Genomic DNA, 55464 nt, shown 5'->3' with positions numbered 1-55464 from the left:
ACGGGTGCACAGCCAGGAGGGTGTCCTGGTGGTCATGCAGGACAGCGACAATGACGGCACTGCCGATGAGCAGGATGCCTTTCCGCTGGATCCTGACGAGCATGCCGACACCGATGGCGATGGGGTGGGGGACAATGCGGATGCCTTCCCGCTGGATCCTGACGAGAGTGCCGACAGCGATGGCGATGGGGTGGGTGACCATGGCGATGCCTTCCCGCAGGACGCCAGCGAGAGCGCTGACACCGATGGCGACGGGGTGGGTGACCATGGCGATGCCTTCCCGCAGGACGCCAGCGAGAGTGCCGACAGCGATGGCGACGGGGTGGGTGACCATGCCGACGCCTTCCCGCAGGACGCCAGCGAGAGTGCCGACACGGATGGTGACGGGGTGGGCGACCATGGCGATGCCTTTGCCGAGGATGCCAGCGAGAGCCGGGATTCTGACGGCGATGGGGTAGGGGATAACGGCGATGCCTATCCCCAGGATGCGGCCAAGTCGGTAGCGGATCGGCAGGAGAGCCTGGATGAGGTCAAGGTGCTGCTGCAGGACTATCTGGGGGATGCCCGCACCATTCGCCTGCTGGGCAGCCGGCTGACCGAGACCTTTAACGATGGCCATCAGCGCATCAGCGAGACCTGGGTCAGTTATGACTGGGATCCGGTGGCCCAGGATTACGTCTACCTGGACGGCGAGCCCTCCCAGCAGGAGGTGGCGGAACGGCTGCTGGTGCGCCAGAGCGATGGTAGTTACCAGGAGCAGGCCCATTGGCAGAAGGACTACAACCGCGACAACCAGCTCAAGCAGCAGGGCCAGGTCTATGCCCAGGGGCAGATCGGCGCGGCCGGCGAGGAGAGCTGGCACTATTACGACGAAACCGATCCCCTGGTGGAGGGCATTGCCGATGGGGTGGATCGCAGCAACCGGGAATACGATGGTGGCGATCTGGCGGCGCAGGTGGCGGCGGGCAATTATGGCCAGGTGGACTTTATCCAGCACAAGCTGCAGGTGGTGGGACAGGCCGGCGCCAGCCGCAGCCTGTGCCCCTGGGCCGAGGAGCAGGATGGGGATGCCCTGGGTTGCTTTGTGGAGTACGAGTGGCCTGACATGGCCAATTTTGACCCGGCCAGCAGCCTGCCCCACTATGCCCAGCTGGATGTGACTCGCCCCTTGAGCGACGGCGGCAGCCTGGTGTTCCAGCTGCGGGATTGGGCGGCGGACGGCAGCTATAACGAGATCTATCAGACGGAAACCCACCCGGATGGACGCGTGATAGAAAGGGTGGCCCAACCCGTGTGGGCCAATCCCCAGGATGAGGTGTTCGAGGAGTATGCCGATTACAACTGGAATCGCAGCGAACGAGCCGCCTACTGGTACGAACACGAAACCATCCGCGGTGAGGCGCCGGATCAGGTGACCCTGCGGGGGGCCCGCTACCTGCTGGATTACGGCAGTGACAGCGCCACGAACGGCAAACTGGTGGATGCCGACCATCCGGACGGCTACTTGTTCAACGACTATGAGGCGGTACAGCGTCAGGTGGGGGATGACGAAACCCGGGAGTTTTCCACCTGGCACCATTATGCGTTGGCGGATCACCCCTTCACCCTGGATGACCAGGGGCAGGACTACAAGATCTACCGCAAAGAAGCCAACGATCTCTGGGTGGGCCACCGCTTCGCCGAGTGGGGCAGCCAGCTGGTGGCCGATCTGCCCGGTCAGGTGGAGGCCCTGCGCCAGGCCGGGGTGGCGTTGGCGGAGATTGATGCCGAGGCTCTGCCAGGCCTGTCCGATTACAACGGCGGCCTGCTCAGTCGCTCCTTCCGTTACGCCGCCGATGGCAGCCCGCGCACCTGGTACTGGGTCACCAACTGGCCTGTGATCACCGAGGACGAGAGCTGGGGCAGCTGGCAGTTGCTGAGCCTGCAGCTGGTGGATGGCGGTCTGGATGCCGCCGGCCATTCCGGCTGGATCATCAAGGATGCCGCCGGCTCACTGGTGCTGTTGCAGCCAGTGGTCGAGACGCCTTGGGCCTGGTATGACGCTTACGCCCAGTGGTTTATCAGCCCCTGGCTACCCAATGGCGATGTGATAGATCCGGTGGCGGGGCATTTCAGCAGCTGGCAGGGACATTTCTTCCTGCAGCAGGCGGATGCGCAGAGCTTCCTGGCTCAGCAGATGCCCTGAGCCTGAGTCAGACAAGTCGGAACAAGAAGGCGCTCGTAAGGAGCGCCTTCTTTCATGTTGAGTGGAGGTTCTACCCCTGGGGGGCGGGCTGGCTGTCACCGGCTTGCCAGAGGCGGTAGCTGACGCTCAGATCCGCCGGCACATAGATCACCAGGGGCAGGCGGCTGTTGTAGTCCAGCAGGTAGCCCTGGCCCATCACGGGCACCATGGCCTCATGCTTGGTCTTGTCCGGGCAGGCCATCATGGTGCTCATGGGCGGGGACACCTTATCCAGCACATGGTAGGAGTAGCCCCAGCCCTTGAGGCTCTGCTGGCTAAGATCGCCGCCGAGGCGCTGGCGGTTGCAATCCACCTCCATGGCCTTGGCCAGCTGGATTTCCACCTTGACGTCCTGCTCCTTGTCCAGCTTGGGCAGCAGGATCACCAGCCGCTGCTGACCCTCTGCCGCCGGCGGGAACATGCTGACATCGGATTGGGCCTGGGCGGCCCCCGTCAGCAGCAGGCCGCTGCTCAAGAGGGCGACTGAGGTCAGGTTTCGTGAGACCACCATGGGAAACTCCTTTGATTGCCTGGGTTTTTCCGAGTCTAACCTTAGCGGTGGCCGCTCGCCATAACCCAGGCTGAATCAATCTCAGCCCAGCCGGCAGGGGTGGAACAGATCCAGTTGCGACTGATACTCCTGGGTGGTGACGTCCATCAGCCCCAGGATGGAGTGAAACAGGTTGTCCTGGGAGAACTTGCCCTGCTGGGCCTCCTGCCGCAGGCAGCCCAGATCCAGGGACTTCTCCTGGGCAAAGGCGGGGGAGAACCAGCCAATCATGGGCACATGGGTCTGCTCACTGGGGGCCATGGCATAGGGGGTACCGTGCAGGTAGAGGCCCTTCTCCCCCAGGGATTCACCGTGATCCGACAGATAGAGCAGGGCGGTGTCATAGCGATCCGACAGTCCCTGCAGGGTCTTGATCAGCTGGGCCAGCACCTGGTCTGTGTAGCGCAGGCTGTTGTCATAGGTGTTGATCAACGCCTCCTGACTGCAGTTTTCGATGTCGCTGCGCGGACAGTCCGGGGTGAAGTAGCGGGCCGAGTCCGGATAGCGCTGAAAGTAGGTGGGGCCGTGGCTGCCCATCAGGTGCAGGGTCACCAGGGTATTGCCCTTGGGGTCGGCCAGGCTGTCCGCCAGCCCCTTGAGCAGCACCTCGTCGTGGCAGCTTTCGCCATCGCACAGGGTGGGGTCATCCTTGGGCATCTGCTCATGGGGGATGCGGTCGCAGACCCCCTTGCAGCCGCCGTCGTTCTCCCGCCAGCTCAGGGTCACGCCGGCATGCTGCAGCACGTCCAACAGGCCTTCCTGGTGCTTGGCGCGGCTATCGCTGTAGTTGTCACGGGTCATGTTGGAGAACATGCAGGGCACGGAGACGGCGGTGGCGGTACCGCAGGAGCGCACCTGCTGGAAGCTGATCACCCCCAGATCCTGAGTGAAGGGATTGGTGGGGCGCGGGTAGCCATTCAAGGCGTAGTTCTGTGCCCGGGCCGTCTCCCCTACCACCAGTATCATCAGGCTGGGTTTGGCGTTGGGGGTGGTTTTTTGCTTGGCGTCTGTGCCTATCTGGACGAAGGGTTGTGGCTGGCTGAAGTAGGTATTCTGCACATAGCGGAAGCCGGAGTAGAGGTAGCTGCTGGGCACGATTTCCCGGTTCAGGTGCGGATTGTTGCGCCCGACGGAGGCGTAGTCCTTGTAGTAGCCGGCGGCGACCAGACCGATCACCAGCACGGATACCAGCCCCGAGCCCAGGCGGCGTGCCAGGCCATGCCAGGGCTTGGCCGACGGCCGGGCCTTGACGCTCAGCAGCAGCAAACCTGGCAGCAGGCCGGTGAGGACCACCCAGCCCAGCACGGAGGCATTGAGGTAGGCGGAGGCCTCGCCCGTGTTGGTCTCCACTATGTTCTGCACCATGGTGGCGTCGAAGATCACCCCGTAGTTGAACATGGCGTAGCTCACCACGGAGGAGAGCAGCAACAGCACGAAGAAGAAGCCCTTTTGCAGCGGGCGCCAGCTAAAGGGCAGAAACACCAGATTCAGGGCGGCCAGCAGCACCAGCGGGATGGAGAGGGCAAAGCCGGCGTCGTAATGGGGCAGCCCACTCAGGATCCGGTAGAAGTGGCTCAGGATCGGCAGGTTTAGCACCAGGGTGAAGTAGAGGGCCAGGCACAGATTGAGGCTGACGGCTCCGACGGACAGACGCATGCAATACTCCTGTTCCCGTGGCCCGCCTCCCTCTGAGGCGCCCGCTCCACGGGGTCAGGTTGCAGTATCTTTACGTTTGCTTAAATCTACCTTAAGGCGGCCGGGGGAGTCCGGCCGCCGTCAGCGGCTAGAAGCGCCAGCTTAGCCCCAGATCCAGCTCCTGCTGGGACATGGCGATGGTGAGGGTCTGGCTCTGGCTGCCCTCGGCCTGGCCGGAGAGACTGTTGCGGCCACTCAGACTGTTGCTCGGTGCATACATATAGCTGCCATGCAGGCTCAGGCTATCGCTGATCTGATAACTGGCTCCCAGGGTGTAGTGCCACTCGATGAGGCCGGGGGAAAGGATGTTGAACAGTATCTCGCTGTCACGGATCGGGCTCTTGCCATAGCTGATACCGGCGCGCAGCGACCAATCCGCCTGCTGATACTGCAGTCCCAGCTTGTAGACCGTCATGTCCTGCCAGCCGAAGCCGGTGCTGGTGGAGCCTCCCAGGCAGGCGCGGCTCACCCCCTGCATGCAGCTGTACATGGCGTCCGCGGTGTTGGCGATGGCCGCCACATCGGAGTAGAAGATGTGTTGCACATCCAGCAGCCACAACCAGGCATCACTGGCCTGCCAGGCCAGCCCCAGGTTGGCCATGGCCGGCACGTCGAACCGCCCGGCGTCCGGGAACAGACCACGGTAGTTGTCGAAATTGGACATGCGGATCCGCGGCTGATAGGCCGCCCCCAGCCAGAGTGCATCGGTCAGCTTGCCCTGATAGCCCAGCTTGACCCCTACCCCGTAGGCATAGTCGGTGCCCTGGTCGGAGAGATGATCCGGATCCAGCGAGAAGCCGGCAAAGTTGCTGATGCCGTAGGCCTTGAACGACTGGCCCGCCAGCAGCAGGCTCAGGGCCAGGGCCTGATCGTCCTTGAACTGATGGGCGTAGGTGGCGTTGATGAACATCTGCTTGAGATCGACGCCGGCGGTGCCGTCGCCGAAGGTACCCGGCAGTGTCATGCTGTTGCCGTTGGCATCGAACAGGGTGGCGGAGCCGCCCTCGTAGCGGGTATTCATGCCGCCATTGCCATACAGGGCCAGCCCCAGGGTCTGCCGCTCATCCAGCCGGTAGGCCCACGCCATGGCCGGGATGACAAACAGATCGCCACTGCTTTGGATCTGCTGGGGGCCGATGGCAAACAGCGGGCTGGCGTCGCCGGCCGAGCTGTAATGCCGATCCGGCATAAACAGGGAGACACCCGCCACCAGGCTGTCGTCCACGAAGGCCAGGCCCGCGGGGTTGGTGGCGGTGACCAGGGCATCGAAGTGGTAGGCGGTGGTGGCGCCAGCCACCGCCTTGTCCAGCGGACTGTAGCCGTGGGAGATCATGCCGTTGGTGGCCAGTGCGGGCCCGGCGGCCAGGCAAAGGCCGAGGGCGCCCAGGCCCAGAAGCGTCTTGTGCTGCATTGAAGTGTCTCAAGGTTGAAGGAATCTAGGCGGTTTCGGCACGGGATAAGTGGACGGCAAGAGGCGATCCCTGGCCTAAACCTATGGCGCCATAGTAGGGCGGGAGGGGGACGGCAGACTGACCTGGATCAATATATTAAACATTACTAAAGTCTAATTTAGTAACTGCTGAACAGATCACGCTATGGCCGGGTCAGTTGGCAAGCTTCACAACCTTGACGTTACTTTTCATTAACTTGCATCTTTTGCCTCGCCAGGCAAACAAAAAGCCCGTCATCAGGGATGACGGGCTTTTCATGGAATTTGGCTCCTCCTGCTGGACTTGAACCAGCGACATACGGATTAACAGTCCGCCGTTCTACCGACTGAACTAAGGAGGAAGCGCGTTGCCTTGTGCGGCGCGCGCCATTAAACGGATTTTCCCCTGTCAGGTCAACCGTTTTATGCAATCCGCCCTGCCATCCGGCGACTTTTTGCGCACTCCTGTGCCGTTTCGCCTGGATTGAGCCCATCTGGTGGCCATCTTCATTCCCAAGCCACTGATCAAACAGGTGTTTCAGGTTGAGGAACCTGGGGCGGACGGGCTGTGCCGGTAGCTGTCTGGCAATCAAGCCCCGCACTGCGGGGCTTGAGGGGCATCAGGCGGTTGCCAATGATCGACGGGCCAGCCGCCACCAGCGCAGGCTATCCAGCAGCAAGAAGATCAGCAGGCTGACGCCGAGCACCGGTAAGGCCCAGCCCAGTGCCAGGGCCAGCAGGATCGACAGACCGCGACCCATACCCCCCAGGGCCAGCCAGGCCGAGGCCAGGGTGCGCAGCGGGGCCTGGCGACCGGGGGCGGGGCGCTTGAGCCACCAGATGCGGTAACCCAGCAGTATGAGGCCACAGAGTCCCAGGCCGAAGGCCACCAGCAGCAGCTGATTGGGCAGGCCAAACAGCACCCCCATGTGGGCGTCTATGCCCCAGCGGGTGAGCTTGGCCACCAGGGGAAACTCGGCGAAGCGGGTGCGATCCAGGATCGCCAGACTCTGGGGATGTACCGCCACCCCGTCCACCCGGGTGGGCCAGCGCCTGTCTATCTCGTTGACGATCCAGGCCTGATCGGCGGCCTTGGGCGGCTTTAGCTCCAGCCGCCCGGTAGTCAGACCCGCCTGGCGGGCCGCCTGCAGTACGGCATCCCATTGCGGATCCACGGGGTTGCCGGTGGCCAGGGTCATGTCGGCCATATGCTGGGCATGTTCGCCTTGGGCCGGCATGGCGTGGTGCTCGGCCAGCTGGCTATGCAGTTGTGGCGTCAGCCAGCCAAGCTGGGCCCGCAGCAGAGCGATATTGCCGCCGGCCCAGCGGGACCAGGTCAGGCCGGTGGCTGAGAAGAACAGCAGCCCGGCCAGCAGCAGCAATCCCAGTTGCTGGTGCCAGTGGCGGGCCTGCAGCACGCCGTTGCGCCGCCGGGCCCGCTGCCCCTGCCACAGCACCAGGCCTCCCAGGGCGGCCACCCACAACCAGGAGGCGGCCAGCTCGCTATAGGCCCGTCCCGGCTCACCCAGCAGCAGGCTGCGGTGCAGCTTATCCAGCCACAGGCGCAGGGGCAGGATCCCGGAGGTGCCGTAGACTGTCAGATCGCCCTTGATCTGCAGGCTGTAGGGATCGATGAACAGGGCGCGGGATTCACCGGCCGCCAGGGCCGGGTCGCTGAACAGCACCCGGGTGGTGTCGTGGGGGCCGGGGGCCGGGCGCACCGCCACTATCCTGGCCGCCTCACCCAGCCGTTGCCGGGCAACGGCCACCTGGCGGGCCAGAGGCTGAACCTCTGCCTGGGGTGTGCTGGTGAGGGCGTCCCGATAGAGCCAGCTTTCCAGCTGCGGGGTCAGCACATACAGGGTGCCCGTGAGGGCGGCCACCAGAATGAAGGGCCCGACAAACAGGCCGATGTAAAAGTGCAGCCGGCGGATCAGCTGCCACAGGGCGTCACCAGGCGACGCCGTGGAATGGGATACGGACATGGTTCTTCCATCGCAGAATCGTCAAAGGAGGCGGACTGTGCCGCCATTGTCATGTTGGCTCTGGCGCAGGAGGGTGGGGAGGTGGCTGCGGGTGCAGGATGAACCAGAGTCGACTGACTGGACGAGGCGGCTGCCAGAGCAAGGTTGAGGTTCGCAGGGGCAGCGGCGCCAGGGGCAGCAGGCTGGGGGCGCGCCAGAGCACAAAGGGCAGCTGCAGCAGCAAATCGCAATAGCCACAGGCGCGGGAGAGGGCGCCCATATGGCCCTGGTTGGCCGGCTGGGGTTGCAGCTCATGGCAAGGCATGGCCTGCGGCATGGGCGCCAAGGCGCGGGCCAGGGGTGGCGCCAGGAAGAGCAGCAGGACCGCCAGCAGGCCCAGGTAGGCGGCGACGGCATGTCGGGGGACGCGCAGGAACATGGCGGCGGCCGCAGGTTGTCAAAAAGTTGCGGCAGTGTAATGCAAAGGTGGTGAATGGGTGAAGCGGGTGTTGGGTAAAGACGTCGCTGACCGTGCCGTCCCTGGCCCAATGCCGACGGCACTTCTGTTGCAGGGACAAAAAGAAGAAGCCCTCGTCTTGCGACGAGGGCTTCGTAGGTGGCTCCTCCTGCTGGACTTGAACCAGCGACATACGGATTAACAGTCCGCCGTTCTACCGACTGAACTAAGGAGGAACAAACTTTGTTGCAGCATGCTGCGAAAATGGTGCCCAGACGCGGAATCGAACCACGGACACGCGGATTTTCAATCCGCTGCTCTACCGACTGAGCTATCTGGGCGAAAATGGTGCCGGCTATCGGAATCGAACTGATGACCTACTGATTACAAGTCAGTTGCTCTACCAACTGAGCTAAGCCGGCGTAAAACTTTTTTGTCGGCATCCTGAGTCAACAAGAGGCCTTGGTAAAATGGTGCCCAGACGCGGAATCGAACCACGGACACGCGGATTTTCAATCCGCTGCTCTACCGACTGAGCTATCTGGGCGACGGGGCGCTATTAAACCGATTCGACCCTGGCAAGTCAACACCCTTTTCTGTCGCCTTGAGAGGCGGCGCATCGTTTGTCGAAAGCTTGTGCAACCAAGGGGAAAAGTTGGCTAGAAAAGCGTCTGGGGGAGGCAAGTTGTACTGGCCGAAATAGTTTCACGTGTTATTATGTCGGCTGAAACTAACACCCAGGATATGCCATGACACCTTGCAAGCTGCCCATCGAGAAAATGATCGCCCGCGTGGATGCCTTGTTACCCGGCACCCCAACCGAAGAGTTGCTGCTGGGGCGCCTCTTGATGGCGGCTCAGCATCGGCTGACCGAGACCAAGGCGCGGGGGCTGGCCGAAGAGGGGGTGAGTGAGTCCGTCTACCTGGGGCTCATGATACTGCTGACCTATGAGGAGGGGATCCAGCCCTCCGAGCTGAGTCGTCTGCTGGAGGCGTCCCGCACCAGCGGTACCCGGCTGGCGGATGAACTGGTGGCCCGTGGCTGGGCCAGTCGGCAGGAGCTGCCGGAGGACAGACGTTGTCAGCTGCTGCGCATCACCCAGGCCGGCCAGGACTTCCTGCTGGATGTGGTACCGCGCCAGCGCGCCAGGTTGCGGGCCATGTGGCAGGCCTTCGATACCCAGGAGCGGTCAGATCTGACCCGCCTGCTGCGCAAGATACTGGAAACCCTGCCGGAATAAACCGACCTCGCCGGGGCTGCCCGCCGAGGTCTTGTTGTCGGCATATAGTAACAAAAGAAACTATCACAACAGTAAATATAAAGGTCGCAAACGACCCCCTCTATTGGAGAGAGATATGAGTGCCCATTCCCCTGCCCGCAAGAAAGCCTTGCTCGGCTTGAGTTCCCTGTTTGTGCTGGCGGCCCTGGGGGCCGCTGGCTGGTGGTACCTGCATCAGGGCAGCGAGACCACGGATGATGCCTATGTGGCGGGCAACGTGGTGCCTGTCTCCTCCCGCGTGGCGGGTAACGTGCTGAGCCTGCATGGCGAGGAGACCCAGCAGGTGGCCGCCGGCAGCCTGCTGGTGGCGCTGGACGAGACAGATGCCAAGCTGGCCCTGCTGCGGGCTCAGACCCAGCTGGCCCAGACGGTGCGGCAGCTTTCCCAGCAACAACGGCAACTGGGGCAACTGGCGGCTACCGTCGGTCTGCGCCAGGCCGAGCTGGATCGTGCCCAGGGGGATCAGGCCCGTCGCGAGGTGCTGGGGCAGAGCAATGCCGTGGGCCGTGAAGAGGTGCTGCATGCCCGGCAGAGTGTCGCGGAAGCCAAGGCGGCGGTGGCCGTCGCCCAGGCTGAGCAGGCCGCGCTGCAGGCCAAGCTGCTGACTACGCCCCTGGCCCAGCAACCTGAGGTACTGTATGCCGCCGAACAGCTGCGGGAAGCCTGGCTGAGCCTGCAGCGCACCCGCATCCTGAGCCCGGTGAACGGCCTCATCGCCAAGCGCAACGTCCAGGTGGGCAGCCATGTGGCGGTGGGCGCCAGCCTGTTCGCCGTGGTGCCCATGGATCAGCTGTGGGTGGATGCCAACTTCAAGGAGATCCAGCTGGCCAAGATCCGCGTCGGCCAAGCCGCCACCCTCAGCGCCGATCTGTACGGTGACGAGGTGGTTTATCACGGGACGGTCGAGGGGCTGGCCGCCGGAACCGGCAGCGTCTTCTCGCTGCTGCCGGCGCAGAACGCCACCGGCAACTGGCTCAAGGTGGTACAGCGTCTGCCGGTACGCATTAAGCTGGATGCGGCCGAGCTGGCCAGGCATCCGCTGCGCCTGGGGCTCTCCATGCTGGTGACTGTGGATGTCAGCGACACGAGCGGCGCCCATGTCACCGATGCACCGGTAGACAATGCCATCGCCAGCACGGACGTACTGACCCAGGACATGGCGCCGGTGGACTCCCTGATCGCCCAGATCATCGCCGACAACAGCCAAGCAGGCTAACGGGGGCGTCATGCAAGCAAGCCATGCTGCGCCCAAGCCCCTCGAAGGGGGGGCGCTGGCGCTTTTGACCCTGGCCCTGGCCATGGCCACCTTCATGCAGGTGCTGGATACCACCATAGCCAACGTGGCCATCCCCACCATAGCCGGTAATCTGGGGGCCTCCTCCAGCCAGGGCACCTGGGTCATCACCTCCTTCGGGGTGGCCAACGCCATCTCCTTGCCGCTCACCGGCTGGCTGGCCAAGCGGGTGGGGGAGGTGAAGCTGTTCCTCTGGTCCATCACCCTGTTTGTGCTGGCCTCCTGGCTGTGCGGTCTCTCCTCCAGCCTGGAGCTGCTGATCCTGTTTCGGGTGATCCAGGGGGCGGTGGCCGGCCCCATAGTGCCCCTGTCCCAGAGTCTGCTGCTGTCCAACTACCCGCCGCAAAAGCGCAGCCTGGCGCTGTCGCTCTGGTCCATGACGGTGATAGTGGCGCCCATCTTCGGCCCCATACTGGGGGGCTGGATCAGCGATAACTATCACTGGGGCTGGATCTTCTTCATCAATGTGCCGGTGGGGATCTTGGTGTTCAGCCTGAGTCGCCGCCTGCTCAAGGATCGGGAAACTGCCACCGAGCGCAAGCCCATCGACGGGGTGGGACTCATGTTGCTGGTGCTGGGCATAGGCGCCCTGCAGCTGATGCTGGATAGAGGCAAGGAGCTGGACTGGTTCTCCTCCACCGAGGTGATCACCCTGGCGGTGGTGGCCGTGATGGGCATCAGCCTGCTCATCGCCTGGGCCCTGACCGACGAGAATCCCATCGTCGATCTGAGCCTGTTCAAGCACCGCAACTTCGCCATCGGCGTGGGCTGCATCAGCCTGGCCTACCTGCTCTACTTCGGCACTGTGGTGCTGCTGCCCCAGCTGTTGCAGAGCTATCTGGGCTATACCGCCACCTGGGCGGGCATCGCCTCGGCGGTGGTGGGCATACTGCCGGTGTTCCTGTCGCCCATCATCGGCAAGAATGCCCACCGGCTGGACATGCGGATGCTGGTGACCATCAGCTTCCTGGTGTATGCCGCCTGCTTCTATGCCCGTACCCAGTTTACGGTGCAGATGGACATCTGGGCCGTGGTCTGGCCCCAGTTCTGGCAGGGGGTGGCGGTGGCCTGTTTTTTCATGCCGCTGACCGCCATCGCCTTCGCTGGCTTGAAGCCCCACCAGCTGGCCAGCGCCGCCAGCCTGTCCAACTTCCTGCGCACCCTGTCAGGCTCGGTGGGGACCTCCCTCATCAGCGCCCTGTGGGACAGGCGCGAGGCGGTGCATCACGAGACCCTGACCCAGGCCATCAACGGCTACAACCCGGTGAGCGTGCAGGCCATGGACACACTGCAGGGGCTGGGCATGAGCCAGGCCCAGAGCGGGGCCTATCTGGCCCAGGAGATCACCCGCCAAACCCATGTGATGGGCAGCAACGAGATATTCGCCCTCTCCGCCTGCCTGTTCATCGTCATGACCGCCGTGGTCTGGCTGGCCAAGCCACCGTTCCATGCCGGTGGCGGTGGTGGTGAGCACTAACCCGCTAATGACAGAAGGCGCCTCGCGGCGCCTTCTGCTTATGTGTGCTCTGTGGTGCCGGCCTATTTCTGCTCCGGCGGCACATAGCCCTCGATCTGCACCTCGCCTTCCTCGAACAGGTACTTGACCATCTCCTCCTGCAGCAGGGCTCTGTGGTCGGCATTCATCATGTTGAGCTTCTTCTCGTTGATCAGCATGGTCTGCTTCTTCTGCCATTCGCTCCAGGCTTCCTGACAGATGTTGTCGAAGATGCGCTTGCCCAGTTCGCCGGGAATGAGCTGGAACGGCATGCCGGGGGCTTCTTTCTTCAGTCGTTGGCAAAAAACGGTGCGGCTCATGGGGCTCCTCGCTTGAGTGTCAGTTCCGGGTAGGCCAGCAGCTTGACGGTGGCGGCGGAGAGCCCCACGCTGGCCGGTTGCTTGAGGTTATACCAAAGATGGTCGGCGCCCTCCAAATCCCCTTCCGCCACCTGGAGGGCCAGCGGGCGTGCCAGTCGCGCCAGCAGCGGCTGTATCTCCAGGTGGAAGTGGCTGAAGGTATGGCGAAACGGGGCCAGGGGGGTGAGCGAGCATTCACCCGCGCCGTGGCGGTTCAGCCAGGCCTGGGCCTCGGCTTCATCGGCACATTCGGGGAAGCTGTAGAGGCCGCCCCACAGGCCGCTGGCCGGTCGCTGGGCCAGGTAAATGTCGTGGCCTTGCTGCAGGATCAGCAGGCAGACCTGACGCACCGGCAGCTTGGTCTTCTTCGGCTTGGGAGTGGGATAGTCCTCCGGCCGGCCGGCAGCCAGCCCCTGGCAGTCATCAGCCTGCGGGCAGGCCTGGCATTGCGGCTTGCTGCGCGAACAGAGGCTGGCCCCCAGATCCATCATGGCCTGATTGTACTGGGCCACCCCCTGCGCCGGTGTCAGACGGTCGGCCCATTGCCAGAGCTGCTGCTCCACCGCCTTCTCACCCGGCCAGCCGGCCAGGGCCAGATAGCGAGTGAGCACTCGCTTGACGTTGCCATCCAGAATGGGATGACGCTGCCCCAAGGAGAGGGAGAGGATGGCGCCGGCGGTGGAGCGGCCTATGCCCGGCAGGGCCATCACCTGTTCCAGTTCGGTGGGGAAGATACCGCCATGTTCATCCCGTATCTGGCAGGCGGCCTGATGCAGGTTGCGAGCCCGGGCGTAGTAGCCCAGGCCGGTCCACAGGTGCAACACCTCATCCAGCGGCGCATCGGCCAGGGCCATGACGCTGGGGAAGCGGGCCATGAACCGCTCATAATAGGGGATGACGGTGGCTACCTGGGTCTGCTGGAGCATGATCTCCGACACCCAGACCCGGTAGGGGGTCTTGTCCTGCTGCCAGGGCAGGTGCTTGCGGCCATCCCGTTCATACCAGGCCAGCAGCCGTTGGGCGAAGGGTAGTAGGGTGTCACTCACAGGTTCAGGCATCCGCTTCAAAATCAGGGCCGAGATTGCAGCACAGGGGCGACCGACTTGTAAACCGGCCAGCATGTAGGGCTTTTTGACCGCCAAGCTGAACCCAGGGTGATCTTGTGAGCGACAGCCCTTGCCTTGGAGCCAAAAGGCGCTAGCGTAGTAACACTGCGATTTTGCTAAAGGAGCCTCTGGTATGTCTGAATCCCTGGTCATGACCCAAACCACCCGCCGCAACGCCCGCCTCATCGCCCTGGGCATGATGCTGCTGGGTTTTCTGGCAATTGTGCTGCCCTTCTATGTCGGCATGGCCGCCGCCATGGTGCTGGGCGCCAGTATCGCCCTCACCGGGCTCTCCGGCCTGTGGATGAGCCGCCGGCTCAGCAAGGTGGGCTACGCCACCTGGGATCTGCCCTTCTGGGGCTATCTGGTCATCGGCATCCTGCTGCTGCTGTGGCCGCAGCTGACCCTGGGGCTGGCGGCCCTGCTGCTGGGGGCATCGCTCATCCTCTCCGGCATCCTGGCCTGGCAGCGTAGCCAGGGGCAGGGCGGCTGGGCCAAGGTGACCAGCGTACTGACCCTGATCCTGGGGATCCTGGTGGTGGGCTCCGGCGCCAGCGGCGTGGCCTGGCTCATCGGCGTGGCCTTCGGCCTCAGCCTGCTGCAACAGGGCTGGCAGCTGTGGCAGACGGTGTCCCGTACCCCTGTGATCTGGGAAGGGCGTTAGTACTGTGGTGATTTTGCCGCCGCCGGGCTTGCGTCTAACGCCTATCTTTGGATAATTCCCACTCCTTTTTGTGCTTGAGAGAGAGTCATGAGCGACAACAACCCGCCGGAAACCCGCGAAGAAGGCCAGTTTATGCGCCGTATTCGCAGCTTTGTGCGCCGTGAGGGCCGCCTGACCAAGGGGCAGGAGCGTGCACTGGCCGAGTTGTGGCCCGTGATGGGGGTGGAGTTTGAGCCCCAACCGCTGGATCTGGCCGCCCTGTTCGGCCGGCAGGCTCCCGTGGTGCTCGAGATAGGTTTCGGCATGGGCGCCTCCCTGGTGGAGATGGCCAAGGCCGCCCCCGAGCTGAACTTCATCGGTATCGAGGTGCACAGACCCGGCGTCGGGGCCTGCCTGTCTGCCGCCGAAGAGGCGGGGATCAGCAACCTGCGGCTGTTCTGTCACGACGCCGTGGAGGTGCTGGAGCAGATGATCCCCGATGAGAGCATCGACACCCTGCAGCTGTTCTTCCCCGATCCCTGGCACAAGTCCCGCCATCACAAGCGCCGCATCGTACAGCCGGCCTTTGTGCAGATGCTGCGGCCCAAGCTCAAGCCGGGCGGCCTGTTCCACATGGCTACCGACTGGCAGAACTATGCCGAGCACATGCTGGAGGTGATGAGCCAGGCCGAGGGCTTCGAGAACACCTCTGAGTTCGGCGACTATGTGCCGCGCCCGGATCAGCGCCCGCTGACCAAGTTCGAGCGGCGGGGCCATCGCCTGGGCCACGGGGTCTGGGAGCTGATCTTCAAGCGAATCGCCTGAGCCACAAGGAGGCCATATGGCACAACGTAGTCGCCGCCTGCGCAAGAAGCTGCGGGTGGATGAGTTTCAGGAGCTGGGTTTCGAGCTGAACTGGCACTTCGCCGCCGGCACCGAGCCGCGGCAGGTGGATGCGGTGATCGACCGCTTCATCGCCGATCTCATCGAGCCCCGTGGTCTGGCCTTCGCCGGTTCCGGTTACCTTGCCTGGGAAGGCCTGGTCTGCACCCAGGCCATCGGCCGCTGCAGCGAAGAGGATCGCCAGGCGGTGGAGCAATGGCTCAGTGCCAACGGTGGCCAGGCCATCGAGGTCAGCCCGCTGTTCGACGTCTGGTACGGCGATCCGGCCTAAGCTGCGACATGTTCTCGCAAGAAAAAACCACCCTCGAGGTGGTTTTTTTATGCCGGCCGTTCGGGAGGCAGCAGGCGGCGAACGAAGTTGGGCAGCGCCAGGGCGGCCACATGGGTGTCGCCGTTGTAGTAGTGGAGGCCAGTGATGCCCCGTTCGCGCAGCCGGCGCTCCACCTCGGCGCTGCTGATGGCCTTGGGATCCGTCCTCTGGCTGGCGCAGGCCATGGCCCACAGGCCGCCATACAGGGCGATGGGCACTAGTATGAGGCGGACGATGGCGAACTGCTGCCGCAGGTCACTCACCAGCCGGCTGATCCGCTGGGGGTGCCACTGGGGCGAGCCCAGATGCAGGCTCAGCACCCCCTGTTCACCTAGCAGGCGGGCGCAGTCGGCAAAGAAGGCCGGCTGGTAGAGGGGCTCGGCAACGCCCTGGGGATCCGTGAGATCCAGCACCAGCAGATCCACCGGATCTTGGCTCTGCGCCACATAGGCCAGGCCGTCAGCTATTTGCAGCTGCAGCCTGGGATCGTCGAAGGCGCCCTGATGCACCCGGGGCAGATAGGTCTTGGCCATTTCCACCACCTGGACATCCAGCTCGCACACCACCAGGGATTCTAGACGAGGATCCTTGAGCAGCTGGCGGGCAGAGCCACCGTCACCGCCACCGATCACCAGGGCACGGCGGGGGGCCGGGTGGCTGATGGCCGGCAGCAGGGCCAGATTCTCATGGTAGAACCACTCGTCGGCTTCCGAGGTCATCAGGCAACCATCCAGGCGGAACAGTCGGCCAAATGCCGGGGTCTGCAGCACATCGATGTGCTGATAGGGCGACTGAGTCTGCATCAGGGTCTGTTCGACCCGATACGTGAGCCCCAGATGGTCGGTCAGCCATTCGGTCTGGGTTGGACATCCCTCCTGAGCGGGTTTGTCGATGGACATCATGGTTCTCCGGCAATTTCGCTCGCTGAGGCCTTGTTATTGCCGGCCACCACCCTGGGCGGCAGCGGCTCGGTCGACCGCATAAAGTATAAGGCCGCCCAAGCAGGCGGCCCCAGATCGGTGGTGCAGGTATTAGTGGGCCGGAGTGGCGACGCCGGCGAATTGGTAGAGGGCCTGGGCCAGGCGATCGTCACCGAAGAACTGGCGCACCCCGTCCATGTCGTCCACTGTGACCGCCTGATAGTGTTTCTCTTCGTCATCGATCAGGGTCATGCGCTGGCAGACATATTTGTCACTGCGGGTGCGGAACAGCTTGAGGTAGGCCAGGCGGCGGTTGTCCTTGGCATGGCGTTCCTCCACGTTGGCGATCTGCCAACCGAGGAAGATGATGTCCCGGGCGTTGTCCCGGCTGACGGTCTGTTCAACGGGATCCGCATCCAGTGACTGGCACAGATCGGCCCGCTCCTTGATGAGGGCCTGCTGGTGATCCTGCTCGGTCACCGCATGCAAAGACCCCTTGTCCTGCATGCCCAGCAGCTGTTGCAACGTATCGAATAACTTCATGGCGATCCCCTGTTGATTCATCTTGGGTTTGTTAACCCCTTGTTATTGGCAGGGAAACGTTAATGGTTCTCAACCGGATAAACCGGGAGCTGATTCAAGAATTGATGGAAAAATCGACGGCGACTGAGGGAAGTGTGAGGCGGGGCGCAAGGTGAACCGGGTGCCCGTCTGGGCACCCGGCAATCACATCAGGAGGCGGGTTTGAGCCCCTGGTTGACGCTGGCCAGATCTTCTTCGGTCAGGGTGCCGGCGGTCTGCTTGATGGCCAGCCGGTTGAGGATGTAGTTATAGCGCGCGGTGGAGAGCTGCTGCTTGGCGGAGTAGAGGTTGCGGGTGGCATCCAGCAGATCCACCACGGTACGGGTTCCCACCTCATAGCCGGCGCGGGTGGCGGTCAGGGCGCTCTCGGCGGAGATCACCGACTGCTGATAGGCCCGAACCGTGCCTATGCTGCCGTTCACGTCGTTGTAGTTGCGGTTCAGGGTGGCCTGCACATCGCGGAAGGTCTTCTCCAGGGATTCGCTTGCTGCCACATAGTTGAACTGGGCCTGCTTGACGCGGGAGTCCACGGCGCCGCCTTGATACAAGGGCAGATTGAATTGCAGTCCGACGGCGCCGGTGTTCAGGGTGCCGTCATTGTAGCTGGGGCCACTGTTCTTGTAGTCCGTGTAGGCGCTGGACAGGCTGGCGGAAAGATCCAGGGTCGGCTCGTTGCCGGTTTGGGCCAGTTCGATCTGCTGCTTGGCGATTTCCTTGGCGATGCGCTTGCTGTGCAAGGAGAGGTTGCTGTCTTCGGCCAGCTTCATCCAGTGCTCGGCATCCATTTCCAGCGGACTGGTGGCAAACCGATCCGTGTTGAGGATATCGAGGAACTTGTGTTCGGCCCCGGTGAGCTGGCGCAGCCCTTCGTAGCTGTTGCTCAGGGCATTCTCTGCCTCGATGACGGTGGCTTCCGCCAGATCCGCCGCCGCCTTGGCTTCATGGACGTCCGTGATGGCGGTCATGCCCACCTCGTAGCGCTGCTGGGTCTCGTCCAGTTGGCGCTGCAAGGCTTCCCGGTTGGCCTTGGCGAACTCCAGGGTGTCCTGGGCCGAGAGCACGGCAAAGTAGGCCTGGGCGCTGCGCACCATCAGGCCCTGTTGTTCGGCGTTGTAGGCCACATCGGCCTGGGTGGCCGCCTTGGCACTGATATCGCTGTTGATCCAGTTGCTGCGGCGGTAGAGGGATTGGGACAGTCCCAGATTGGCCCCAGCCGTGCCGGCGGTGGCGTAATCACTGCGGTTGGTCTTCTGATAGCCCAGGTTGCCTCCCAGGTTGATCTGGGGCAGCTGAGCTGCATCGGCCTCGTTGATGGCCTCGAAGGCCTTGTCACGCACCGCCTTGGACTCCAGCAACTGGGGATCCTTCTGCTGGGCCAGGTGGTAGATATCCAGCAGGTTGTCGGCGTGGGCCAGACCAGTGGTACCAAACAGCACCATCATGGATATGAGGGTTTTCTTCATAATCGTCTACGTCTCCAGTGTTCCCGCGGTCGCCAGACCCGCCTAGGGAGAGTATGGCCAATAGGAATGTCGGCATTCATAGTGCCTGTTAACTGTGGCAAAAACCATGTTGAATCAAGGTGGTCGCCATTTTTTATCCCGCCGTTTTCCTTGGGTTCAGTCACGGCAGCGTTGCCGCCAAGCATAGCCAGCGGTCAGGCTCAATCCAAGGTTCTTCTGAATCGTTTGAGCCCTATCAGCAGCATTATCAGAATAAATAGCAGCAAAGGCCACATATGAGGCCAGCTCTGCGCCAGATCGTTGCCCTTGAGCATGATGCCGCGAATGAGGCGCAGAAAGTGGGTCAGGGGCAGCAGCTCGCCGATCGCCTGGGCCCACAGGGGCATGCCGCGGAACGGGAACATGAAGCCCGACAGCAGCATGGAGGGCAGAAAGAAGAAGAAGGTCATCTGCATGGCCTGAGTCTGGTTGCGGGCCACGCTGGAGATGGTGATGCCCACCACCAGGTTGGCGGCGATGAAGATGGAGACCCCCAGCAGCAACAGCGGCGTGCTACCCAGAAACGGCACCTCAAACAGCAGCTTGCCGGCCAGCAGGATCACCAGCACCTGCACCAGGCCGATGGCCACATAGGGCAGTATCTTGCCGGTCATCACCTCCAGCGGACGTATGGGGGTGGCCAGCAGGTTCTCCAGGGTGCCGCGCTCCAGCTCCCGGGTCACCGCCAGGGCCGTCATCATGATCATGGTCATGGTGAGAATCACCCCCATGAGACCGGGCACTATGTTGTACTGGGTCAAGCCTTCCGGGTTGTAGCGGCGGTGGATGCGCAGCTCGAACGGATCTGGCTGTTTGGACTGGGCCAGCGGGCCCGTGAGATCCGCCCGCAGCGCCTGCTGGGTAAGCTGCTGCAGGGTGGCGATGGCGTTGGCGGTGGCGGTGGGATCGGTGGCGTCGGCGTCCACCTGCAGCACGGGGGACTCACCCCGCTGAAGATCTCGGGAGAAACCGGCGGGAATGATGACGGCAAACTGCACCTCGCCGCTGGCCAGCAGACTGTCCGCCTCGGCATCGCCGTGCAGGCCGGGCAGCAGGCGGAAGTACTGGCTGTTCTCCAGTGCCGTGCTCAGGCTACGGCTGAAGGGGGTCTGTTCATGGGCCACCAGCAGGGTGGGTAACTGCTTGGGATCGCCATTGATGGCGTAGCCGAACAGGGTGAGCTGGATCAAGGGGATGCCCAGCATCATGGCGAAGGTGAGGCGATCCCGGCGCAGCTGCAGCAGCTCCTTGATCACCATGGCCCACAGGCGGTGGGCCCACTCTGGCAGTCTCATGGCCGTTCCTCGCTGAAGTTGTCCCTGGCCTCATTCATCAGGGCGATAAACAGATCTTCCAGGGCGGTGGCTACCGGCTGCCAGTCTTGTCCCTGGGCCCTCAGTTGGTCCAGCAGAGGCGCTATCTGCGCGGGCTGGCGACTGCTCAGGTGCAGGGCATTGCCAAAGCGGGTCACCAGGGCCACCCCGGGTTGGCCTTCCAGCCAGCGGGCCAGATCCGCCGGTGCCTGGGCCAGCCGCCAGGTGCTGAAGCCGCTTTGCCGGATCAGCTCCTCCGGGGTGCCGCAGGCCAGCAATCGGCCGTAGGCGATATAGCCCAGGCGGTGGCAGCGCTCCGCTTCGTCCATGTAGTGGGTAGAGACCAGCACCGTCATGCCGTCGTGGGCCAGGTGACCTATCTCCTCCCAGAAATCGCGGCGCGCCTTGGGATCCACCCCGGCGGTGGGTTCGTCCAGCAGCAGCAATCTGGGCTGGTGGATGAGGCAGGCGGACAGGGCCAGGCGCTGTTTCCAGCCGCCGGACAGGCTGCCCGCCAGCTGGTGACGCCGGCCGGTGAGCCCCAGTCGGGCCAGGGTATCCAGCGCCAGGGCCTTGGGTCTGGGCAACTGGTAGAGGCGGGCGATGAACTCCAGGTTCTCCTGCAGGGTCAGATCGTCATACAGGCCGAACTTCTGGGTCATGTAGCCCACCTGGCGCTTGATCTGGGCCGACTGGCGGACTATGTCGAAGCCCAGGGTCTGGCCCTGGCCCTCATCCGGCGTCAGCAGGCCGCACATCATGCGGATGGAGGTGGTCTTGCCGCTGCCGTTGGGGCCGAGGAAGCCGTAGATCTCGCCGGGCCGGACCTGCAGATCCAGCTTGTCCACCACCGTCTTGTCACCAAAGCGTTTGGTGAGCCCCTGTACATCGATGATCCAGTCGCTCTGCTGGTTCATTTGGCCTCCGGTAGATAGACATCCAAGGGCTGGCCCGGTCGTAGTGTGCCGGTGTGCAGCGGCTTGGCTTCTACCAGGAACACCAGTTTGGCGCGGTTGGCCTGGCTGTAGATGACCGGCGGCGTGAACTCCGCCTCGCTGGCGATGTGGCTGATGCGGGCGTCCAGCTTACCCTCACAGGCATCACAACCCACCTGGATGGTTTGCCCCGGCTTGAGTTGGCTGAGCTGATCCTGGGGCACGAAGAAGCGGATCTTGACGCCATCCTCCGGCAGCAGGTTCAGCACGGGTTGCCCCGCCGGCACCCATTCGCCTATCCGGAACAGTATCTCGTCTACCAGCCCCGTTGTGTGGGCCTGCTGCTGCCGTTGGGCCAGTTGCCAGCTGTCCTGCTGCACCTGGGCGTCGGCGGCCTCGGTGGCCGCCTTGGCCGCCATCAGGGCATCGGGCCGCCCGGCCAGCTGGCCCACCGCCAACTGGGCTTGCAGATTGCGCACCTGAGCCTCGGCGGTCTCCTGCCGGGTGCGGCTGTCATCCAGGTTGGCCTGGCTGCTGAAGCCTTGGCGACGCAGGCTCATCTGGCGTTCATGATCCCGGCGGGCCTGACGCAGTTCGGCCTGGGCCGATTCCAGTTGGGCCTGCAGGGCCGCTATCTCCTCGGGTCTGAGTCCCTTGGTGAGATCGGCCAGCTGAGCCTGGCGCTGGGCCAGCAGGGCCTGACTGGCCGCCAGGGTCGCCTTTTGCGGCTCGGCCTCCAGAGCAAACAGCGGCTGATTGGGTTGTACCTCATCCCCTTCCGTGACCGCCAGCCGGAGCAGACGCCCGCCGCTGGGGGCAGCCACCTGAACAAAATCGGCCTCGGCATAGCCGGGCAAGGGGGCTTGATCCTGTGGCTGGCAGCCCGCCAACCACGGCAGGGAGATGAGGACGAAAAGGGGGGCAAGCTTCATGCGGACTCTCCTGGGGCGCTCAGGCTGGCCTTGATGGCCATCAGGCCGGCCCAGCTGAAGGTGACAAGATGGCTATCTATCTCTTCAAGCCAGTGTTCGGCTTCATAGAGCCGTGGCGCCAGGCGGCTGGCCAGCGGGCGGGCCATCACATAGCACATGCATTGGCCGAACAGGCTCAGCAGGCAGCGCACCTGGGTTTCGTGGCTGGCGGCGGGGCCCAGTATCTCCTGCAGCAGAGCCAGTATGACCTTCGCCTGGGGCAGGCTGAACTGCTGGAACATCACGTCCAGCGCCGGCGTCGGGTTGGCCAGCTCCCGTAGCATCAGCTGGGCCAGGCGGCATTCGCTGCTGTCATCCAGCATGCGCAGCACCAGGCTATGGATGACAAAGGCGAAGCGTTGCTCCAGAGACTGATTGGGTATCTCAGATGTCAGCGGGGCCCGGGCCAGGGCCAGCTCACCATGATGACGCAGCACCGCCAGATAGAGCCCTTCCTTGCTGCCGAAGTGATAGTTGATGGCGGAGAGGCGAACTCCGGCCTCTTCGGCGATCTCCTTGACCCGGGCGGCGCGAAAGCCTTCCGCCAGGAAAATCCGGGTAGCGGCACGGATGAGCTGCTGGCGGGTTTCTTCTCCGCCGCTGTGATTGGGATACTGGGCCGTTTGAAACATGCCGACGCTCCTGATAGGACATTTAGAAAAAATTTATGGAAATATTTTTCTAATTGCAAGCTATCGCGTGAAGAGGGGGCGAGAATTCGCCGTCAGCTGGCGCTTTATGGCGCTTGGCTATTGTCCCGTGCCGGGGGAGACGGTAGTCTGCCGATTCCCTGGTTTGTTACCGTTTTCCGGAGGGCGCCATGTCTTCTGCTTTGCCGTTGGCTCAACATGAGCAATTTGGTCGTGACGACGTCGAGGTGACCGAATGTACGCCCTGTTTCAAGGGGTTCTTTCGGGTCAATCGCTATCAGTTGCGGCATCGCCTGTTTGCCGGTGGCTGGAGTCAGGTGCTGAGCCGGGAGCTGTTCGAGCGCGGCCATGCCGCCGCCCTGCTGCCCTATGATCCGGTGCGCGATCAGGTGGTCTTGCTGGAACAGTTTCGCATCGGCGCCCTGGAGACCAGTCCGACGCCTTGGCTGCTGGAGCTGGTGGCCGGCATCATAGAACCCGGCGAAGCGCCGGGCGAGGTGGTGCAGCGGGAGGCCATGGAAGAGGCTGGCCTGACCCTGGGCAAGGTGGAAAAGGCCCTGAGCTACCTGGTGAGCCCGGGAGGCACCACGGAGCGCATCGATGTCTACGTGGGGCAGGTGGATGCCAGTCTGGCGGCAGGCCTGCACGGCCTGGCCGAGGAGGGCGAGGACATCCGTCTGCACGTGGTGAGCCGGCAGCAGGCCTATCGCTGGGTGGAGGAGGGGCGCATCGACAACGCCGCCAGTGTCATCGCCCTGCAATGGCTGCAGTTGCACCATGAGTCTCTGCTGCAACGTTGGGCCATGCCATGAATTTGAAGCGGCGCCATGTGCCGGATCTGCAGACCCTGCAACGGGTCTGTGAGACCAACTACATGGGCCTGATGAAGTTGCTGCCCCGTCAGTGGCAGACAGGTGACAGCCACCAGTTCGCCGCGGCCGACGGACTGCATTATCGCTTGCGTCTGCTGGAGACGGCACCCTACACGGCACTGGTGGAGATCACCCAGCAAAACGAGCATTTTCCCGAGTATTTACGGGCACATATGCGGGTTCGCCTGTACCACGATGCCCGCATGGCCGAAGTGTGTGTCAGTCAGCAGATTTGCCGGCTGCAGCCAAGATATGATTATCCCAATGCCCAGATGCATCAACGGGATGAAAAAGAACAATGCAACCATTTCCTGGCCGAGTGGTTGCGTTTTTGTCTGGCTCACGGTTACGGTACGCTGACGCTGCCCTGTACCGGGTAACGCCCTGAATGAATAATGACAACCCAAGAAGTTGATTGATTTGGATACCGTTTCTCTCTCGCCAGCCCATGACGCCGTGGTGCGTCTGCTTCAAATCTCCGATTCGCATCTCTATGCGGAGGAAGATGGCCGCCTGTTGGGGGTGCGCACCGCCGACAGCTTCAATGCGGTGATCAAGGCCATCGTCGATCAGAAGCTCTCCTTTGATCTGGTGCTGGCCACCGGCGATCTCTCTCAGGATTATTCCACCGGCTCCTATCAGCGGTTTGCCCAGGCGGTACGCCCCCTGGCCAAACCGCTGTTTTGGCTGCCCGGCAACCACGATGATGGCCCCCTGATGCGCAACGTCATGCCGGAGGTGGGCATCAGCAACGCCCGGCAGATCCTGCTGCCGCACTGGCAGATCATCATGCTGGACACCCAGGTCTATGGGGTACCCCACGGCTGGATCAAGCCGGATCAGCTGAGCTTTCTGGAGCAGTGCCTGGTCTCACAACCGGATCGTTTCACCCTCATCTGCCTGCACCATCACTGCCACCCGGTGGGCTGCGGCTGGCTGGATCAGCATGACCTGAAAAACGCCAACCACCTGCTGGATCTGCTGGCCCGCCACCCCAAGACCCGACTGGTACTGGGCGGCCATGTGCACCAGGAGTATGACCAGGTCCATAACGGCATTCGCTTCCTGACCTCGCCCTCCACCTGCATCCAGTTTATGCCGGGTTGCAACGACTTCACCCTGGATGATGCTGGCCCGGGCTGGCGCTATCTGCAGTTGTACGCCGACGGCCATGTGGCGACTCAGGTCTGGCGGTTGCCCACCGGCAGCTTCCTGCCCGAGGCCTTCGCCACCGGCTACTAGCCATGGCCCATACCCTCATCTATCTGCACGGCTTCCACTCCTCGCCGGGTTCTCTCAAGGCCCGGCAGATGGGAGCCTATCTGCAGGCGCAACATCCCGATCTGCACTACCAGGTACCCACCCTGCCGGATCTGCCGCAGCCAGCCTGGCAGGCGGTGAGCCGCTGCGTGGAGGCGGCCCTGGCCCAGGGCACGGTGGGGGTGATGGGCAGCTCCATGGGCGGCTTCTGGGCTACCCGGGTGGCCCAGCAGTACGGTTTGCCGGCCGTGGTGATCAACCCGGCGGTGCGGCCGGATCGCCTGATGGCGACGCACTTTCTCGGGGATCAGTGCAATCCTCACACCGGGGTGCAGTATCATCTGGGGGCCGAACAGGTGGATGAGCTGGCGGCGTTTTGCTGTACCGAGCTCAGTCACCCGGAACGCCTCTGGCTGTTGCAACAGCAGGGCGACGAGCTGCTGGATTACCGTCAGGCCCTGGCGCTGTATCAGGGTTGCCGGGTGACCCTGGAACCCGGCGGCAGCCACGCCTTCGATGGGTTTGAGCGTTACTGCCCGGCCATCGTAGAATTTCTCGCATCTCCTAGCTAAGAAGAGTCTTGCCATGAGCAATCAATATACCGCCGAGTCCATTGAGGTCCTGAACGGCCTGGAGCCGGTGCGGCGGCGCCCCGGCATGTACACGGACACCAGTCGCCCCAATCATTTGGGTCAGGAAGTCATCGACAACAGCGTCGACGAGGCGCTGGCCGGCCATGCCAGCCGGGTGGAGGTGATACTGCATCCGGATCACTCATTGGAGGTGATCGACGATGGTCGTGGCATGCCGGTGGATATCCACCCGGAGGAAGGGGTGCCGGCGGTGGAGCTCATCCTGTGCAAGCTGCACGCCGGGGGCAAGTTCTCGGGCAAGAATTACCAGTTCTCCGGTGGTCTGCACGGGGTGGGGATCTCGGTGGTCAACGCCCTGTCCAAGCGGGTGGAGGTGACGGTCAAGCGGGATGGTCAGGTGTACGAGATGGCCTTCGAGCACGGCGACAAGGTTTCGGATCTCACCATTACCGGCACCTGCGGCCGGCGGGTGAGCGGCACCAGCGTGCACTTCTGGCCGGAGGAGCGCTACTTCGACTCGCCCAAGTTCTCGGTGGCCCGGCTCATCCACATCCTCAAGGCCAAGGCGGTGCTCTGCCCGGGGCTGGCCATCCGCTTTGAGGACAAGACCAGCGACCAGGTGCACGAATGGTGCTACCAGGATGGTCTCAAGGATTATCTGTGCGACACCGTCAAGGAGTCGCTGATCCTGCCGGAGCCGCCCTTTGTCGGCAGCTTCCAGGCCGAGCATTCGGCGGTGGACTGGGCCCTGTGCTGGTTGCCGGAAGGCGGGGATTCGCTGGCGGAGTCCTACGTCAACCTGATCCCCACCATTCAGGGTGGCACCCATGTCAATGGCCTGCGTCAGGGGCTGCTGGATGCCATGCGGGAGTTCTGTGAGTTCCGTAACCTGCTGCCCCGCGGCGTCAAGCTGACGCCGGAAGACATCTGGGAACGTTGTGCCTACATCCTCTCGGTGAAGATCCAGGATCCCCAGTTCGCCGGTCAGACCAAGGAACGGCTCTCTTCCCGCCAATGTGCCGCCTTCGTCTCCGGGGTGGTGAAGGATGCCTTCAGCCTCTGGCTCAACGCCCATACCGAACTGGCCGAGCAGCTGGCGGAACTGTGCATCAGCTCGGCCCAGCGCCGGCTGCGGGCCGCCAAGACGGTGGTGCGCAAGAAGGTGGTGCAGGGGCCGGCGCTGCCGGGCAAGCTGACCGACTGCGCCTGTTCCGACCCCATGCAGGGCGAGCTGTTCCTGGTGGAAGGGGACTCGGCCGGTGGCAGTGCCAAGCAGGCGCGAGATCGGGAGTTCCAGGCCATCATGCCGCTGCGGGGCAAGATCCTGAATACCTGGGAAGTGGACGGCAGTCAGGTGCTGGCCTCCCAGGAGGTGCATGACATCTCGGTGGCCATAGGCCTGGACCCGGACAGCGATGATCTGTCCGATCTGCGCTACGGCAAGGTGTGCATCCTGGCGGATGCCGACTCGGACGGCCTGCACATCGCCACCCTGCTGTGCGCCCTGTTTCTCAAGCACTTCCAGCCCCTGGTGGCCCGGGGTCATGTCTATGTGGCCATGCCGCCGCTGTTTCGCATCGATCTGGGCAAGGAGGTCTATTACGCCCTGGACGAGGCGGAGAAGGAGGGGATACTGGAGCGCCTCAAGGCCGAGAGCAAGCGTGGCACGCCCCAGGTCACCCGCTTCAAGGGGTTGGGTGAGATGAATCCCAAGCAGCTGCGGGAAACCACCATGGATCCCAACACCCGCCGCCTGGTGCAGCTGACCCTGGAGGATGTCGAGCAGTCCCAGCAACTGATGGACATGCTACTGGCCAAGAAGCGCGCGCCGGATCGGCGGGAGTGGCTGGAGACCAAGGGCAACCTGGCGGTGATCTAGCGCGGCAGGTGTCAAATAGAAGAGGGGGCCCAGAGCGGCCCCCTCTTTTACGGGGTCATGGCGCTAAACAGGCTGGCGGGCAGCAGGCGATCCCGCTCCGGCAGCGGCGAGAAGCTTTCCAGTTGCAGCTGGATCGTCAGAGCCAAATCCTGTCGTGCCACTGACAGCCGTATCAGGGTGTTCTGCACCGACTGCTGCAGCTGGCTGGGCAGCTGTGGGCTGTGGCGCAATGGCAGCAAACGGGTCTGTGCCTGGGCCTGCTGGCCGGCCTGCAGCTCCAGTCGCGCCAGGGTGAGATCGACAAACGCCTGCTCCTTGGCCGTCAGCCGGTTATCTTGCCGGTACTGCGCCAACCGCTCATAGGCGGCCGCTCGCTGGCCATCCTTGGCCTGATCTTCGGCGTATTGAATCTCCCACCAGACGCTCTCGCTCAGCACGGGGCGCTCCCCCGACTGGGGGCCCAGATGGAGGCGCTGCGTCTCCACCGCCCGCAACAGGCTCAGGGCCTCCACCAGGCTGGCCAGTGCCGCCGGCTCAGGTTCTGTCGGCAACTGGCCGCTGGCCAGCAGGGCAAAGCCCTGGGCACGGCAGGGGTGCTCCGGCTCGGCCGCGCAACGGATGGCTTCGAAATCGGACAACGCCTGCAGACGGGCGCTGGGCTGATCCGAGGCGCCATAGGCCAGCAAACAGTCCACCAGGGCGCGAACGGCCAGATAATCCTGGTCGCTGCCCAGCGCCGCAGGCCAGCCGGTGGCGCGATTGGGGCAGGTGGTCAGGTGCTTGGCATACCAGCTGGTCAGCTGTGCCTGATGTGTGCTCATCAGTTGCTTGTCCCGCTGCAGGCTCAGGGTCAAGGTGTGATCCGGTTTTTGCTCTGCCTGCAGGCGGGCCAAGTAGCGGGTGGCGGCCGCATCATCGGGCGGGCCGTAGCGGCCGCTGCTCTCGCCATAGGCCAGACGTTTTTGCGCCAGTACGAAGCCCCGCTCTGCCAGCGGCAGCAGTATGTCTCGGGCCTGATGGCGCAGGGTCGGATCATCGCTGTTCTCATACAGTGCCGCCAGGCGCAGTTCACCGGCTTCGCCGTCTTGACGACTCTTTTGCTTATTGATTGCCAAAAACAGGCCGTCTGCCTTGGTGCGATAGACAGGGGTGATAGTGGCGTCGTTCACCTGAGGCGGTGTGGCCGCACAGGCTGTGAGCAGCAGGGTTAACAGCAGAACAGGGCGCATCGTATACCGGCTTGGTGGTTGGCAATGGGCGTCATTGTAGCGGTGGCCTGAATCGATTTTCGTCCAAAAATTCAGCTCCTTACGACAGATGTGAGCCACTTCGCATCTTCATCCGATCCGGCGCGTGTCCATCCTGGCTTGGCTTATGATGGCGCGTCCTTACGAAAATTAACCATTTTATGGAGAAAAAGATGATGCGATCAGGATGGCGTACCGGCCTATTGGCCTTGATCTGTTTGGGGTTGGTCGCCTGTGCCACCAAGGCCCCCATGCCTGAGCAATTGGCCGCCACGGATCTGGCCAATCAGGGCCTGGTGGTGGGATCTATCACCAGGCCTCCTCTCAAGCCGGCCTTTAACAGTTATGCCCTGCTGTTTCGCAACATCGATAGCAAGCAGGAGTATCGGGTGCGTATCTCGGCCGATATGATGAGTGGCCGTTATGAGGATGACATCCTGGATCAGGGGGTTGCCGGTTCCAAGTTCGCTCTGCTGCTGCCACCGGGCCGCTACGAGCTGTACAACTTTTCCTTGTTCATGATGGATCCAGCCGGCGGTGATACCACCTACTTTGCCAAGCAGGATTTTTCCGTGCCCTTCGCGGTGCAGGCCGGCGAGATCCAGTACATAGGCGAGTTTCGCAACAAGCCGGTCACCTATATCCGCAGCTTCATGGGTATGGAGGCCGAGATTCTGGCCGGGGGCAGCTGGGACATCTATGACAACAGCGGTCGGGATTTAGGGCGCATGGAGACCCGCTTTCCGGGACTGGCGTGGTCTGACGCCAAGGTCAAGTTGCTCAATCCCAGACCCGAGCTGATGTTGCTGGTACGGCGGGCTAAAGAAGAGCAATGAGTCGGTAAAATCTGACTTCCAGCTGAATCGAAACTGGGGGGCAATGGAGACATTTGGAGTGGGCTGCTAGAGTTGCAACGTCCTTTTAACGGAGAGCATCATGACCAAGTCACTGCCTACGATTGCCCTGTTCAGCTTACTGACGGCCTGCCAGTCAGCACCACCCTCTCAGGTTCCGCCTTCGGCGTTGCCCTTGGTGGTGGTCTCTGGTGGCCTCCAGACACACTTGGCGGCTGAGCCGAGCTTCGCAGTGGCGACTCAGGGCAACCATGTCTGGCTAGAGGATGCCACGGCGGCGGCCAATGTGGAGAACCAGATCAGCCTGCTGCTGACCCAGCGCCTGATCGAGGGGGGACTGCCCATCACCGCCAGCGATCAGGCTCGCTATCGCTTTCGCTTCGAACTGGGGACGGACAAGTTGCTGACCGATGCGGATCTGCAGCAGCGTTGGGGGTTGAACCCCGGTTATGCCGGCAGTAGTCGCTACCCCAAGGGAGCCATGGTGCTGGATCTGGTGGATGCTCAGAGCGGTCGCTCGGTCTGGCGCGGGGCGGTGCAGAGCGATGTGATGCCTGCCAGCATGGATCCGGCGCAGCGGCAGGCGCGCATGGTGCGCATTCTGGATCAGCTGCTGGGTCAGCTGAAGCAGCAATTTCCGGCCAGCGGCCTATGAGGCGACTCGCTGTCTGGCTGTTCCTGCTGTGCAGCCTGCCGGTGCAGGCGGCCTGGTTTGTGCCGCCGGATGTGGATCTCATCGTGGTGGAGAAGGCGCGTCATAGCCTGGTTCTCTATCATCAGGGCCAACCCATCAAACGTTATTGGGTGGCCCTGGGCTCCAACCCCTTGGGCCACAAGCTGCAGCAGGGGGATGGTCGAACCCCGGAGGGGCGTTACACCATAGATGCCCGGCGGCCCCAATCCCGTTTCTACAAGGCGCTGCACATCTCCTATCCCAATGAGGAAGATCGCCGCAGTGCTCAGGCCCGTGGCGTGTCACCGGGCAGCGATATCCTGATCCACGGTCAGCCCAACGGCAGTGAAGCGCTGGGGGTGCAGTCCTCCTACTGGACCAATGGCTGCATCGGCCTGCTCAATGGTGACATGGACGAACTGTGGCAGGTGGTCAAGGAAGGAACCCCCATAGAGATACGCCCGTAAACCCCTGTCACCCTTTGTCACAACTTAGGCGCGTGACGACATAGTTCTGCGACAGCCAGCTCCCATACTCAGATCACATCGAGAAGAGGAGGTGACTCATCATGAAAAGACAACTCACTGCATTGCTGGTTCTGAGCGTATTGACTGGTGGCACGCTAGCCTGGGCGGTGGATCAGGCACCCGCCACGGCCATCACGCCCCGCAGCCCGGCTCCGTTCCTGCAGGCGGATGCTGATAAGGATGGCAAGCTGAGCCCAGCCGAATTCGCCACCCTGCAGCAACTGCATCAAACCCGGATGGCGCAACGGGAGGCCAAGCTGCCCACGTTTGCCGATCTGGATACCAAGAAGCAAGGCTACATCACCCGGGACGAATGGCGTGGCGCCATGGCGGCCCTGTGGGGGAAGGGGCGTGATGGCCAAGCACCACGGCAAGGGGGGCGAGATGACGCCTTCCTCGGCGGCTACATGCTGGGCCAGATAGACAAGGACGGTAACGGTCAGCTGGATCAGGCCGAATACGAGGCGCTGCGCAAGCTGCAAAGCGACCACATGGCGCTGATGCAACAGCGTCTAGCGGAGCGTCAGGCCCAGCTGCCGACCTTTGAGCAACTGGATACCGGCAAACAGGGCTACATCACCCTGGATCAGCTGCGTCAGGCGCACCTGGCCATGATGGATGACGATGACATGCCCTATGGCATGGGGCGCGGTCGGGGTTATGGCCCCATGATGGATGACGATGACATGCCCTATGGCATGGGGCGTGGCCGGGGTTATGGCCCCATGATGGATGACGATGACGTGCCCTATGGCATCGGGGACTGTCGCGGTTACGGGTATGGCGACAAGGCTCGCGGCATGGGTTACGGCCCTCGTCAGGGTGGCAACCAGGGCAAGGGTCGGCCGAACAACAGTCTGTTCGATCAGGCCGATAAGGATGGCAATGGTCAGCTGAGCGCTGCCGAATACGACACTCTGCTCAAGCTGCATCAGGAGCGCATGAGTGCCCGTCAGGCGGCCAAGGGGGATTTCAAGACCCTGGATCGCAATGGCGATGGCTTCATCACCCCGGATGAGCTGCGTGGTGCCCGTCCGGCGGCCCAAAACTGATGCCGTCTGGCGTGTAAACAAAAAGGCCCTGTCGGGCCTTTTTGCTGCGTCATGGTCAGCGGCGCCCTGTCGTCAATCGCGGCGCCGGGGTGGGGCAGTCCAGACAGATGGCCAGCAGGCGGAACCACTCCAGCTCCGGCTCGCTCACCTGCCGGTCCAGAGCGATCAGCTTGCTCAGGGTCTGCAGCACCCGGCGGCGCAGTGGCTCGCTGGCTTGCTGCAGCTGAGTCAGGGCGCAGGCCAATTCCCGCACCGACGGCTCGGGTTGCAGTTGCTGACGATAGAGTCCCAGCTGGTTGCAGGCCAGGCCAAACAGCCGCTCCGCCGGCGCCGATGGGCTGGCCAGCTGCTGGGCCAGGGCACTGAGCAGCACCGTCAGCTCGTCGGTCAGCTGGGCCGGCTTGTGATAACGCACCACAGGTGCCGCCCGGCGGCCAAAATGGCTGTCCAACTGGTGGGTCAGCAGCCGGTAGACCAGCCATTCGCCCACCGCCAACCGGCCGTCGGCCATCATCAGCTGCAACAGATCCTCGCGGAACGCCTTGTATTGCTGGGGGCTTTGCTGGCGCAGGGCCGGCAGGCAGAGCTCCAGCAGGGCCAGCCGCTCGCCGGGCCGAGTCAGCGGCGTGGCCAGGGCCGTCACCTCTTCGGCCCGGGTGAGGTTCGCCAGCTGCCGGCGCCGAACCGTCTCGTCGCCGTCCAGCAGCAGGGCGAAGATGAGCTGGCGAGCCAGCCAAGGGTCGCGGGCCGCCGTCACCTTGTCGGCGGGCAGCACCGCCAGCCAGCCATCGGGATCCGTCTCCAGCAACCGGGGGGCGGGAGCCTGGGGGGCGGGGGCTGAGCCCTGGGCGATGGCCAGGGCGCCAGCCAGGGCCGCGCTCACCGGCGCCTCCTTCAGCCAGGCCTGGGCTACCTCGGCACGGGACGGGGGCTCGGGGGCGGGATCGGCCGGATCCGGGGCCAGATAGCGACCATCCCAGGCAGGATCCAGCCGGCGGATACGCTCGGCCAGGGGCGGATGGGTGGCAAACAAGCCGGCAAAGGTGCTGCTGAGACCCTGGCAAAAAAACAGGTGGCTGTACTCCTCGCCGGCGGTGTGAAAGATGAGGGAGGCGTACTGATGGCCGCCCACCTTCTTCAGGGCGTTGGCCAGGGCCTGCGGGTGACGGGCAAACTGCACCGCCGCCGCATCGGCCAGAAACTCCCGCTGCCGGCTGACGGCGGCGCGCATCAGGCGGCCCCACTGTTGCCCCACATAACCCAGCAGCATGAGCCCCAGCCCCAGCAGGGTGCCACGACCCGCGCGCCCCCGCCGGCTGCCGCTGCCATGCCACAGCTGGCGACCCAGCTGACCCAGCCCCACCAGGCCGTAGAGGCCGGCGGTGAGCCGCAGGTTCAGCCGCATGTCGCCATTGAGGATGTGGCTGAACTCATGCCCCACCACAGCTTGCAGCTCGTCCCGGTTCAAGGCATTGAGCGCACCGCGGGTCACGCAGATCACCGCATCATTGAGGGTGTGTCCGGCGGCGAAGGCGTTGATCCCCGGCTCCTGCTCCTGCAGGTAGAGGCCGGGCATGGGCAGGCCGGCGGCGATGGCCATCTCCGCCACCACGTTGGCGAAGCGCCGCTCCAGCGGATCCTCCGGCGCGGGCAGCACGGGGCGAGCCCCCAGGGCCTCGGCCACCTTGCGGCCGCCTTGCAACAGGCTGATGTAGCGAAAGGCGCAAAACAGCAGCATGCCGGCCAGGCTGGCGACGCTGGCGCCCAGCAGCGAGCCGGCATTGCCGCCACGCCAGAAGTCGGTGCTGAGGGCGGCCAGAAACAGCAAGCCGGTCAGGCCGGAGACCAGGGCCAGCCCCAGCAGATAGAGCAGCAGCCACCACAGGCTGCGGCGCTTGGCGCTGTCCTGTTGTTCGAAAAAATCCAGCATGGCGGCGACTTAGTGGAAGCTGACCTTGGGCGGTGCCTGATGCTCGTCGCCGGGGATCTCCAGCAGGCTGGCATCCTGCGGGTGGCCCAGGGTCGTGGCCAAGAGCACGGTGGGGAAGCTGCGCCGCTGTATGTTGTACAGGGTCACGGCATCATTGAACGCCTGGCGGGCGAAGGCGATGCGGTTTTCCGTGGAGGCGAGTTCCTCACTCAGCTGCGCCATGGTCTCGTTGGCCTTGAGCTCGGGATAGGCCTCCACCTTCAGGCTGAAACCGGCCAGGGCCTGGCCCAGACGGCCTTCGGCCTGGCTCAGGGTGGCCAGGGCGGCGGCTTCACCGGGCTGGGCCCTGGCCACCTGCAGGCCGGCCAGGGCCTCGTTGCGGGCCTGGGTGACGGCACTCAGGGTCTCTTTTTCATGGCTCAGGTAGCCCTGGGCCGTCTCCACCAGATTGGGGATGAGATCGTAACGGCGTTTGAGCTGGACGGCGATCTGGGCGAAGGCATTCTCGTAACGCCCCTTGAGGGTGACCAGACGGTTGTACTGGGTGGCGATGAACAGGCCGGCGAGCAGCACCAGGCCCAGCAGGGTGGCAAGAAACAGCATGGGTCACATCCTCCTTGATAAGCTGCCTGCACCTTAGCGCAAGGGGAGGCCTGGACCCAAGCCGTTGGGAGTCAAATTGAGACGTCGGCGGATGTTCCGCTTAGCGCTCCTGCCACTGGATCTGGCAATGGCGATCTTCCGGATCCCGGCTCATCAGCAGGCGGGCGAACAGGGTGTCGAACTCCTCATCCTCCCCCAGCAGGCCGATGCAGATCTCCACATGGCGGGCGGGATCCAGATCGAAGTCCAGGTACTCCTGCCAATCGGCATCCGGTTCGCTGTCACCCAAGGCACCGCGGGTTTCGAACTCGGCATTGAACAGGGCGATCTGCTCCTGGCTCAGATTGTCGGCGGCCAGTTCCAGAAAGATTTCATAGGCATGATCGAGCAGCTCGTCTGTGCTCAGCTGGGGGGTGTCTTGCATGATGACCTCGGCATAGGGGACTGCGCGTTATTAGAGCATGGATCCCGGGGCGGATCATCTGGAGGCTATTCCCCGGTGGACGCTATGGCCATGTGCTATGGTCTCTGGCAGGCAATGACAGGAGTTTAATCTGGTGGCATCCCATCATCGTTGGTCCGTCCATCTCAGCGGGCATCCCCTGCTGGATCACCAGCATCAGGAGCTGGCCAGCCAGTTGGCCCAGCTGGAGTCTTTGCTGGCATCCTCGGCTGACGAAACGGCCTTGCTGGCCAGTCTGACGGCGCTGGATCACCAGACCCGGGCGCACTTTCGCTGCGAAGAGCAGCTGATGGCCGAGCAGCACTACCCCCACCTGGATGCGCATCGCCAGCATCACCAGCAGATTGAGCAGCAGGCGGATGCCCTGCTGCGGCAATACCACAAGGGACGGGTGAGTCTGGCGGATCTCATCACCCAATTCTTGCAGGAGGTCGCCGCCCCCCATATCCGCGAGGACGATGCGGATCTGCGGCATTACCTGCAGGCCCGCGCCCGCGGCTAAGGCGTTGAAAACCGCCGTTTTAAAGCTAAGCCTGTGTCGTCTCTCACCTTTTTCTTGCTCGAATTCCTGGCGGCGATGGTAGTCTAGGCGCGCAACGTGTCATTATGGCGCCAGGCCCTCGTCGGGCAGCCAACCGGAATTAGCAGAAACCATCATGAGTGATGTCGAACTGAGCCTCGAAGGCGTGGAGCGGCTGCCGCTGCATACCTTCACCGAACAGGCTTACCTCAACTACTCCATGTACGTGATCATGGATCGGGCCCTGCCCCATATCAGCGACGGCTTGAAGCCGGTGCAGCGGCGCATCATCTACGCCATGAGCGAACTGGGCCTCTCGGCCCTGGCCAAGCATAAGAAGTCCGCCCGTACCGTGGGGGACGTGCTGGGTAAGTACCATCCCCACGGCGACTCGGCCTGTTACGAGGCCATGGTGCTGATGGCCCAGCCCTTCTCCTATCGCTATCCCCTGGTGGACGGTCAGGGCAACTGGGGGGCACCGGACGACCCTAAATCCTTCGCCGCCATGCGTTATACCGAGGCGCGGCTGTCCAAGTTCTCCGAACTGCTGCTCTCCGAGCTGGAGCAGGGCACGGTGGAGTGGGGCCCCAACTTCGACGGCACCCTGAAGGAGCCCCTGTTCCTGCCGGCCCGCCTGCCGCACATTCTGCTCAACGGCGTCACCGGCATCGCCGTGGGCATGGCCACCGACATTCCGCCCCACAATGCCCGCGAGGTGGCTCACGCCTGTGTGGCCCTGCTGGACAACCCCAAGGCCGGGGTGGCCGAGCTGATGGACCATATCCAGGGGCCCGATTACCCCACGGCGGCGGAGATCATCACGCCGCGGGACGAGATCGCCAAGATCTACGAGTCCGGCAAGGGCTCCATCAAGATGCGCGCCGTCTACCAGGTGGAGGAGGGCGACATCATCATCACCGCCCTGCCGCACCAGGCCTCCGGCGCCAAGGTGCTGGAGCAGATCGCCGGCCAGATGCAGGCCAAGAAGCTGCCCATGGTGACGGATCTGCGGGATGAGTCGGATCACGAGAACCCGACCCGCATCGTCATAGTGCCACGCTCCAACCGGGTGGATGTGGAGCAGTTGATGCAACACCTGTTCGCCAGCACGGATCTGGAGAAGAGCTACCGGGTCAACCTCAACATATTGGGGATGGACCACAGGCCCCAGGTCAAGAGCCTGCCCCAGCTGCTCACCGAGTGGCTGACCTTCCGCCGGGAAACCGTGCGCCGCCGGTTGCAACACCGGCTGGAGAAGGTGGAGCGCCGGCTGCACCTGTTGGATGGTTTGCTGGTGGCCTACCTCAACCTGGACGAGGTGATCCACATCATCCGTACCGAGGACGAGCCCAAGGCGGTGCTGATGGCCCGCTTCGAGCTCACCGAGGCCCAGGCCGACTATATCCTCGACACCCGGCTGCGCCAGTTGGCCCGCCTGGAAGAGATGAAGATCCGCGGCGAGCAGGATGAGCTGGCCAAGGAACGGGAGCAGCTGCAACAGCTGCTGGGCTCCGAGCGGCGCATGAGCAACCTGCTGAAGAAAGAGCTGCTGGCGGATGCCGAGAAGTACGGCGACGACCGCCGCTCTCCGCTCATCGAGCGCGAGGAGGCCAAGGCCCTCACCGAGAAGGAGCTGACCCCCAGTGAGCCGGTAACCGTGGTGCTGTCCGAGATGGGCTGGGTGCGGGCGGCCAAGGGCCACGAGGTGGATGTGGCCGGCCTCTCCTACAAGGCGGGGGACGGCTATCTGGCCTCGGCGCCGGGTCGCAGCAACCAGCAGGCGGTGTTTCTCACCAACCAGGGCCGCACCTATGCCATGGAGGCCCACACGCTGCCATCGGCCCGCTCCCAGGGCGAGCCGCTCACCGGTCGCTGCAGCCTCAACCCCGGCGAGCAGGCCCGCCATGTGCTGCTGGCGCCGGAGGAGCAGCGCTATCTGCTCTGCTCCGATGCCGGCTATGGCTTCGTCTGCCGCTACAGCGATCTCATCAGCAAGAACAAGAATGGCAAGGCGCTGCTCAGCATCCCCGAGGGGGCCGAGGTGATGGCGCCCCAGCCGGTGCCCGATGGCGACGGCATCCTCTGTCTGACCATCAGTGCCGACGGCCGCATGCTGCTGTTCCCCCTGCAGGACCTGCCTGAGCTGGCCAAGGGCAAGGGCAACAAGATGATGGGCATCAGCAGTGCCAAGCTGGCCAGCCGCGAGGAGTTCGTCAGTCAGCTGGCCCTGGTGCGGGAGGATCAGTCCGTGGTGCTCTATGCCGGCAAGCGCAAGCTGACCTTGAAGCCCAGCGATCTGGCCCACTATCGGGGCGAGCGGGGCCGGCGGGGCGCCAAGCTGCCCCGTGGTCTGCAGCGGGTGGACAAGATTGAACCCGTCATCGAGGAGGGGGCTTCCGCGTGAGGCTCCATCGCCAACCCCTGCCGAGGCCGCTATACTGCGGCCTCTTCATCTAGAGGGATCACCATGCTTAAGTTTTTCCGCATCGTATTGCTGGGCATCTTGATGGTGTGCTGGTTTGTCTTGGGCCTGCTGCTGTGCCTGGCCCGACCGCGCCATCGCAACAACAGCTACCTGCTCTCCCGTTGGGGGCTGCACCTGGCCTGCCCGCTGCTGGGCATCAAGGTCAAGGTCATCATCCCCGAGCAATGCCGCAACCTGGGGCCAGCCATCTACGCCGCCAACCACCAGACCAACTGGGACATCATGGTGATGACAGGGGCGGTGCGGCCCGGTGTGGTGGCGGTGGGCAAGAAGAGCCTGCTGTGGATCCCGCTGTTCGGCGCCCTGTTCTACCTGGGGGGCAACATCCTCATCGACCGGGGCAACCGCAGCAAGGCCATCGACACCATACTGCAGGTGGTGGATCGCATCCGTGGTCGTCGCATCTCGGTCTGGATGTTCCCCGAGGGCACCCGCTCCAAGGGCCGCGGCATGCTGCCGTTCAAGACCGGCGCCTTCCACACCGCCCTGCAGGCCAAGGTGCCCGTGGTGCCCGTGGTGGCCTCCAGCTATGCCGACCAGATCGACCTCAACCGTTGGGACAATGGCGAGGTGATCGTCGAGATGCTGCCGGCGGTGTCCACCGAGGGCTGGCAACGTGAGTCGGTGCGTCAGCATGGTGACGAGATCCGCAGCCTGATGCTGGCCAAGCTGGCCGAGCTGGATGCCCAGGTGCGGCGCCCCTAATCGTGGTCGTGAATGACAAGGGCCCGCAGCAGTTGCCGCGGGCCCTTGTCTATGGCGTCCTGGCTTACAGGCTCATGGGCATGACGCGGTTGCGGCCCAGAGCCTTGGCCTGGTAGAGCTGATCGTCCACCCGGCGCATCAGGGTCTCGTAGTCGTCGCTGGGCTTAAACTCGGTGACGCCGAACGAGGCGGTGATGCGGCTGACCCGCTCGCCGCTGCGCTTGTCCATGATGCTCAGCCGTTCGATGGCGCGGCGCAGCGCCTCGGCAAACTGGCGGGCCACCGTCAGATTGCGCTTGGGCAGCACTATGACCATCTCCTCGCCACCGATCCGGTAGGCCACCTCCCCATCCTTGCAGGCCTCGCTCAGCCGGCGGGCCAGGGCCTTGAGCACCTGATCGCCGAACAGGTGGCCGTATTGGTCGTTGAGCCGCTTGAAGTGATCTATGTCCATCAGCACCAGGCTGAAGGGGCTGTCGCTGGTCAGGTAGCCCCGCAGCGCCTCGTCAAAGGCGCGGCGGTTGAGCAGGCCGGTGAGGGCATCCTGATAGGCCAGCTCCCGGCTCTTGGCCAGACTCTGTTTGAGTTCGGCGATCTCCTTGTTGGCCTCGGCCAGCTGGGAGGTAAACAGCCGGGTGCTCTGGCTGATGTCCCGGCTGCCCTGGATCAGCTCCCGTACCAGGCCCGTGGTCTCCTCGATGGAGAGGCCTTCGCTCTCGAAGCGGGTGAGCTTGGCGAAGCTGTTCTCCAGCACCTGCTGGAACTGGCCGGTATCGCTCAGGGTGTCGGCCATGGTGGCGCCCAGCTCCAGCAGCATGGCCTCCAGACTGAGCTTGGTCTGCTCAATGCTCTGGCTGGCTTCATCGGCCACATGCTGCTGGTAGAGCCGCTCGCTGGTATGGGCGGAGCAGTGGCCCTGCTGACGGATGGAGTCATCGATGGCCTGGCTTAGGCCCGGATTGCGCTGGGCCACATAGGTGTACCAGACCGCATAGTTGGTGGGCGTGGTGGGGATCTGGTACTTGATCATCAAGGGCAGCGCCTGTTTCAAGTAGGCACTGGCTTCGGTAAAGCTGTCTTTGGACATGTACGTTCTCTTACCTTACGGCACCGCGGGCCGGCATTTGGCTCAGTGTAAGCTGGCGTGCGCGGGTTGTCTGTGAAATCGTCGCTGCCAATGGCTCTGTGCTTTCGTTATACTTTTGACGTCCCTCAAAATTCTGACAGGCCTGCCGATTTATGTCTTCTCAAGATATTTCCCCCCAAGACCCCTTCCTGGCTCGCGAAGCCGAAAAATACGACAATCCCATTCCCAGCCGGGAGTTCATCCTCTCCATCATGGAGCAGCGCAAGACTCCGGTCTCCCACGCCGAGCTCGTCGCCGAGTTTGACCTGCAGGACGAGGACCAGGTGGAAGCCTTGCGGCGCCGCTTGCGTGCCATGGAGCGCGACGGCCAGCTGGTGTTCACCCGGGCCAAGAGCTACGCCCTGCCGGAGCGCATGAACCTGGTGAAGGGCACAGTGCTGGGCCACAAGGATGGCTTTGGCTTCCTGCGGCCCGAAGGCGGCGGCAGCGATCTCTTCCTGGGCCCGCGGGAGATGAGCGGCCTGATGCACGGTGACTTCGTGCTGGTGCAGCCCACCCGTACCGATGCCAAGGGGCGGCAGGAAGCCCGTCTGGTGCGCCTGCTGCAATCCCGCGAGCTGGAGATCGTCGGCCGCTACTTCATCGAGAACGAAGTCTGCTTCGTGGTGCCCGACGACAGCCGTCTGGATCAGGATATCCTGATCCCCGCCGGCAAGAACCTGGGCGCCCGTCAGGGCCAGATGGTGGTGGCACGCATCACCCAGCGGCCCACCGCCCGGGTCAACGCCGTGGGGGAGGTGATCGAGGTGCTGGGCGACCACATGGAGCCGGGCATGGAGATCGAGGTGGCCATCCGCAACTATGGCATCCCTCACGTTTGGCCCGCCGAGGTGCTGGCCCAGATCAAGGACCTCCACGAAGAGGTCTCAGAAGAGGCCAAGGCTGGCCGGGTGGATCTGCGGGGCATCCCCCTGGTGACCATAGATGGCGAGGACGCCCGGGACTTTGACGATGCGGTCTTCTGTCAGGCCAAGCCCGCAGGCGGCTGGCGCCTGTGGGTGGCCATCGCCGACGTCTCCTACTATGTGCGGCCGGGACAGCCGCTGGACAAGGAGGCGGCGCTGCGCGGCAACTCGGTTTACTTCCCCGAGCAGGTGATCCCCATGCTGCCGGAGGTGCTCTCCAACGGCCTCTGCTCGCTCAATCCCCAGGTGGATCGCCTGTGCATGGTGTGCGAGATGACCATCTCCGCCCAGGGCAAGCTCTCCGGCTACCGCTTCTACGAGGGGGTGATGAACTCCCACGCCCGTCTCACCTACTCCAAGGTGGCGGCGATTCTGGACGGGGATCTGCGCCTGCGGGAGCATTACGGCCCCCTGGTGCCGCACCTCGAAGAGCTGCACAAGCTCTATCACGCCCTGAAGCGTAATCGTCAACACCGTGGCGCCGTGGAGTTTGAGAGCGATGAGACCCGCTTCGTGTTCAACGCCCAGCGCAAGATAGAGCGCATAGTGCCGCTCATCCGCAACGACGCCCACAAGATCATCGAAGAGTGCATGATACAGGCGAACGTGGCGGCGGCCCGCTTCATCGAGCACCACGAGGCCGACACCCTGTTCCGTATCCACGAGCGGCCCGGCGAGATGAAGCTGGAGACCTTCCGCCACTTCCTGGCCGAGCTGGGGCTGGAGCTCAAGGGCGGTCTGGAGCCCGAGCCGCGGGACTTTGCCGATCTGGCGGAGCTGGTGCACGACAGACCCGATGCGGAGCTCATCAATACCATGCTGCTGCGCTCCATGCAGCAGGCGGTGTACAGCGCCGACAACCAGGGCCACTTCGGCCTGGCGCTCAAGTCTTACGCCCACTTCACCTCACCCATCCGCCGCTATCCGGATCTGGTGCTGCACCGGGCCATCAAGTACCAGCTGGCCAAGGAGCAGGGCAAACCCAAGCACAAGTGGACCCCCACTGGCGGCTACAACTACCAGTACGACGAGGTGGCGCCCCTGGGCGAGCAGTGTTCCATGACCGAGCGGCGGGCCGACGAGGCCACCCGGGATGTGGCGGACTGGCTCAAGTGCGAATACATGCAAGATCACGTGGGGGATGAGCTGGACGGCGTCATCGCCTCGGTCACCGGCTTCGGCCTGTTCGTCCGCCTGGCGGATCTGCACATCGACGGTCTGGTGCACATCAGCACCCTGACCAACGACTACTACCAGTTCGACCCGGGCCGCCAGACCCTGATCGGCCAGAACTTCCGCCGGGTCTACCGGCTGGGGGACAAGGTGCGGGTCAAGGTGATGGGCGTCAACCTGGATGATCGTAAGATCGACTTCGTGCTGGTGGAGGAGGGGTTAACCTTCAGCGGCAAGGGGGCCAAGGCCCAGCGGCAGAAGCTGGCAGAGATCGAAGCCCGCCGTAGCCAGGCCAAAGAGGGGGCCGACAAGCGCAACAAGGCCAGGAAACAGGAGGCGGACGCCGGCAAGAAGGCGCCCTCCAAGGCGAAACGTCAAGGCAAGAAGAAGAAATGAGTAGCGAGATGATCTACGGCATCCATGCCGTCACCGCCCTGCTGGACACGGCGCCCGAGCGCTTCATCGAGGCCTGGGCCCTCAAGGGGCGGGAGGATGACCGCCTGCTGCCCCTGCTGAACCTGCTGCGCAAGTACGGTGTCAGCATCCAGTTTGTCCAGCGCAAGACCCTGGATGACAAGGCCGAAGGCGCCATCCACCAGGGCATCATTGCCCGCATCAAGGAAGGCAAAAAATACGAAGAGGCGGATCTGTGGGATCTGCTGGACAAGCAGCCCCAGCCCTTCCTGCTGGTGCTGGACGGTGTCACCGACCCCCACAACCTGGGGGCCTGCCTGCGTAGCGCCGATGCCGCTGGGATCCATGCCCTGATAGTGCCGCGGGACAAGTCGGTCAGCCTCAACGCCACCGCCCGCAAGGTGGCCTGCGGCGCCGCCGAAACCGTGCCCTTCATCCAGGTCACCAACCTGGCTCGTACCCTGCGGGAGCTGCAGGAGCGCAACATCTGGGTGGTGGGTACCGCCGGCGAGACCGATGACCAGCTGTTCGATGCCAAGCTCACCGGGCCCCTGGCCCTGGTGATGGGCGCCGAAGGCACAGGGTTGCGCCGCCTGACCCGGGAGCATTGCGATCAGCTGATCCGCATCCCCATGGCCGGCGCCGTCTCCAGCCTCAACGTCTCCGTGGCCACCGGCATCTGCCTGTTTGAAGCGGTGCGCCAGCGCCGTTGAGCCTGCCAGCCTGCGGGCGGTGACAAAATCGACACAGGGATTGCCACCGCCCCTTGCCCCACGTACAATAGCGCGCCTTAAATCGGTCAACACACCAACTAAGTTCCTTGCCTTCGACGGCCCGACCGAGCCTCAACGAAGGCTACTAACCCGTAAGGAGCAATCCATGCGTCATTATGAAATCGTCTTTATGGTTCATCCGGACCAGAGCGAGCAGGTTGCCGGTATGATCGAGCGTTACACCGGCGCGATCGAAACTTCCGGTGGCAAGATCCATCGCCTGGAAGACTGGGGCCGTCGTCAACTGGCTTACCCCATCGACAAGCTGCACAAGGCTCACTATGTGCTGATGAACGTAGAGGCCGAACAGGCTGTGATCGACGAGCTGGAAAACAACTTCCGCTTCAACGATGCCGTTATCCGCAACATGATCATGCGTACCAAGCAAGCTGTGACCGAAGCCTCTCCGATGGCCAAGGCACGCGAAGAGCGCCAAGGCCGCCGCGACGATCGCGCGGAAGAAGGTGCTGCTGCTGAAGCCGCTGCTGAGTAATTACAGAGTACTTAAGAGGATCACTGCAAATGGCACGTTATTTCCGTCGTCGCAAGTTCTGCCGCTTCACCGCTGAAGGCGTAACCGAGATCGATTACAAAGATATCGCTACCCTGAAGAACTACATCACTGAATCTGGCAAGATCGTACCGAGCCGTATCACCGGTACCCGCGCCAAGTATCAGCGTCAACTGGCACGCGCCATCAAGCGTGCTCGTTACCTGGCTCTGCTGCCGTACACCGATCTGCACAACAAGTAATCGGCGTCTGGGCCTAACTCAACACATACCGAGGAAAGGTAATGGAAGTTATTCTGCTCGATAAGATCGCTCGTCTGGGCGGTCTGGGTGACAAGGTCACCGTTAAGTCTGGTTTTGCCCGTAACTACCTGATCCCGCAAGGGAAGGCTGTTATGGCCACCAAGGCTAACCTGGAAATGTTCGAAGCCCGTCGCGCCGAGCTGGAAGCCAAGCTGGCTGACCAACTGGCTGCTGCCCAGGCTCGTGCTGCCCAAATCGAAGCCCTGAAGGTGGTTATCGCCTCCAAGTCTGGCGACGAAGGCAAGCTGTTCGGCTCCATCGGCAACCGTGACGTGGCTGATGCCGTCACCGCCGCCGGTGTTGCTGTGAACAAGAGCGAAGTTCGTATGCCCGAAGGCGCCCTGCGCTACACCGGCGAATACGACATCGCCCTGCAGCTGCACGCTGACGTTAAGACCACCGTCAAGGTGGAAGTGGTTGCCGAGTAATCGCGCACTGCTGATAAAGAACCCGCGCTTGTCGCGGGTTTTTTATTGCCCAAAATCCATCTACCCTGTGAAAAAACAGGGGGTGAGCCATGGTAGAGTGGATCCAGGGTCGGGTGATCGGCCGACGTGACTGGAGTGACAAGCTGTTCTCCTTGCAGGTGCAGGCGGATCTGCCGGCCTACCAGGCGGGTCAGTTTACCCGCTTGGCTCTCGACCTGGCCGGCGAGCGGCTGGCGCGGGCCTACTCCTTCGTCAATTCCCCCAGTTCTGATCATCATGAGTTCCTGCTGGTGCGGGTGCAGGGCGGGCGGCTCAGCCCTGCACTGGGGCAACTGGCGGCGGGGGACACCCTCTGGCTGGCGCCTCAGGCCAGCGGCTTTCTCACCGAGTCCGAAATCCCCGTCGGTGGCCGGCTCTGGCTGCTGGCCACCGGCACCGGCATAGGGCCATTTCTCTCCCTGCTCAGTGACGGCGCCGTGGCCCGTCGCTTTGAGCGGCTAGTTCTGGTGCATGGGGTGCGGGAGGGGGCCGAGCTGGTCTATCCCGAGTTGATTGCCCAATACGCCCGCCAATGGGGGACGCGCTTTGCCTACCAGCCCCTAGTGACCCGTGAGCCTTGGCCCGACGCCCTACCGATGCGCATTCCTCAGGCCTTGGCCGAGGGGACCCTGTGCCGGCTGCTGGGCATCAGCCTGGATCCGGCGCAGGATCGCGTCCTGCTGTGTGGTAACCCGGACATGGTGGCCGACAGCCTGGCCACGCTGGAGACACTGGGCTTTGCCCGCCATCGCCGACGGGCGCCGGGGCAGGTGATGATGGAAAACTATTGGAGCCCGGCTAGTGGGTGAGCCAAATCATCAGGCTCAGGAAGGCGGCCAGGCCGCCACCCAGGCCGATGATCCAGTAGAAGCCGGTGAGCCCCTTACGCCAGGGGATGCGGAAGTAATACAAGAAGGCCCACCACATCAGGGCCAGCAACAGCGGCAATAGAAACAAACGACTCATCGCGTCCTCGTTAATCCCTTGTTATTCTTCGCTCTCTTATTCTGAGCCGAATGTAGTGTGAGAGCCAGAGCATGACATCCCTTCCCTGTTGCGGTTTTATCTCCCCCCTGAGGCTGGCCCGGGTGCTCCGCCATGCTTGAACTGGGCGCCGGCAGCGGCCTGTTTGTCGCCGCCTTTGCCTCGGCCACCCTGCTGCCGGGCGGCTCCGAACTGTGGCTGGCGGCCCTGGTGCAGCAGCAGCCGGAGCAGTTGTGGTACTGGTGGAGTCTGGCCACCCTGGGTAACACCCTGGGCTCCCTGACCACCTTCGCGCTGGGGGTCTGGTTGGCGGGCCGTTGGGGGGCGGAGCGGTTTGATAAGCGGGGCCAGCAACGGGCCCTGGCCTGGCTGCGGCGTTACGGCCCCTGGAGTCTGCTGCTGGCCTGGTTGCCACTGGTGGGGGATGGCCTCTGCCTGCTGGCCGGCTGGCTGCGCTGCGGCTGGCCCCTGGCCTGCGTGTTGATCGCCCTGGGCAAGGGCACCCGTTACCTGGTGGTGGCGGGGATCATGAGTCTGATATGAAGGATGGCGTGAGCATGAGTGTGGGGAACAAGGGCGTGGTACGCCTGTGGCTGCTGGTGTTGGGTTGGCTGTGGGCTTCGCTGGCCTGGGCAGACATCCGCCTGCTGGATGAGCACAAGGCGGCACCGGGCAGTCAGGACATCAGCTACCAGCGCTATCGGCTGGATAACGGCCTGACCCTGTTGCTGCATGTGGACCACTCCGATCCCCTGGTGCATGTGGAGGTGACCTACCATGTGGGCTCCGCCCGCGAGGTGCCCGGCATGACCGGCTTTGCCCACCTGTTCGAACACATGATGTTCCAGGGCTCGGCCCATGTGGAAAATGGCCAGCACTTCGCCCTGGTACAGGGCGTCGGGGGCGATGCCAACGGGGAGACAGGCCGGGATCTCACCCGCTATTACGAGACGGTGCCGGCCAATCAGCTGGAACGGGTGCTCTGGCTGGAGTCGGATCGCATGGGCTTTTTGCTGCCTGCCCTGAGCCAGCACAAATTTGATATTCAGCGGGCCACCGTCAAGAACGAGAAGGGGCAGAACTACGACAACCAGCCCTATGGCCGGGTGCGTGAACAGCTCTCTGCGGCCCTCTATCCGCCGTCTCACCCCTATGCCTGGCAACCCATAGGTCGGGTGGAAGATCTGGATAGCGCCACCCTGGGAGATGTGCAGCAGTTCTTTTTGCGCTGGTATGGCCCCAACAACGCCACCCTGGCCATTGGCGGTGACCTCGATGTGCCCCAGACCCTGGCCTGGGTGCAGCACTACTTCGGCGATATTCAGCCCGGGCCCGAGCCCAGTCGGCTGGCGCCGCAACCGGCCTGGCTGCCCCGCACCCGGCATCTGACTCAGGAGGACGATGTCCATCTGCCGCTGCTCTACATGGCGATCCCCACCGTCTGGTCCGGGCAGGCGGACGAGGCGGCCATGGATGTGCTGACTGACCGCTTGGGCGGTTCGCGCACCTCCTTGCTCTACCAGCAACTGGTCAAGACCGGCTTGGCGGTGAGTGCGGGGGCCAATCACAGCTGCGGCGAGCTGGCCTGCAGCCTGGAGATCTGGGCCTATGCCAATCCCCAGCAGGATCCCAGCCTGGCCCCCCTGTATCACCAGATCCAGCAGATCTTGGCCGATCCCCAGCTGGGGCAGGTGAGTGCCGATGGACTGGCGCGCATCCAGGGGCGCCTGCAGGCTTCCGCCGTCTGGGGGCTGGAGAGTGTGTCTGGCCGCATGACGGTGCTCGCCAGCGGCCAGGTGCTGCACGACGATCCCCGCTATGAGCTCAAGGCCTTGCAGGCCATGGGGCAGGTGACGCCGGAGGCGGTGGAACAGGTTTATCGGCGCTATGTGCAGCAGGCGCCGGCCGTGGTACTGAGCGTGGTTCCACGCGGGGAGACGGGCCTGGCGGCGGCGCCGGCGGACTTTGTTACTCAGCCGGTCACCGCTTGGCCGCGGGCACAAGGCGAACCCTTGCCGCAACGGCCCGTGCCGGACGGCCAGCGCGCCCAGCCGCCGGCGGCTGGTGCCTGGAAGGGCAATCCACCTCCGACCCTGTGGCGCGCCAGCCTGGGCCAGGAGATCGCCCTGCTGGGCAGCGAGCAACACGAGATCCCGGCGATTTCCTTGTTGCTGGCCTTGCCCGGCGGGCGGCAGGCGGAGACGCCCCAGACCCTGGGGTTGGCGGAGCTGACCGCCCGGGTGGTGAGTCAGGGCAGTGTGACCCTGGATAGCGAGCAGCTCAGTGACAGGCTGCAGCGCTTGGGCTCCAGCCTCAGCCTGTCGGTGGGGCAGGATTACACCCTGGTGCAGCTGAGCTGCCTCCGGACCCATCTGGATGAGTCCTTGGCCCTGCTGCAGGAGATCTGGCAGCAGCCGGGCTTTCGTGAGGCGGATTTTGCCCGGGTGAAGGCCCAGCTGCTGCAGTCCCAGGCCCAGGCACAGCGCTCCCCGGTCTGGTTGGCGGATCAGACCCTAGCGCGCACCCTGTATGGCCCGGCGCAGCGCCAGGGGCAGCCCGATCTGGGGAGCCCGGCACAGCTGGCCAGCTACAGTCTGGCGGACGTGCAGGCCTTCTATCGCACCCACTACGGCGCCCGCCAGGCCAAACTGGTGGTGGTGGGGGACATCACCCAAGCCGAGCTGCTGCCCAAGCTGGCCTTTTTAGGACAGGGCCCGCTGGCCGGTGGGCGCGGCGCGGCCAAACCGCAGCCGAGCCACAGCGTGGCCAAGCCGGGCATCTACCTGCTGGATCAGCCGGGCTCACCGCAATCTGTGATCCGCATCGGCCGTACCGCCCTGCCGTTTGATGCCCTGGGGGCGGACTTTATGAATCGCCTGGCCAACTATCCCTTGGGCGGTGCCTTCAACTCCCGCCTGAACCTGCGGCTGCGGGAGCAGTTGGGCTACACCTATGGGGTGAGTGCCGGCTTTGGCAGCGACCGGCACGGTGGCGAGTATGTGCTGAGTACCCAGGTGCGGCAGGATGCCACAGCTCCAGCCATCAAAGAGGCGCTGCGGCTGTTGCAAGAGTATGCGGCCAAGGGGCCCACTGAGGCGGAGCTCAAGCAGATGCAGCAGGCCCTGCCGCTGCAGGATGCCATGGCCTACGAGACCCTGGGGCAGAAGGCGGGTTACCTGATGCAGCTGCTGCTGGATGATCTGCCGGCGGATACCGGTCGCCAGCAGCAGGCCCTGCTGGCGGGCTTGAGCCTGACGCCCTTGCAGCAGGCCGCCGCCCGCTGGCTGGATCCGGCACAGATGGTGATTGTGGTGGTGGGGGATGGCCAGGCCCTTGAAAAATCCCTCGCCAGGCTCCACCTTCCCCTCTATTCAGTGGCCGCTCCCTAAGAGCGGCCTGGGCCCGCATGCGGGCGCCCTAACCGGGGCGGCATGGCCGCCTTGTAAGGAAACCTATGGCAACCTGTCTTTCCCTGACCGACATGCTCAGTGGCTTTAGTTCGGCGGATCGTCTTTCTTCCCTGCGGGGTATCCGCCGTGGTCTGGAGCGTGAGGCGTTGCGCATCACCCCAGAGGGCCGTCTGTCGATGCAGGATCATCCCGCCGGTCTGGGGGCGGCGCTGACCCACAGCCACATCACCACCGACTATGCCGAGAGCATGATGGAGTTCATCACTCCGGCCTCGGATTCCATGGAGAGTCTGCTGAACCAGCTGGGGGACATTCATCGGCATGCCCTGCGGCACCTGGGGCAGGAGCGGCTCTGGCCGCTGTCCATGCCCTGCTTCATCGGTGACCAGACGCCGATCCGGTTGGCCCAGTACGGCCATTCCAACGAAGGGCGGGTCAAGACCCTCTACCGCCAGGGGCTGCACCACCGTTATGGCAGCCTGATGCAGGTGATCTCCGGGGTGCACTACAACTTCTCCATGCCCGACAGCTTCTGGAGCGAGTGGCAGGAGATCCAGGCCGCCAAGTGCCAGTGCAAACGGTTCATCAGCGATGGGTACATGGGGCTCATCCGCAACGTCTATCGTTTCGGCTGGTTGGTGCCCTATCTGTTCGGTGCCTCGCCGGCCCTGTGTAGTTCCTTCCTCAATGGTCGGCCGACCAGTTTGCCGTTCCAGAGCCTGGGCAAGGGTACCTTGTATCTGCCCTACGCCACCTCGTTGCGGCTATCGGATCTGGGCTACACCAACAAGGCCCAGTCGGTGCTCTCCATCAACCATGACAACCTGGCCAGCTACGTGGGCAGCGTGCGCCGCGCCTTGCATACCTCGGCGCCTGAATTCGCCGCCATCGGCGTCAAGGAAGGGGACGAATACCGTCAGCTCAACGACAAGGTGCTGCAGCTGGAGAACGAGCTGTACGCGCCCATTCGGCCCAAGCGCAGCCTGCGCAACGGCGAACGCACCCTGTGTGCCCTGGAGCGGCGCGGCATCGAATACATAGAGCTGCGCACCCTGGATGTGAATCCCTTCTCGCCTCTGGGCGTGGAGGCCGAGCAGCTGCGCTTCCTGGATCTGTTCCTGGTCTGGTGTCTGCTGCGGCCGTCTCCGGCACTGGATGAGGCCGAGATGGCCCGCAACCGGCGCAATCTCAACAAGGTGGTGCTGGAGGGCCGGCGCCCCGGGCTGCAGCTGGAAAGTGAGCGAGGCGAACTGAGCCTGCGGGACTGGGGGGAACAGCTGTTTGATGAGCTGGCCCTGGTGGCCGAGCTGCTGGACAAGGCCTACGGCCGCATCCAGTACCAGCTGACCCTGCAGCAGCACAGAGCCTGGCTGCGGGATCCCAGCCTGACCCTGTCTGCCCGCCTGCTGGATACCCTGCTGGCCGGGGAGCTGGACAACGGTGTGCTGGGGCGGCAGCTGGCGGAGCGCTATGGCCAGCAGCTGCTGGAGGAGCCGCTGCGGTTCTGGGATGAGGAGTATTTTGCCGAGGAGGCAACGGCCTCCCTGGCCAAGCAGGCCGACATCGAGGCGGCGGATCACCTGAGCTTCGATGACTTCCTGAGTCACTACCTGGCCCGCTAGTCACGGGTATGGTAATGAAAACGGCGCCTAAAGGCGCCGTTTTTGTTCAGTTCAGCGGGTGGCTCAGGATTTGCGCGCCAGGCTGTTGTTCGGGTAGTTGGTGGCCAGCACCTGACGGGCGTGGTCGGCCAGGTTCGGCATCTGCAGCTTGTCATAGGCCTTGACCATGATCTCTAACGCCGGCTCCACCGCCTGGGTGTCCGGATAGGTTTCCAGCAGGTACTTGCTGCGGTTGGCCGCAGACAGCCAGGCCTTGCGGCGCATGTAGAAGTCAGCCACCGCCAGGTCGTAGCGGGAAAGGCGATCCTTGAGGTAGATCAGGCGGCTGCGGGCATCGGCGGCATACTTGCTGTTGGGGTAGCTCACCAGCACACGCTTGAGATCGGCGAAGGCCTGACGGGCATAGCCAGGGTCACGATCGAAGCGATCCATCTGCAGCACGGATTGGAAGAAGTTATAGTCCGCCTGCATGTTGGTCAGGCCGCGCATGTAGAACACATAGTCGATATCCGGGTGAGCCGGATTCAGACGGATAAATCTGTCGATGTTGGCGATGGCCTGGGCGGTGTCGGCGTTCTTGTAATAGGCGTAGATCAGATCCAGCTGTACCTGGTTGGAATAGGGGCCGAAGGGGTAGCGGCTATCCAGCGCCTCCAGCACCTCCACCGCCTTGGCATAGTTGCCGGAGTCCAGTTGCAACTGGGCTTGCTGGAACAGCACTTCCGGCGGTTCGTCCGGAATGGCGGGCTTGGAGGAGGAGGAAGAACAGCCTGACATCAGGCCGGAAATCAGGACAAGCGCCAGTAGCGGGCTAGACTTCTTCAGCATTGCATCGGATCCGGTTTGGCAGAATTGCAGAAGTATCCGTTAAGCTCGGACAAAAGAAAAGCTAGAATAGCCCATTCTTGGCAGTCGCCAGAATACAGTCAACCAGAGATCGAGCATGAGTCACGCCATTGAACTAACCGGGGTTTTTGACGCCCAACATTACGGCAAACGCCTGGATCAGGCCCTGTCAGACCTGTTTCCAGACTACTCGCGTACCCGGATCAAGGAGTGGATCCTGCAGGACATGGTGACCCTGGATGGTCAGGTCGCCAACAAGCCCAGAGACAAGGTCATGGAAGGCCAGCAGGTCCGCATCCTGGCCACCATAGAGGAGGCCCATCAGTGGCTGCCCCAGGATATCGAGCTGGATATCGTCTACGAGGACGATGACATCCTGGTGATCGACAAGCCCGCCGGTCTGGTGGTGCATCCGGGAGCCGGCACGCCGGATGGTACCGTCCTCAACGCCCTGTTGCACCATTACCCCGCGATTGCCGAGGTGCCGCGGGCGGGCATAGTGCACCGCCTGGACAAGGACACCACCGGCCTGATGGTGGTGGCCAAGAGCATCCCCGCCCAGACCCACCTGGTGGATGCACTGCAGCGCCGCGACATCACCCGCGAGTACGAAGCCATCGCCGTGGGGCACATGACCGCCGGTGGCACGGTAGACGAGCCCATCAGCCGGCACAGCACCCTGCGCACCCACATGGCCGTCAACCCCATGGGCAAGCCGGCGGTGACCCACTACCGGGTGGCGGAGAAGTTCCGTGCCCATACCCGGTTGCGCTTGCGGCTGGAGACGGGGCGGACTCACCAGATCCGGGTGCACATGGCCTACATCAAGCATCCCCTGGTAGGGGATCCTGTGTACGGCGGCCGCCTGCGGCCCATTCGTCAGGCCACCCCCGAGCTGACCGAGGCGCTGCGCGGCTTCAAGCGTCAGGCCCTGCATGCCACCATGCTGCGTCTGGAGCATCCCATCACGGGTGAGCTGATGGAGTGGCATTCCCCCATTCCGGCGGACATGGTGGAGTTGCTGGAGGTGCTGCGGGCCGATACCGCCGCCCACCCGGATGACATCGTATGGATCTGATCCGCCCTCAGTGGCCGGCGCCGGCGCGGGTGCAGGCCTGCTTCACCACCCGGGATGGCGGCATCAGCCAGGGGGTATATGCCGGCCTCAACCTGGGCAACCATGTGGCCGATGCCCCCGCTGACGTGGCGCAAAATCGCCAACATTTGCGGCAGATGCTGGGGCTGGCAAGCGAGCCCTTGTGGCTGGAGCAGGTACATGGCACAGCGGTGTTCGATTGTCAGGCGGTGGCCCCCCAACAGCCGCCCCGCGCGGATGCCGCCATCACTCGCCTGCCAGGCCAGGCCTTGACCGTGATGACCGCAGATTGCCTGCCAGTACTGCTGTGCGATGAGGCCGGCAGCGTGGTGGCCACCGCCCATGCCGGTTGGCGCGGTCTGTGTGATGGCGTGCTGGAGCAGACGGTGCAGGCCATGGGGGTGCCGGGCGAGCAGCTGCTGGCCTGGCTGGGCCCGGCCATCGGACCCAAGGCCTTTGAGGTGGGGGACGAGGTGCGGGCTGCTTTTTTGGCGCGGGATCCGGCCGCTGTCGCGGCCTTTCATCCCCATGTGCCGGGCAAGTGGTGGGCCGACCTGCCCCTGCTGGCGCGTCAGCGGCTGGCTAGCGTTGGTGTTGGTCAGGTGTCAGGCGGGGATCTCTGTACTCATAGTGATGCCCAGCGTTTCTATTCCTATCGTCGTGACGGCCAAACCGGGCGCATGGCCGGGCTGATCTGGCTGATGTCATAAAAGCACAAAAAGTGGCCTTGAAAGCCATTCGCTAACCCCCATCTTATGCTTAACCGCGACGACAATGGTCGTCGCCATGATTTAAGAAAGGGGTAGTGACATGCGTCTTGATCGTCTCACCAGCAAGTTCCAGGTGGCCATCTCCGACGCCCAGTCGTTGGCACTGGGCCGGGATAATCAGTTCATCGAACCCATCCATCTGATGCTCGCCCTCCTCAATCAGGAGGGGGGCTCGGTGCGCCCGCTGCTCACGCTAGCGGGGGGCAACGTCAATCAACTGCGTACTCAGCTCAATCAGGCCCTGGATCGGCTGCCCAAGGTCAGTGGTACCGACGGGGATCTGCAGATCTCTCCCCAGCTGGGCCGGTTGCTCAACCTGTGTGACAAGTATGCCCAGCAGCGGGGAGATCAGTTCATCTCCTCCGAGATGTTCGTGCTGGCGGCGCTGGAGGATCGCAGCGGGTTGGGAGAACTGCTCAAGCAGGTCGGGCTCAACAAGGCCGGGCTGGACAAGGCCATCAACGAGGTGCGCGGTGGCGCCAAGGTGGATGATGCGGAGGCCGAAGAGAAGCGCCAGGCCCTGCAAAAATTCACCATAGATCTCACCGCCAGGGCCGAGGCCGGCAAGCTGGATCCCGTGATTGGCCGGGACGAGGAGATCCGTCGGACCATACAGGTGCTGCAACGGCGGACCAAGAACAACCCAGTGCTCATCGGTGAACCGGGGGTGGGCAAGACCGCCATCGCCGAAGGCCTGGCCCAGCGCATCATCAACGGCGAGGTACCTGAAGGGCTCAAGCACAAACGGGTGCTGTCGCTGGACATGGGCTCCTTGGTGGCGGGTGCCAAGTATCGCGGTGAGTTTGAGGAGCGCTTGAAGGCGGTGCTCAACGAACTGGCCAAGGAGGAGGGCAACATCATCCTCTTCATCGACGAGCTGCACACCATGGTGGGGGCCGGTAAGGCCGAAGGCGCCATGGATGCCGGCAATATGTTGAAGCCCGCTCTGGCCCGGGGGGAGCTGCACTGCGTGGGGGCCACCACCCTGGATGAGTACCGCCAGTACATCGAAAAGGATGCGGCGCTGGAGCGGCGCTTCCAGAAGGTGTTGATCGACGAACCCAGCGTAGAGGACACCATCGCCATCCTGCGTGGGCTCAAGGAGCGCTATGAGCTGCACCACCATGTGCAGATCACAGACCCCGCCATAGTCGCGGCGGCGACCCTGTCCCACCGCTACATCTCGGATCGTCAGTTGCCGGATAAGGCCATCGATCTCATTGACGAGGCGGCTGCCAGCATCCGGTTGCAAATCGACTCCAAGCCAGAGCAGCTGGATCGCCTGGAGCGACGCATCATTCAATTGAAGATGGAGCAGCAGGCCCTGACTAAGGAGTCGGATGCGGCCAGCGTGCAACGCCTGGAAACGCTGAACCGCGAGCTGGTGGACAAGGATCGGGAGTACAACGAGCTGGAAGAGGTCTGGCGGGCCGAAAAGGCAGCGCTGGCCGGCACGCAGCACATCAAGGCCGAACTGGAAGAGGCGCGCCAGCAGTTTGAGGTCGCCCGGCGGGCCGGTGATCTGGCGCGCATGTCCGAGCTGCAATACGGCCGAATTCCGGATTTGGAGAAGCAGCTGGATCTGGCCTCCTTTGCCGAGATGCATGAGCAGAAACTCTTGCGCAACCGTGTGACGGACGCGGAGATCGCCGAGGTGCTGGCCCGCTGGACCGGCATCCCGGTGGCCCGCATGCTCGAAGGCGAGCGGGAGAAACTGCTGCGGATGGAGGAGCAGCTACACCAGCGGGTGGTGGGGCAGGACGAGGCGGTGCAGGCGGTGGCCAATGCCATTCGTCGCAGCCGGGCCGGCCTGTCGGATCCCATGCGTCCCATCGGCTCCTTCCTGTTCCTCGGTCCCACCGGGGTGGGCAAGACAGAGCTGTGCAAGTCGCTGGCCGAGTTTCTATTCGACACCCAGGATGCCATGGTGCGCATCGACATGTCGGAATTCATGGAGAAGCACAGCGTGGCGCGCCTGGTAGGGGCGCCTCCTGGGTACGTGGGCTATGAGGAAGGCGGCTACCTGACCGAGGCGGTGCGGCGCAAGCCTTACTCCGTCATCCTGCTGGACGAGGTGGAGAAGGCCCACCCGGATGTGTTCAACATACTCTTGCAGGTGCTGGATGATGGTCGGCTCACCGATGGTCAGGGTCGCACCGTGGATTTTCGCAACGCCGTGGTGATCATGACCTCCAACCTGGGATCGGATCTCATCCAGGAACAGCATGGCCAACTGAGCTACGCCGAGATGAAGCAGACCCTGATGGAGGTGCTGACACACAGCTTCCGCCCCGAGTTTCTCAATCGGATAGACGAGACTGTGGTGTTCCATCCCCTGGGCCGTGAGCATATCCAGTCCATCGCCCGCATCCAGTTGGATGGCTTACTGAGCCGGCTCAAAGGCATGGGTTACCAACCTATCCTGAGCGAAGGACTACTGAGCCATCTCGCGCAAGCCGGGTTCGATCCCGTCTACGGCGCACGACCACTAAAACGCGCCATTCAGCAGGAAGTGGAAAACCCGCTGGCCCAGGCTATCCTTAGTGGGCAGGTGCAAGTCGGCAAAACCATCGAACTGGATATGGTGAGCGGCAAGCTGGTGATATCACCTCGCACCTGAGTGAAAAAAGCGCGTTTGTGCAGTTAATCGCCAAACGCGCTTTTAGTCACAAAAAAACCTTGCCAGCCGGCGCGGCGTCCCTATAATGCGCCCTCGTTGTCAGGGCACAGCCCGGCAGCAGAGGAAAGCGGCGAGAAAATAGCGCTTGACTCAAAGCGGGAAGCGAGTAAGATGCGCAT

The 55464-nt window shown here is 63.5% G+C and carries 52 protein-coding genes and 5 tRNA genes (1 of these 57 only partly in view); 31 read left to right on the top strand and 26 right to left on the bottom strand.

Annotated elements, in window-relative coordinates; all coding sequences use genetic code 11:
* Window positions 1-2185: the 3' portion of a hypothetical protein gene (locus tag ABD847_RS15120; RefSeq protein WP_345014506.1), read on the top strand. Its footprint begins 698 nt before the window's first position; 2185 of the gene's 2883 nt are visible here — the last part of the coding sequence; the start codon falls outside the window, past its left edge; its stop codon occupies window positions 2183-2185.
* 70 nt (window positions 2186-2255) lie between these two features.
* Here ABD847_RS15120 and eco read toward each other — a convergent pair whose 3' ends face one another.
* The 10 genes from eco to ABD847_RS15070 all read right to left on the bottom strand — a co-directional run bounded on the left by eco (window position 2256) and on the right by ABD847_RS15070 (window position 8866).
* Complete coding sequence (gene eco, locus ABD847_RS15115) at window positions 2256-2735, bottom strand: serine protease inhibitor ecotin (RefSeq protein ID WP_345014504.1); 480 nt, start codon at window positions 2733-2735, stop codon at window positions 2256-2258.
* An 81-nt stretch (window positions 2736-2816) separates the two neighbouring features.
* The gene (locus ABD847_RS15110; RefSeq protein ID WP_345014502.1) at window positions 2817-4430 is read right to left on the bottom strand and encodes a phosphoethanolamine transferase; all 1614 of its coding nucleotides are present in this window, start codon (window positions 4428-4430) and stop codon (window positions 2817-2819) included.
* Window positions 4431-4557: 127 nt separating this feature from the next.
* Window positions 4558-5880 (bottom strand): OmpP1/FadL family transporter, encoded by a 1323-nt coding sequence (locus ABD847_RS15105; protein WP_345014501.1) that lies wholly within the window; start codon window positions 5878-5880, stop codon window positions 4558-4560.
* 304 nt (window positions 5881-6184) lie between these two features.
* A tRNA-Asn gene (locus ABD847_RS15100) sits at window positions 6185-6260 on the bottom strand.
* 258 nt (window positions 6261-6518) lie between these two features.
* Window positions 6519-7883: a PepSY-associated TM helix domain-containing protein gene (locus ABD847_RS15095; protein ID WP_345014500.1), complete on the bottom strand. Its 1365-nt coding sequence runs from the start codon at window positions 7881-7883 to the stop codon at window positions 6519-6521.
* 49 nt (window positions 7884-7932) lie between these two features.
* Window positions 7933-8301, bottom strand: coding sequence for a DUF2946 family protein (locus ABD847_RS15090; protein WP_345014499.1), 369 nt, complete (start codon window positions 8299-8301; stop codon window positions 7933-7935).
* Window positions 8302-8479: 178 nt separating this feature from the next.
* Window positions 8480-8555 (bottom strand) — tRNA-Asn (locus ABD847_RS15085).
* Between the two features lie 29 nt (window positions 8556-8584).
* Window positions 8585-8660: transfer RNA gene (locus ABD847_RS15080), tRNA-Phe, on the bottom strand.
* Between the two features lie 5 nt (window positions 8661-8665).
* Window positions 8666-8741, bottom strand: a tRNA-Thr gene (locus ABD847_RS15075).
* A gap of 49 nt (window positions 8742-8790) precedes the next feature.
* Window positions 8791-8866, bottom strand: a tRNA-Phe gene (locus tag ABD847_RS15070).
* 202 nt (window positions 8867-9068) lie between these two features.
* On the opposite strand from ABD847_RS15070, the gene ABD847_RS15065 reads away from it, so the two are divergent.
* From ABD847_RS15065 to ABD847_RS15055, 3 genes are all read left to right on the top strand, one after another.
* Window positions 9069-9560: a MarR family transcriptional regulator gene (locus ABD847_RS15065; protein WP_345014498.1), complete on the top strand. Its 492-nt coding sequence runs from the start codon at window positions 9069-9071 to the stop codon at window positions 9558-9560.
* A 115-nt stretch (window positions 9561-9675) separates the two neighbouring features.
* On the top strand, window positions 9676-10815 hold the full coding sequence (locus ABD847_RS15060; RefSeq protein WP_345014497.1) for an HlyD family secretion protein: 1140 nt from the start codon (window positions 9676-9678) through the stop codon (window positions 10813-10815).
* A 10-nt stretch (window positions 10816-10825) separates the two neighbouring features.
* Window positions 10826-12370 (top strand): DHA2 family efflux MFS transporter permease subunit, encoded by a 1545-nt coding sequence (locus tag ABD847_RS15055; protein ID WP_345014496.1) that lies wholly within the window; start codon window positions 10826-10828, stop codon window positions 12368-12370.
* 62 nt (window positions 12371-12432) lie between these two features.
* Here ABD847_RS15055 and ABD847_RS15050 read toward each other — a convergent pair whose 3' ends face one another.
* Together ABD847_RS15050 and mutY are read right to left on the bottom strand one after the other, a co-directional pair.
* Window positions 12433-12708: an oxidative damage protection protein gene (locus ABD847_RS15050; protein ID WP_345014495.1), complete on the bottom strand. Its 276-nt coding sequence runs from the start codon at window positions 12706-12708 to the stop codon at window positions 12433-12435.
* On the bottom strand, window positions 12705-13793 hold the full coding sequence (gene mutY / locus ABD847_RS15045; RefSeq protein WP_345014494.1) for an A/G-specific adenine glycosylase: 1089 nt from the start codon (window positions 13791-13793) through the stop codon (window positions 12705-12707). The genes ABD847_RS15050 and mutY overlap by 4 nt, the downstream gene beginning before the upstream one ends.
* 193 nt (window positions 13794-13986) lie before the next feature.
* Here mutY and ABD847_RS15040 point away from each other — a divergent pair, with 193 nt between their 5' ends.
* The 3 genes from ABD847_RS15040 (at window position 13987) to ABD847_RS15030 (ending at window position 15670) form a co-directional block, all read left to right on the top strand.
* Window positions 13987-14517, top strand: coding sequence for a DUF308 domain-containing protein (locus ABD847_RS15040; protein WP_345014493.1), 531 nt, complete (start codon window positions 13987-13989; stop codon window positions 14515-14517).
* 87 nt (window positions 14518-14604) lie between these two features.
* The gene (gene trmB / locus ABD847_RS15035; protein ID WP_345014492.1) at window positions 14605-15321 is read left to right on the top strand and encodes a tRNA (guanosine(46)-N7)-methyltransferase TrmB; all 717 of its coding nucleotides are present in this window, start codon (window positions 14605-14607) and stop codon (window positions 15319-15321) included.
* Window positions 15322-15337: 16 nt separating this feature from the next.
* Window positions 15338-15670, top strand: coding sequence for a 50S ribosome-binding protein YggL (locus tag ABD847_RS15030; protein ID WP_345014491.1), 333 nt, complete (start codon window positions 15338-15340; stop codon window positions 15668-15670).
* A 47-nt stretch (window positions 15671-15717) separates the two neighbouring features.
* Here the strand turns inward: ABD847_RS15030 and speE are convergent, their stop codons facing one another.
* From speE to ABD847_RS14995, 7 genes are all read right to left on the bottom strand, one after another.
* Complete coding sequence (speE, locus tag ABD847_RS15025; protein WP_345014490.1) at window positions 15718-16608, bottom strand: polyamine aminopropyltransferase; 891 nt, start codon at window positions 16606-16608, stop codon at window positions 15718-15720.
* A 132-nt stretch (window positions 16609-16740) separates the two neighbouring features.
* Entirely contained in the window at window positions 16741-17172 is a 432-nt protein-coding gene (locus ABD847_RS15020; protein WP_345014489.1) for a hypothetical protein, read from the bottom strand.
* A gap of 188 nt (window positions 17173-17360) precedes the next feature.
* Window positions 17361-18674, bottom strand: a complete 1314-nt coding sequence (gene tolC / locus ABD847_RS15015) for an outer membrane channel protein TolC (protein WP_345014487.1) — start codon at window positions 18672-18674, stop codon at window positions 17361-17363.
* A gap of 200 nt (window positions 18675-18874) precedes the next feature.
* Window positions 18875-20008 (bottom strand): ABC transporter permease, encoded by a 1134-nt coding sequence (locus tag ABD847_RS15010; RefSeq protein WP_345014485.1) that lies wholly within the window; start codon window positions 20006-20008, stop codon window positions 18875-18877.
* On the bottom strand, window positions 20005-20943 hold the full coding sequence (locus ABD847_RS15005; RefSeq protein WP_345014483.1) for an ABC transporter ATP-binding protein: 939 nt from the start codon (window positions 20941-20943) through the stop codon (window positions 20005-20007). The genes ABD847_RS15010 and ABD847_RS15005 overlap by 4 nt, the downstream gene beginning before the upstream one ends.
* Entirely contained in the window at window positions 20940-21893 is a 954-nt protein-coding gene (locus tag ABD847_RS15000) for an HlyD family secretion protein (protein ID WP_345014481.1), read from the bottom strand. The genes ABD847_RS15005 and ABD847_RS15000 overlap by 4 nt, the downstream gene beginning before the upstream one ends.
* Window positions 21890-22564, bottom strand: a complete 675-nt coding sequence (locus tag ABD847_RS14995; RefSeq protein WP_345014479.1) for a TetR/AcrR family transcriptional regulator — start codon at window positions 22562-22564, stop codon at window positions 21890-21892. The genes ABD847_RS15000 and ABD847_RS14995 overlap by 4 nt, the downstream gene beginning before the upstream one ends.
* Window positions 22565-22752: 188 nt before the next feature.
* Between ABD847_RS14995 and nudF the strand changes: the two genes are divergently transcribed.
* From nudF to parE, 5 genes are read left to right on the top strand one after another with little or no spacing between them, the layout of a single operon-like run.
* Window positions 22753-23394 carry an ADP-ribose diphosphatase gene (gene nudF / locus ABD847_RS14990; protein WP_345014477.1) on the top strand — a complete coding sequence of 214 codons (642 nt, stop codon included), beginning with the start codon at window positions 22753-22755 and terminating at the stop codon, window positions 23392-23394.
* Window positions 23391-23834: a DUF1249 domain-containing protein gene (locus tag ABD847_RS14985; RefSeq protein ID WP_345014475.1), complete on the top strand. Its 444-nt coding sequence runs from the start codon at window positions 23391-23393 to the stop codon at window positions 23832-23834. Before nudF ends, ABD847_RS14985 begins: the two co-directional genes overlap by 4 nt.
* 40 nt (window positions 23835-23874) lie before the next feature.
* Window positions 23875-24696 (top strand): 3',5'-cyclic-AMP phosphodiesterase, encoded by an 822-nt coding sequence (gene cpdA / locus ABD847_RS14980; RefSeq protein ID WP_345014474.1) that lies wholly within the window; start codon window positions 23875-23877, stop codon window positions 24694-24696.
* Between the two features lie 2 nt (window positions 24697-24698).
* Window positions 24699-25286, top strand: coding sequence for a YqiA/YcfP family alpha/beta fold hydrolase (locus ABD847_RS14975; RefSeq protein ID WP_345014472.1), 588 nt, complete (start codon window positions 24699-24701; stop codon window positions 25284-25286).
* A 13-nt stretch (window positions 25287-25299) separates the two neighbouring features.
* A complete protein-coding gene (gene parE / locus ABD847_RS14970) occupies window positions 25300-27186 on the top strand; it encodes a DNA topoisomerase IV subunit B (protein WP_345014470.1) in 1887 nt (628 codons plus the stop codon).
* 47 nt (window positions 27187-27233) lie between these two features.
* On the opposite strand, the gene ABD847_RS14965 is transcribed toward parE, so the two are convergent.
* Entirely contained in the window at window positions 27234-28415 is a 1182-nt protein-coding gene (locus tag ABD847_RS14965; RefSeq protein ID WP_345014468.1) for a hypothetical protein, read from the bottom strand.
* Window positions 28416-28606: 191 nt separating this feature from the next.
* Here ABD847_RS14965 and ABD847_RS14960 point away from each other — a divergent pair, with 191 nt between their 5' ends.
* The 4 genes from ABD847_RS14960 to ABD847_RS14945 all read left to right on the top strand — a co-directional run bounded on the left by ABD847_RS14960 (window position 28607) and on the right by ABD847_RS14945 (window position 31539).
* A complete protein-coding gene (locus ABD847_RS14960; RefSeq protein WP_345014466.1) occupies window positions 28607-29269 on the top strand; it encodes a hypothetical protein in 663 nt (220 codons plus the stop codon).
* A gap of 100 nt (window positions 29270-29369) precedes the next feature.
* Window positions 29370-29942 (top strand): DUF4136 domain-containing protein, encoded by a 573-nt coding sequence (locus tag ABD847_RS14955; RefSeq protein WP_345014464.1) that lies wholly within the window; start codon window positions 29370-29372, stop codon window positions 29940-29942.
* The gene (locus ABD847_RS14950) at window positions 29939-30427 is read left to right on the top strand and encodes a L,D-transpeptidase family protein (RefSeq protein WP_345014462.1); all 489 of its coding nucleotides are present in this window, start codon (window positions 29939-29941) and stop codon (window positions 30425-30427) included. Before ABD847_RS14955 ends, ABD847_RS14950 begins: the two co-directional genes overlap by 4 nt.
* A gap of 101 nt (window positions 30428-30528) precedes the next feature.
* Window positions 30529-31539, top strand: coding sequence for an EF-hand domain-containing protein (locus ABD847_RS14945; protein WP_345014460.1), 1011 nt, complete (start codon window positions 30529-30531; stop codon window positions 31537-31539).
* A 55-nt stretch (window positions 31540-31594) separates the two neighbouring features.
* Here the strand turns inward: ABD847_RS14945 and ABD847_RS14940 are convergent, their stop codons facing one another.
* The 3 genes from ABD847_RS14940 to ABD847_RS14930 form a co-directional block, all read right to left on the bottom strand.
* Window positions 31595-33469: a M48 family metalloprotease gene (locus ABD847_RS14940; RefSeq protein ID WP_345014458.1), complete on the bottom strand. Its 1875-nt coding sequence runs from the start codon at window positions 33467-33469 to the stop codon at window positions 31595-31597.
* A gap of 9 nt (window positions 33470-33478) precedes the next feature.
* Window positions 33479-34072 (bottom strand): LemA family protein, encoded by a 594-nt coding sequence (locus ABD847_RS14935; protein ID WP_345014456.1) that lies wholly within the window; start codon window positions 34070-34072, stop codon window positions 33479-33481.
* Between the two features lie 100 nt (window positions 34073-34172).
* A complete protein-coding gene (locus ABD847_RS14930; RefSeq protein ID WP_345014454.1) occupies window positions 34173-34496 on the bottom strand; it encodes an HI1450 family dsDNA-mimic protein in 324 nt (107 codons plus the stop codon).
* Between the two features lie 133 nt (window positions 34497-34629).
* Here ABD847_RS14930 and ABD847_RS14925 point away from each other — a divergent pair, with 133 nt between their 5' ends.
* The 3 genes from ABD847_RS14925 (at window position 34630) to ABD847_RS14915 (ending at window position 38245) form a co-directional block, all read left to right on the top strand.
* Window positions 34630-35037: a bacteriohemerythrin gene (locus tag ABD847_RS14925; RefSeq protein ID WP_345014452.1), complete on the top strand. Its 408-nt coding sequence runs from the start codon at window positions 34630-34632 to the stop codon at window positions 35035-35037.
* A 154-nt stretch (window positions 35038-35191) separates the two neighbouring features.
* A complete protein-coding gene (parC, locus tag ABD847_RS14920) occupies window positions 35192-37459 on the top strand; it encodes a DNA topoisomerase IV subunit A (RefSeq protein WP_345014450.1) in 2268 nt (755 codons plus the stop codon).
* 63 nt (window positions 37460-37522) lie between these two features.
* Window positions 37523-38245: a 1-acylglycerol-3-phosphate O-acyltransferase gene (locus ABD847_RS14915; protein WP_345014448.1), complete on the top strand. Its 723-nt coding sequence runs from the start codon at window positions 37523-37525 to the stop codon at window positions 38243-38245.
* Between the two features lie 64 nt (window positions 38246-38309).
* Here the strand turns inward: ABD847_RS14915 and ABD847_RS14910 are convergent, their stop codons facing one another.
* Window positions 38310-39332: a GGDEF domain-containing protein gene (locus ABD847_RS14910; protein ID WP_345014446.1), complete on the bottom strand. Its 1023-nt coding sequence runs from the start codon at window positions 39330-39332 to the stop codon at window positions 38310-38312.
* 167 nt (window positions 39333-39499) lie between these two features.
* Between ABD847_RS14910 and rnr the strand changes: the two genes are divergently transcribed.
* From rnr to ABD847_RS14880, 6 genes are all read left to right on the top strand, one after another.
* Window positions 39500-41866 carry a ribonuclease R gene (gene rnr, locus ABD847_RS14905; protein WP_345014520.1) on the top strand — a complete coding sequence of 789 codons (2367 nt, stop codon included), beginning with the start codon at window positions 39500-39502 and terminating at the stop codon, window positions 41864-41866.
* On the top strand, window positions 41863-42597 hold the full coding sequence (rlmB, locus tag ABD847_RS14900; protein WP_345014444.1) for a 23S rRNA (guanosine(2251)-2'-O)-methyltransferase RlmB: 735 nt from the start codon (window positions 41863-41865) through the stop codon (window positions 42595-42597). The genes rnr and rlmB overlap by 4 nt, the downstream gene beginning before the upstream one ends.
* Window positions 42598-42763: 166 nt before the next feature.
* Window positions 42764-43150, top strand: a complete 387-nt coding sequence (rpsF, locus tag ABD847_RS14895; RefSeq protein WP_345014443.1) for a 30S ribosomal protein S6 — start codon at window positions 42764-42766, stop codon at window positions 43148-43150.
* Window positions 43151-43179: 29 nt separating this feature from the next.
* On the top strand, window positions 43180-43410 hold the full coding sequence (rpsR, locus tag ABD847_RS14890) for a 30S ribosomal protein S18 (protein WP_345014441.1): 231 nt from the start codon (window positions 43180-43182) through the stop codon (window positions 43408-43410).
* A 41-nt stretch (window positions 43411-43451) separates the two neighbouring features.
* Complete coding sequence (gene rplI, locus ABD847_RS14885) at window positions 43452-43898, top strand: 50S ribosomal protein L9 (protein ID WP_345014439.1); 447 nt, start codon at window positions 43452-43454, stop codon at window positions 43896-43898.
* 89 nt (window positions 43899-43987) lie between these two features.
* A complete protein-coding gene (locus ABD847_RS14880; protein WP_345014437.1) occupies window positions 43988-44746 on the top strand; it encodes a ferredoxin--NADP reductase in 759 nt (252 codons plus the stop codon).
* Here ABD847_RS14880 and ABD847_RS14875 read toward each other — a convergent pair.
* Window positions 44736-44903: a hypothetical protein gene (locus ABD847_RS14875; RefSeq protein ID WP_345014435.1), complete on the bottom strand. Its 168-nt coding sequence runs from the start codon at window positions 44901-44903 to the stop codon at window positions 44736-44738. The two genes, ABD847_RS14880 and ABD847_RS14875, sit on opposite strands and share 11 nt — an antisense overlap.
* Before the next feature lie 132 nt (window positions 44904-45035).
* Between ABD847_RS14875 and ABD847_RS14870 the strand changes: the two genes are divergently transcribed.
* The 3 genes from ABD847_RS14870 to gshA all read left to right on the top strand — a co-directional run bounded on the left by ABD847_RS14870 (window position 45036) and on the right by gshA (window position 49953).
* On the top strand, window positions 45036-45464 hold the full coding sequence (locus ABD847_RS14870) for a YqaA family protein (protein WP_345014433.1): 429 nt from the start codon (window positions 45036-45038) through the stop codon (window positions 45462-45464).
* Window positions 45461-48310 (top strand): M16 family metallopeptidase, encoded by a 2850-nt coding sequence (locus tag ABD847_RS14865; RefSeq protein WP_345014431.1) that lies wholly within the window; start codon window positions 45461-45463, stop codon window positions 48308-48310. Before ABD847_RS14870 ends, ABD847_RS14865 begins: the two co-directional genes overlap by 4 nt.
* Before the next feature lie 65 nt (window positions 48311-48375).
* Window positions 48376-49953, top strand: coding sequence for a glutamate--cysteine ligase (gene gshA, locus ABD847_RS14860; protein ID WP_345014429.1), 1578 nt, complete (start codon window positions 48376-48378; stop codon window positions 49951-49953).
* A 63-nt stretch (window positions 49954-50016) separates the two neighbouring features.
* Here gshA and ABD847_RS14855 read toward each other — a convergent pair whose 3' ends face one another.
* Complete coding sequence (locus ABD847_RS14855; RefSeq protein ID WP_345014427.1) at window positions 50017-50781, bottom strand: outer membrane protein assembly factor BamD; 765 nt, start codon at window positions 50779-50781, stop codon at window positions 50017-50019.
* Between the two features lie 115 nt (window positions 50782-50896).
* Between ABD847_RS14855 and rluD the strand changes: the two genes are divergently transcribed.
* The 3 genes from rluD (at window position 50897) to clpB (ending at window position 55285) form a co-directional block, all read left to right on the top strand.
* Window positions 50897-51877, top strand: a complete 981-nt coding sequence (rluD, locus tag ABD847_RS14850) for a 23S rRNA pseudouridine(1911/1915/1917) synthase RluD (RefSeq protein ID WP_345014426.1) — start codon at window positions 50897-50899, stop codon at window positions 51875-51877.
* Window positions 51868-52605 (top strand): peptidoglycan editing factor PgeF, encoded by a 738-nt coding sequence (gene pgeF / locus ABD847_RS14845; protein WP_345014424.1) that lies wholly within the window; start codon window positions 51868-51870, stop codon window positions 52603-52605. The genes rluD and pgeF overlap by 10 nt, the downstream gene beginning before the upstream one ends.
* Window positions 52606-52705: 100 nt before the next feature.
* Window positions 52706-55285 (top strand): ATP-dependent chaperone ClpB, encoded by a 2580-nt coding sequence (gene clpB / locus ABD847_RS14840; protein WP_345014422.1) that lies wholly within the window; start codon window positions 52706-52708, stop codon window positions 55283-55285.
* Window positions 55286-55464 lie beyond the last annotated feature (179 nt).

The sequence above is a fragment of the Pseudaeromonas paramecii genome, from assembly GCF_039540575.1.
GTDB lineage: Bacteria > Pseudomonadota > Gammaproteobacteria > Enterobacterales > Aeromonadaceae > Pseudaeromonas > Pseudaeromonas paramecii.
The sequence above is the reverse complement of the archived record's forward strand: the minus strand, read 5'-3'. Positions and strand labels throughout refer to the sequence as shown.

Excerpts from the sequence above, each read along its gene's own strand:
- rluD (WP_345014426.1), top strand. The coding sequence starts at position 50,897 with ATGAGTCACGCCATTGAACTAACCGGGGTTTTTGACGCCCAACATTAC.
- ABD847_RS15060 (WP_345014497.1), top strand. The coding sequence starts at position 9,676 with ATGAGTGCCCATTCCCCTGCCCGCAAGAAAGCCTTGCTCGGCTTGAGT.
- ABD847_RS14870 (WP_345014433.1), top strand. The coding sequence starts at position 45,036 with ATGCTTGAACTGGGCGCCGGCAGCGGCCTGTTTGTCGCCGCCTTTGCC.
- ABD847_RS15005 (WP_345014483.1), bottom strand. The coding sequence starts at position 20,943 with ATGAACCAGCAGAGCGACTGGATCATCGATGTACAGGGGCTCACCAAA.
- clpB (WP_345014422.1), top strand. The coding sequence starts at position 52,706 with ATGCGTCTTGATCGTCTCACCAGCAAGTTCCAGGTGGCCATCTCCGAC.
- ABD847_RS14965 (WP_345014468.1), bottom strand. The coding sequence starts at position 28,415 with ATGCGCCCTGTTCTGCTGTTAACCCTGCTGCTCACAGCCTGTGCGGCC.
- trmB (WP_345014492.1), top strand. The coding sequence starts at position 14,605 with ATGAGCGACAACAACCCGCCGGAAACCCGCGAAGAAGGCCAGTTTATG.
- ABD847_RS14865 (WP_345014431.1), top strand. The coding sequence starts at position 45,461 with ATGAAGGATGGCGTGAGCATGAGTGTGGGGAACAAGGGCGTGGTACGC.
- rlmB (WP_345014444.1), top strand. The coding sequence starts at position 41,863 with ATGAGTAGCGAGATGATCTACGGCATCCATGCCGTCACCGCCCTGCTG.
- ABD847_RS14875 (WP_345014435.1), bottom strand. The coding sequence starts at position 44,903 with ATGAGTCGTTTGTTTCTATTGCCGCTGTTGCTGGCCCTGATGTGGTGG.
- ABD847_RS14940 (WP_345014458.1), bottom strand. The coding sequence starts at position 33,469 with ATGCTGGATTTTTTCGAACAACAGGACAGCGCCAAGCGCCGCAGCCTG.
- ABD847_RS15055 (WP_345014496.1), top strand. The coding sequence starts at position 10,826 with ATGCAAGCAAGCCATGCTGCGCCCAAGCCCCTCGAAGGGGGGGCGCTG.
- ABD847_RS15050 (WP_345014495.1), bottom strand. The coding sequence starts at position 12,708 with ATGAGCCGCACCGTTTTTTGCCAACGACTGAAGAAAGAAGCCCCCGGC.
- ABD847_RS14915 (WP_345014448.1), top strand. The coding sequence starts at position 37,523 with ATGCTTAAGTTTTTCCGCATCGTATTGCTGGGCATCTTGATGGTGTGC.
- ABD847_RS14945 (WP_345014460.1), top strand. The coding sequence starts at position 30,529 with ATGAAAAGACAACTCACTGCATTGCTGGTTCTGAGCGTATTGACTGGT.
- ABD847_RS15030 (WP_345014491.1), top strand. The coding sequence starts at position 15,338 with ATGGCACAACGTAGTCGCCGCCTGCGCAAGAAGCTGCGGGTGGATGAG.
- ABD847_RS14930 (WP_345014454.1), bottom strand. The coding sequence starts at position 34,496 with ATGCAAGACACCCCCCAGCTGAGCACAGACGAGCTGCTCGATCATGCC.
- ABD847_RS15105 (WP_345014501.1), bottom strand. The coding sequence starts at position 5,880 with ATGCAGCACAAGACGCTTCTGGGCCTGGGCGCCCTCGGCCTTTGCCTG.
- pgeF (WP_345014424.1), top strand. The coding sequence starts at position 51,868 with ATGGATCTGATCCGCCCTCAGTGGCCGGCGCCGGCGCGGGTGCAGGCC.
- ABD847_RS14935 (WP_345014456.1), bottom strand. The coding sequence starts at position 34,072 with ATGCTGTTTCTTGCCACCCTGCTGGGCCTGGTGCTGCTCGCCGGCCTG.
- ABD847_RS15010 (WP_345014485.1), bottom strand. The coding sequence starts at position 20,008 with ATGAGACTGCCAGAGTGGGCCCACCGCCTGTGGGCCATGGTGATCAAG.
- ABD847_RS14960 (WP_345014466.1), top strand. The coding sequence starts at position 28,607 with ATGATGCGATCAGGATGGCGTACCGGCCTATTGGCCTTGATCTGTTTG.
- ABD847_RS14880 (WP_345014437.1), top strand. The coding sequence starts at position 43,988 with ATGGTAGAGTGGATCCAGGGTCGGGTGATCGGCCGACGTGACTGGAGT.
- ABD847_RS14985 (WP_345014475.1), top strand. The coding sequence starts at position 23,391 with ATGAATTTGAAGCGGCGCCATGTGCCGGATCTGCAGACCCTGCAACGG.
- ABD847_RS14950 (WP_345014462.1), top strand. The coding sequence starts at position 29,939 with ATGAGGCGACTCGCTGTCTGGCTGTTCCTGCTGTGCAGCCTGCCGGTG.
- ABD847_RS15000 (WP_345014481.1), bottom strand. The coding sequence starts at position 21,893 with ATGAAGCTTGCCCCCCTTTTCGTCCTCATCTCCCTGCCGTGGTTGGCG.
- ABD847_RS15095 (WP_345014500.1), bottom strand. The coding sequence starts at position 7,883 with ATGTCCGTATCCCATTCCACGGCGTCGCCTGGTGACGCCCTGTGGCAG.
- eco (WP_345014504.1), bottom strand. The coding sequence starts at position 2,735 with ATGGTGGTCTCACGAAACCTGACCTCAGTCGCCCTCTTGAGCAGCGGC.
- parE (WP_345014470.1), top strand. The coding sequence starts at position 25,300 with ATGAGCAATCAATATACCGCCGAGTCCATTGAGGTCCTGAACGGCCTG.
- ABD847_RS14975 (WP_345014472.1), top strand. The coding sequence starts at position 24,699 with ATGGCCCATACCCTCATCTATCTGCACGGCTTCCACTCCTCGCCGGGT.
- ABD847_RS14855 (WP_345014427.1), bottom strand. The coding sequence starts at position 50,781 with ATGCTGAAGAAGTCTAGCCCGCTACTGGCGCTTGTCCTGATTTCCGGC.
- ABD847_RS15110 (WP_345014502.1), bottom strand. The coding sequence starts at position 4,430 with ATGCGTCTGTCCGTCGGAGCCGTCAGCCTCAATCTGTGCCTGGCCCTC.
- gshA (WP_345014429.1), top strand. The coding sequence starts at position 48,376 with ATGGCAACCTGTCTTTCCCTGACCGACATGCTCAGTGGCTTTAGTTCG.
- speE (WP_345014490.1), bottom strand. The coding sequence starts at position 16,608 with ATGTCCATCGACAAACCCGCTCAGGAGGGATGTCCAACCCAGACCGAA.
- ABD847_RS14955 (WP_345014464.1), top strand. The coding sequence starts at position 29,370 with ATGACCAAGTCACTGCCTACGATTGCCCTGTTCAGCTTACTGACGGCC.
- ABD847_RS15020 (WP_345014489.1), bottom strand. The coding sequence starts at position 17,172 with ATGAAGTTATTCGATACGTTGCAACAGCTGCTGGGCATGCAGGACAAG.
- rpsR (WP_345014441.1), top strand. The coding sequence starts at position 43,180 with ATGGCACGTTATTTCCGTCGTCGCAAGTTCTGCCGCTTCACCGCTGAA.
- ABD847_RS14910 (WP_345014446.1), bottom strand. The coding sequence starts at position 39,332 with ATGTCCAAAGACAGCTTTACCGAAGCCAGTGCCTACTTGAAACAGGCG.
- rplI (WP_345014439.1), top strand. The coding sequence starts at position 43,452 with ATGGAAGTTATTCTGCTCGATAAGATCGCTCGTCTGGGCGGTCTGGGT.
- rpsF (WP_345014443.1), top strand. The coding sequence starts at position 42,764 with ATGCGTCATTATGAAATCGTCTTTATGGTTCATCCGGACCAGAGCGAG.
- ABD847_RS15065 (WP_345014498.1), top strand. The coding sequence starts at position 9,069 with ATGACACCTTGCAAGCTGCCCATCGAGAAAATGATCGCCCGCGTGGAT.
- parC (WP_345014450.1), top strand. The coding sequence starts at position 35,192 with ATGAGTGATGTCGAACTGAGCCTCGAAGGCGTGGAGCGGCTGCCGCTG.
- ABD847_RS15090 (WP_345014499.1), bottom strand. The coding sequence starts at position 8,301 with ATGTTCCTGCGCGTCCCCCGACATGCCGTCGCCGCCTACCTGGGCCTG.
- ABD847_RS14995 (WP_345014479.1), bottom strand. The coding sequence starts at position 22,564 with ATGTTTCAAACGGCCCAGTATCCCAATCACAGCGGCGGAGAAGAAACC.
- tolC (WP_345014487.1), bottom strand. The coding sequence starts at position 18,674 with ATGAAGAAAACCCTCATATCCATGATGGTGCTGTTTGGTACCACTGGT.
- ABD847_RS15040 (WP_345014493.1), top strand. The coding sequence starts at position 13,987 with ATGTCTGAATCCCTGGTCATGACCCAAACCACCCGCCGCAACGCCCGC.
- nudF (WP_345014477.1), top strand. The coding sequence starts at position 22,753 with ATGTCTTCTGCTTTGCCGTTGGCTCAACATGAGCAATTTGGTCGTGAC.